Genomic DNA, 55,672 nt, shown 5'->3' on the forward strand with positions numbered 1-55,672 from the left:
AGCATTGCCTCGTTTGTGGCATCTGACGACTTGCCAGCAAAAGCAGCCCCCATCATTGCTTTGAGTCCACCTTCTCCACCAATAGAAAAATACATTAGAGCTTTTTGAAATTCCTCGTGGTTTGCCTCTGGCAAGCTTTCAACTATCTTTTTTGTTGATTCCTTGATTGAAGCTTCGCTAGAGGAATCAAACTTAGCTGGGCCAAAACAACCAGCAAGCACTAACACAAGGCAGGTTAAAATAATCTTTTTCAAATCAAAACTCCTTTTTCTGTTTTCTCTATTAATAAGTGACATCAGATTCTACGCTCCAAAAACATAACGCCAAGCTTAGCGGCGCCACGACAGTGGCGTCCGGTGGACGGCCCTCGGGCCGGGAACGTACTACAGCGACTGGTTATGCATTTACGATAGCTGCTTCCAGCTCACGTTCGTGCCAAAGGGTGGATAGATTGACATGGATACCGACACTTCATACTTGCCGACCACATTACCGTCAGCGTCTACCTCATCGTAGAAGTAATAATCTGTATCCCTTCCTTTGCGCTGCTCCCATTTGGTGTCTGTTTGGACAAGATCATGCCCGTCTTGAATACCTATTTTCTTTTTATGCTCTTCGCTCATGAGTACATCCTTTTACTTTTTGACGTCTTCAATTCGGCGGGTTGAGAACGTGGCGGAAGTCATTTCAGTTCTCACGGTGGTGCCACAATATGGGCAGATGACTGGCTCTCGCTCCTTGCCACCGGGAACACCGCCGCCAATGGTTGAGACATAGAAATCCTTCTTACAGCTTTCGCTGGTACACTTCTTTTCCTCCCCTGAGTGCATAACAGGTATTAGACGGAACGCTCAGATATTGAATAAACGCGCAGGCTCGTTCAACAATGTTATCCAGCGTGTCACGCTCCACCTAACTCATTGATATATAAAAGTATTAAGAAAAACTCGGCAGCCTAGGGCCTGTTGACGTTTCACATTGGTAGCCATAAAAAGCCGCATGCCAAGGCCACCATGCTTTCGTAATTTCGTTTGAGCTTATCGTAGCGCGTCGCAATGGCGCGATACGGGTTCAATCGAGCAAAGGCATTCTCAACCAGATGCCGGTAGCGATATAACCCTCTGTCCAGATTGGCATTTCCTTTTTTCGAGTTACGCCTGCGTGGAATGACGGCAGCCATTCCTTTGGCTTCGACCTGCTCACGGATACGTTCACTGTCATAGCCTTTGTCAGCCACCAGCGCGTCACCTGCCGGCAAACCGTCAATCAATGCCTGGGCTTCCGTGCTGTCGTGCACTTCACCCCCGGTTATTCTGAAGGCGATCGGCAACCCATACGCATCCACGGCCAAGTGGATCTTGCTGGTATTGCCTGCACGACTTTTGCCAATGGCTTCTGCATCTTCCGTGGCAGCCCCAGTGCTATCTTGGTGAGCCTTGACGTAGGAACCATCAATAAATAGCCACTCGACATCAGGATCTTCCACCAGAGAGATGAAAATCCTCATCAGCTTTCCACTCGCTGACCAGGCGTTGAAGCGCTTGTAGACCGTGTTCCAGGGGCCAAACGCCTCCGGTAGGTCCCGCCACGGGCAGCCGGTTCGCATCCGATAAAGGATGCCTTCCACCGTGGTACGCAGATCGGTCTTGTCATAAATACCTTGTTGAAGCAGGATAGATTTCAGCTTCGGCCAGTGTTCATCCGTGAGCATTTGTCGGGGCATGGCAGGCTTGCAGTTTGTTGGCTTAGGAACCTTTATTCTGTGAGCTTGCCCCTATCCTGCCAATACCCCTGCCATGAAACGTCAACAGACCCTAAGCAGGATTCGCACGCTTGCGCGTTTTGCCTGGACCAATAATACTGTATGCATAACCAGCTTACGAGGAGCACCACATGGATATGCACAGCAGGCCGCCGAAGCTGATGGACCGGGTGAAGGCCACCATGCGCGTAAAACGTTATAGCCCACGCACCGAGAAGACCTACTGTTACTGGATACGCTTCTTCATCCGGTTCCATGGTGTGCGGCATCCCGCCAGCATGGGAGCCCCCGAGGTCAAGGTTTTCCTGGAATATCTGGCAGTGGAACGCCATGTGGCGGCGGCTACACAAAACCAGGCGCTGAACGCCCTTGTCTTCCTTTATCGCCATATTCTTGAGCAGCCTTTGGGTGATATCGATGAATTTTCTCGCGCCAAACGCCCGCGCCGATTACCGGTGGTACTTTCCCATGAACAAGTGACACAGGTACTCAGCCATCTATCAGGCTCCATGCGCTTGATGGGCTCACTAATGTACGGCTCAGGGCTCCGCCTTCTCGAGACCTGCCGTCTACGTGTTCAGGATATCGACTTCGAACGACAGCTCGTGACGGTGAGGGCTGGCAAAGGCGATAAGGATCGCACCACCTTGCTCTCAGAAACTTGTATCCCCTACTTACAGCAGCAGATTGCCACTGCCCAACGCCAACTTGATTATCGGTTGGCTCAGGGCTGCGTGCCCGTGACACTACCCCATGCACTGAACCGCAAGTATCCGAATGCAGGGATCTCTTTAGCTTGGCAGTGGCTCTTTCCTGCTTCTCGTCCCTGCTTCGACGACACCGGCAAGGTCGTTCTTCATCATATCCACCCTTCGGCGGTGCAGAAAGCCGTAAAACACGCTATGCGAGCCACTGCGCTGCCACGCCCCGGTTCTTGTCATACCCTGCGGCACAGCTTTGCCACTCAACTGCTGAGCCAAGGTACGGATATCCGCACAGTGCAGGAATTACTCGGCCACAAGAGTCTGGAAACGACTCAAATCTATACCCATGTGTTGGGCAAGGACTTCGCTGGAGTCCGTAGTCCTCTCGGTTAAAAAGCGCTACATTTCATTAGCATTACCATAACCTCTCTTCCACATTCCTGCCACATTTCTCATACTTTTTTCGTAGCCGCACAAAAAAAGCGCCTCCGCAGAGGCGCTTTCCATCAGGGCGCACGCCCTATCAGGCGAACACTTCCGTCCACTCGTCGCGCTTGGCGAGGAGGTCCCGGGCGAGCTCGTGGGCGCCTTCCAGGCTGTGGCTTGCCGCCCAGCCGCACTGCATTTCGTTGCAGGCGGGTACTTCGTCGGCGTCGACCACGTCTTTCAGGGTGTTTTCGACGATGGTGAGCACGTCGTCGTAGTTGTCGTGGTTGATCATGGCGATGTAAAAGCCGGTCTGGCAGCCCATGGGGCTGATGTCCACGACCTTGTCGGAGTGGTTGCGCGAGTGCTCGGCCATCATGTGCTCGAGGGAGTGCAGCGCGGGCATTTCCATGTGGCCCTTGTTGGGCTGGCAGATGCGCAGGTCGTACTTGTAGATCTTGTCGCCGTGAGCGCCTTCCGTAATGTCCGCCAGGCGGACGTACGGCGCTTTTACCTTGGTGTGGTCCAGGTTAAAGCTTTCGACGTTCATCTTCTCTTCGGCCATGTTGCCTCCTGTGCAAAATCGGTTTGACGCCCGATGTCAGACATCGGGGGCATCGAAATTGTTCGGCTCGTCGGTGTAGACGCAGACGTTGGCGTCTTCGATGTCGCCGTCCGGGGATTCGAGGTTGTCGGCGAAGAACTGCTTGACTTCCTTGCGCTGGCAGTGCGCCTCGAACGCCGCGCGGTTGGCCCACACCTCGTGAAACACGATGGGGTAGCTATCGCCCTGGGCAAAGGGGTTGTCGATCTTGCGGGTAACGGTGTAGCGCAGGCAGGCGTCTTCCCGGTGGCCGTTGGGCTCGAGCTCCTGCAGCGCTCTGAACACGGCGTCTTCCTTGCCGGGTTTGGGCTTGAAGCTGGCAACGCAGTAAATCTTTTGTGACATGACCTCATCCTTTCCGAGATATCACGATGATTGTGCCGGCCATTATGCGATGCATGGCCGGAACTTACCAACCCGCAGATCAGCTGCCCGAGGCTGACTCCATGCCGCCCAGGCAGAAGAACTTGGTCTCCAGGTATTCCTCGATGCCCGTGGGGCCGCCTTCCCGGCCCAGGCCGGACTCCTTGACCCCGCCGAAGGGCACCGGCGCGCCGGTCATCTTCACCGAGTTGACGCTCACCAGGCCGAACTCCAGCCCGCGCATGATCTTCCAGATACGGCGCACGTCGTGGGTATAAAGGTAAGAGGCAAGGCCGTACTCGGTGTCGTTGGCAAGCTCGATGGCCTCTTCGTCGGTGGAATACGGCAGAATGCCGGCCACCGGGGAAAAGCTCTCTTCGTCCCAGACCTTCATTCCCCGGGTGATGCCCGTCAGCAGCACCGGCATGAAGAAGTTGTCGCCGGCCACCGGGGTCTGGGTGCTCTCGTGGAGCGTCGCGCCCTTGTCCACGGCGTCATCGACGATGCTCTGGGCCTTTTCCACGGCCTTGCCGTGAATCAGCGGGCCAAGGTCCACGCCGTCTTCCAGGCCGTTGCCTACCTTGAGCGCGGACATGCTCTCCTTGAACGCCTCGACAAAGGCCTCGTGGATCGATTCGTGAACCAGAATGCGGTTGGCCGCGAGGCAGTCCTGGCCCGAGGTCTGGAACTTGGCCGCCACTGCCGCCTCGGCGGCTTCCTTCGGGTCCATGTCCGGGCCGACGATAAAGGGCGCGTTGCCGCCAAGCTCCATGGAGAGCCGCTTGACCGTGCTTGCGCTCTGCTCCATCAGCAGCTCGCCCACGCGGGTGGAGCCGGTGAACGACAGCGCCCGAATGCGCGGCTCGGCGCACAGCACCTTGGAGACCGTCGACGGCTCGCCCAGCACCACGTTGAGCACGCCGGCGGGAATGCCCGCACGCTCGCCAAGCTCGGCAAGCGCGAGCGCCGTGAAGGGCGTCTCGTTGGACGGCTTGATGACCACCGGGCAGCCGGCGGCAAGCGCGGCGGCGGCCTTGCGGGTGATCATCGCCAGCGGGAAGTTCCACGGCGTGATCAGCGCAGCGATGCCCACCGGCTCCTTGAGCGAGCCCAAGGCCGCGTTGGGCATGTGGCTGGGGATGGTGTCGCCGTAGGTGCGTTTGCCCTCCTCGGCGAACCAGCGGATGAAGCTGGCGCCGTACTGCACCTCGCCCCGGGAGTCGCCGATGGCCTTGCCCTGCTCCAGGGTCATGATGGTGGCCAGGTCTTCGCTGTTCTCCTGAAGCAGCGCGTACCAGGCCTCGAGAATCTCGCTGCGCTCGTTGGCGCGCAGCGCTCGCCAGCCGGCAAAGGCCGCGTCGGCGGCGTCGACCGCCGCGGTGATCTGTGCCTCTTCCAGCACCGGGATGTGGCCCAGCACCTCGCCGGTAGCCGGATCGGTGACGGGCTCTTCGCGCCCACCTTCGCCGTGGGTCCATTTGCCGTTGAGGTAGGCGTACTGGCGAATCAGGCGCGGATCCTGCAGACGATCGGACAGTAGAGTGGACGGTGCGGTCATAAATTTCTCCTTATCGGGTACCGGCATCTTTCGCAGGCAGGGACCTGTCGATGCTTTAAGTAGTTGATACCACAAGGATAAGGGAATTAACGCGAGAAGTGCTTTTGAAAGCGCCGGCCAAAAATGCGCTTTTTTTGGCGCCGCCGCCGTAAAGTCACGGTTTTTTTTGGCGGCCGGGCTTCAGGCGCCTGTCAGGCGAGCTCGTCCTCGTCGATGGCCGGGGTGGCGCGCTTGACCGTCTTGGTGACGATATAGGTGAAGTAGCGCTCGATGCCGGCGTCGGAGAGCAGCCAGCGGTCCATGGCGCGCTGATAGCTGTCGATGCTTGCCACCTCGAACTTCACCAGGTAGTCCACCCCGCCGCCCACGGCCACGCACTCGGTGGCCTCGGGAGTGTCCATGACCAGCGCCTCGAAGCGCGAAAAGCTTTCCGCGTGGTGCTGCTTGAGCTCGATCTGCACCCACACCGAGTTGCCGGGCACGAGCACCCGGGTATTGATGCGGGCGCTGTAGCCTTCGATGATGCCGGCTTCTTCCAGCCGTCTGACACGTTCCCAGCAGGGGCTGACCGAAAGGTTGATGGACTCGGCCAGCTTCGACTTGGTGATGCGCCCGTCCCGGGAAAGGATCGCGAGGATTCTGACGTCGTAACGGTCGAGTTTACACATGGATTTGGGCATGGGCTCAGGCGTCAAGCGCCTCCACCACGTCGGCAATCACCGCCAGCGTGTCGCCGATATGGGCAAGGGCCGGGGCCCGGCGCGCCATCAGCACGCCGTCGCGCCCGGCGTGATAGTCAACCGGGGCGCTGCCGGTGCGGGTCACATCGTATATCCGCGCAATGGGCTGGCCCTTGCGTACCTCGTCGCCCAGGCTCACCAGCAGCTCCAGAAGCCCGGAATGCTCGCTTTGCACGTAGCAGCTGGCGTCGGGCATGTCGAGATACACCTGGGGGCTCTGCGGCGGTTCGACCTCGCCTTCGATCAGGCCGTGGTGGGTCAAAAAGTTGCGCACGCCGCGCTCGGCAATATCGACGGTATAGGGACTCGAGGTGCCGCCGCCGCCAAGCTCGGTGGTGACGAACACCTTGCCCTGATCCTCGCAGACGGTGTCGAACAGGTGGGTGGCATCCAGCTCGAACATGATCATGGCGTAGGGCGCGCCGAAGGCCTTGGCGCTGGCCAGCGCTGCCGCCTGCTGCTCCTTGTTGTCGAGCACGTGGGAGGCGGCGTAGGGCAGAATGTCCAGGGTGCGCCCGCCGGAGTGAAGATCGAGCACCACGTCGGCCATGGGCACCATTTCCCGGGTGAAGTAGTCGGCAATCTGCTCGGTGGCGCTGCCGTCCGGGTCGCCGGGGAAGCAGCGGTTGAGGTTGCCGCCGTCGAGCCCCGAGGTGCGCTTGCCCGCAGTCACCGCCGGGGTGTTGAAACAGGGCACGATGATCACCCGCCCCGTCACGTCCTCGGCCTGGAGCGTCGCGGCCAGCTTCAAAAGCGCGGTGATGCCTTCGTATTCGTCGCCGTGGTTGCCCGCGGTCAGAAGCGCCGTGGGCCCCTCGCCGTTCTTGACCACGGTGACCGGCACCATCACCGCGCCCCAGGCGGAGTCGTCCACCGAAATCGGCAGGTTGAGAAAGCCGTGCTGCACGCCCTCGGCGTTGAAGTCCACCGTGGGCGTAATCGGGCTTTGACGCTTGCTCGTGGCGTTACTCTTGGCCTTGCTCATAACAACAGCGCTCCTCGAAGATTGGCAGGCGCCGCGCGGGCTTGCCGACGCCTAGTGAACGAACAGTTGACGGGGGAAGTTGGCGAGTGTCTCGCAGCCGTTTTCGGTGATCAGGATGCTCTCGGTGATCTCGAGCCCCCAGCCGTCTTCCCACAGGCCGGGCATGAAGTGGAAGGTCATCCCCGGTTCCAGCACGGACTCGTCCGACGGGCGCAGGCTCATGGTGCGCTCGCCCCAGTCCGGCGGGTAGGACAGGCCGATGGGGTAGCCGCAGCGCGCCCCGCCGCGGTCAAAGCCGTACTTGTCCATCGCCGATCCCAGGGCCTTGGCGATATCCGCGGTGCGGTTGCCGGGTTTGGCCACTTCCAGGCCCTGTTCGATGCCTTCCAGCAGCGCCGACTCGGCGCGCAGGAATTCGCGGGTCGGCCGGCCCAGAAACACCGTGCGCGAGGTGGGCGCGTGGTAGCGCTTGTAGACCCCGGCAATCTCGAAAAAGGTGCCCTCGCCTTCGCGAAACGGCGTGTCGTCCCAGGTCAGGTGCGGCGCGGCGGCGTCCTGGCCCGTGGGCAGCAGCGGCACGATGGCCGGATAGTCGCCGCCGTGGACCTTGCCGCTGTCGTCGGTAAAGCCTTCGATGGCCACCCGATAGATCTCGGACACCAGCTTGCTCTTGGCCAGGCCCGGCTCGATCACTTCCAGAATCCGGGTGTGCATGCCTTCGACGATCTTGCCGGCGATGCGCATGTAGGCGATTTCCTGGGGCGACTTGATCGCCCGGCACCAGTTGACCAGGCCGTTGGCGTCGGCAAAGCGGGCGTGGGGCAGCTCCCGGCGCAGGCACAGGTAGGCCTGGGCGGAAAAGTAGTAGTTGTCCATTTCCATGCCCACCACGCCGCGGTCCCAGCCGCGCTGGGGCAGAATCGACTGCGCCAGGTAGTCCATGGGGTGCATGTCCGGATTCTGGACGTAGTAGTCCGGATAGTAGGTAATGTTGTCCGGATCGATCCAGCAGGTCAAAAGCGCGCCGTTGGCGTCCATGCGCCGGCCGTACCACAGCGGCTCACCCTCCAGGCCCACCACCACGCACTGGTGCACGTAAAACGACCAGCCGTCGTAGCCGGTCAGCCACGCCATGTTGGAAGGATCGCTGACAATCAGCACATCAATGCCCCGGCTGGCCATTTCGGCGCGTACTTTCCACAGCCGGTGGGCGTACTCCTCACGCGTAAAGGGCAGGGATACCTGAGACATTGCGCAACTCGCCTTAACGTTCACCAAAAACCGGACGTCAATAAAGCGTTTCCCGGGCCACGTGAGCGACCTGGCCCGCCGCACAAGGCCTGCCATCGTCGTCTCAGCGATACTAGCACCCCCGCGCCGCTCGGGGTCAAAACCTTTATTACAACAATCTCAACCAGCCGTGATAGCGTTACCCCCGACGCCCGAACAACGGCGACACAAGCCAGCTGAAGGAGACAGCATGAAAATCGTCGTACACAACGACAGCGCCCGCCGCTGGTGCGCGGCGCTTGAAGACGCCTTCCCCCACGCCGCCGTCGTCACCTCCGACGCCCCCGCCGAGGCGCGGCAAAACGCCGACTACCTCGCCGTGTGGAAGCCGCCCGAATGGCTGCTTGCGGAACAGACCCGGCTCAAGGGCATCGTTAACCTGGGCGCCGGCGTCGATGCCCTGCTGGCCACCCCCGGGCTTCCCGACAACGTGCCGGTGGTCAAGCTGCGCGACGCGGGCATGGCGTCTCCCATGGCCGACTACGTGCTCTACGGCGTGCTGCACTTCTACCGCAGCTTCGACGCCTATGTTCGGCTGCAGAGCGACGCCCGCTGGGCGCCCCGGCCCGTTCCCGACAAGGCCGACTGGCCGGTGGGCGTGCTTGGCCTTGGCGCCATCGGTGCCCACGTCGCCCAAACGCTCTCCGGGGCAGGGTTCCCCGTCATGGGCTGGAGCCGCACGGCCAAGGACATCGACGGCGTAGACTGCCACCACGGCGACGCCGGCCTGGACGCCGTGCTCGGCCGCGCCCGGACCCTGGTCACGCTGCTCCCGGACACCGACGACACGCGCGGGCTGATGGATGCCGGGCGCCTGGCGCAGCTGCCCGAAGGCGCGACCCTGATCAACCCCGGGCGCGGCGCGCTGATCGACGAGGCGGCCCTGCTCGAGGCGCTGGGCGACGACGCCACGCCCGGGCACCTGCGCGGCGCGCTGCTCGACGTCTTCGCCACCGAGCCGCTGCCGGCGGACAACCCGCTGTGGCAACACCCCAGGGTGACGGTGACCCCGCACACCTCGGCGCCCACGCCGCTCGGCGGCGCCATTGACCAGGTCATTGACTATCTGCGCGCCTTCGAGGCCGGCGAGCCGGTAAGCACCGTCAACCCCGCTGCCGGCTACTGACGCCGAGCAAGCCGGGCGCTATACTCTTTGCCCTTGTCGCCGTCTGTCGCCCGCCGGCAAGGGGCCGATACTGTTACAGGAACTGTTTACAGGAGAGGCTTGATGCCGATTATATCACGCGCCCTGCCCGCCGCTGCCCTGGCGCTCGGGATCGTCGCCGGCCTTATCGGGCCGGCGTTTGCCGAGTCGCCGGCGCTGCGCCCGGTCGAGGCCTTCGAGGCCCAGTACAGGCTGAAGGTCGACGGCTGGCCCGGCGCCACCCTGAGCCACGTCATGAGCCAGGAGGGCCGCCACTGGAAGAGCGCCATGCGCTTTTCCATCGCCGTGGCCAGCGGCCGGGAGCGCAGCCGCTTCATCGCCGACGATGAGGGGACCCATTCGCTGCACTACTACAGCGGCTACTCGCTGTTCGGCGTGGGCGACAGCTACGAGCTTGCCGATGCCGATATCGACACCCTGGACCGCCAGACCGCGCTGGTGGACCTGGCCCGCCGCGCCGGGCGCGAAACCTGTAGCCAGGCCTCCCCCTGCGACGTGCATTTTGTCGACCACCGCGGCCGCGACGAAGACTTCCAGTACTATGCTGACGGTACGCGCACGATCAAAGTGCCCGCCGGGCGCTTCGACGCCCAGTCAGTGGTGCTGCTGGACGCAGACAAGCCCGACCGCGAGATCCGCATCAACTACCACCCCGACTACCCCGGCCTGATCGTCGACGCCAGCTACTGGAAAGACGGCGAGCGCGAAACGCATATCGCCCTGACGCGGCTAAAGCGCCCGTGATCCCGACCGCCCAGGCCACTCCCTGAACCCAGTCATCCCAACGAAGGCCGCACTCCCTTATGTTTTCCGGATTGCTCATCGTGCTGCTGCCGCTGGTGGCAGGATACCTTGTCCGGGTGCGCTCATCGCATCTGCAGGGCTTGATCAACCACGCGGTCAACGGCTCCATCTACGTGATTCTGCTGCTGATGGGCGCAAGCCTTGCGGGGCTCGACAACCTTTCGAGCCAGCTTTCCCGGCTGGGGGGCAGCGCGCTTTTGCTGTTCGCGCTGACCAGCGCCTGCAATTTTGTGGCGCTCGGCTGGCTCTCCCGCCGGCTGGCGATGCGCGCGGGGGCGACGCCGGGGGTCAAGAATGCGCCGGTGAGCAAGTTTGCTGCCATGAAAGGCTCGCTTTCGCTGCTGGGCATCGTGGCCCTTGGCGTCATCCTTGGGCTGCTGCTGGGCCCGATCGTGGGGCAGGTTTTGTTCCACGGCGCCGAAGTGCTCGCCGAAGGAGTGCTTTACGTGCTGCTGGCGCTGATCGGCTGCCAGCTGCGCAATTCCGGCATGCCGCTCAAACAGATTCTGCTCAACCGCAGCGGGCTGGCCATCGCCCTGACGCTTGCCGCCAGCTCGCTGGTGGCGGGGCTTGCGGCCGCCCCGCTGCTGTCGCTTAGCTGGAACGAGGGGCTGGCCATGGCCTCGGGCTTTGGCTGGTACTCGCTCTCGGCGATTTTGATCGGCGACCAGCTCGGCCCGCTCATGGGCGGCGTGGCGTTCTTCAACGATCTCGCCCGGGAGCTTTTGACCTTTGTGCTGGTGCCGCTGGTGATCCACCGCCACGCGGCGCTGGCCATCGGCTACGGCGGCGCCACCTCCATGGATTTTGCCCTGCCGGTAATCCAGCAGCACGGCGGCGTGGCTTTCGTGCCGGTGGCGGTGGTCAGCGGCTTTCTGCTGTCGCTACTGTCCCCGCCGCTGATACTTTTCTGGCTTTCGCTATAATCGCAGCGACGACTGGCTATCGCTATAACCGACACCACGAAAGGGGGCGCAATGGGGCTGCACGAAATCACCCTGGGCGGGCTCTTGCTGCCGCCGATGCTGCTATACGTGGCGCTGGGGCTGGCGGCCACGCTACTGCTGCGCGCCCTGCTTTACCGCCTGCAAAAAGGCCGGCGGCCATGGTACGAGGCGTGGTTTGACACCGCGCTGTTCGTGCTCTGCACGGCGGCCGCCGCCTACGTATTCTCCGCGTCTTTCCCCGCTACCGGAGCCTTTTGAGATGTCCACCCTGCTGCGCACCCTGGTCACGCTGGTCATCGTAAGCCTTGCCGCGGCTGCCGGCTGGTGGCTATGGCAGTATTACCTCTACACCCCCTGGACCCGTGACGGCCGCGTGCGCGCCGACGTCATCACCGTGGCGCCGGACGTCTCCGGGCGGGTCACCTCCCTCAAGGTGGCCGACAGCCAGCGCGTGGCCAAGGGCGACGTCCTGTTCAGCATCGACGCCGAGCGCTACCAGGCAAGCGCAGACAAGGCCCAGGCGGTGATGGAGCAGCGCCAGGCCGAGCTGGAGCTTGCCCGCCACGAGGCCTCCCGGCGCAGCCGGCTGGGGCGCGCGGCGATCAGCGAAGAAGACAAGGAGACCGCGCGCATCCACAGCCGCGTGGCGGCGGCTACGCTTGCCCAGGCGCAGAGCGCGCTTGCCAGCGCCAGGCTGGACCTTGCGCGCACTACCATCACCGCGCCGGCCGCCGGGCACGTGCTCAACCTGCAGCTCAACGAAGGCAACTACGCCAGCGCTGGCCAGCCGGTGCTGGCACTGATCAAGGAAGACTCCTACTACGTCACCGGCTATTTCGAAGAAACCAAGATGCCCCGGGTGCACGTCGGCGACGCCGCGCGCATCAAGCTGATGGGCGCCGAGCACGAGCTTTCCGGCCGCGTTGCCGGCATCGGGCGCGCCATTGCCGACCCCAACGCCGCTCCCAACGAGCAGCTGCTGCCCAAGGTTCAGCCCACCTTCAGTTGGGTGCGCCTGGCCCAGCGCATCCCCGTGCGCATCGCCCTGGATGACATCCCCGACGGCGTGACGCTAAGCGCAGGGATGACCGCCTCGGTGCACATCGAGCCGGAGCCCTGAGCATGGCGCTGACCGCTTCGCCCTGGTATCAAACCTACCTCACGCCGAACGCGCATGCGCTCAAGTTTGCCCTCAAGGCTACCTTCGCCATGCTGCTGGCGCTATATCTGGCGCTGTGGCTGAACCTGGAGCGCCCCTACTGGGCGCTGATCTCGGCGGCGTTTCTGCAGATCCGGCCGATGAGCGGCATGGTGCTGGAAAAAGGCCTGAGCCAGGTGAGCGGCACCCTGGTTGGCGCCGTGGCCGGCATCACCTTGATGGCGCTCTTTGCCCAAGCGCCGGTGCCGGCGCTCGTGGCGCTGACGCTGTGGATCATGCTGTGCACCTACGGCAGCGCGCTGCTGCGCAACAACGCCGCCTACGGCTGCATCATGGGGGCGGTCACCGCGATGCTGATCGTGGTCATCGGCGCCGGCGCCCCGGAGCGCATCTTCTCCATCGCCGTAGCGAGGATTTCCGAGCTGGCGCTGGGTGCGACCTGCGCGACCCTGGTCAGCGCGCTGCTGTGGCCCTCCCGGGTCAGCGCGCACCTGGGCCGCCAGGCCGATACGGTGGTCAACCAGGCGTTCACCCACGCCGCCTCTCGCCTTCGCGACAGCGACGACCACGCCGAGCTTGAGGCCAGCCTGACCGGCACGCTGTCGCCGCTGACCGCGCTCGAAGGCGACAGCCAGGCCGCCCGCTACGAAGGCCCCGAAGGCGCCGGGCGCATCCGCGCAAGCCACGTTCTGACCCGCCACACCCTGCGCCTGCTGGCTACCCTCCACGCCCTCCAACAGCTGCTTCACGCGGGCAGCGACCGCCACGGCGGCGAGAGCATGAAAAGCGACATCCGCCAGCTCGCCGAGCAGCTGGCCAACGGCTTTACCAGCGCCGCCGGCTCCAGCGGCACCGCTGACGCCCGCAAGCGTCTGCACGCCCTGCGCCGGCGGACGCTGCTGTTTCCCGAAGGGTCGCTAACGCCGCTGGAGCAGCGCTGCCTGCTGGGCCTGCGCGAAGCCCTGGGCCACGCCCTGGTCATGCTCGATGCCCGGGACGCCATCACCCAGCCATCGCGCAAATTTCTGCGCGGCGTGGCGCTGGCCTGGCACCGCGACCATCTGGTCGCCGGCGTCAACGCCCTGCGCGCCGGGGCGATCTTTGCCGCCCTGGCCACCTTCTGGCTGGCCACCGGTTGGGGCAACGGCCGGGTCGCCATGCTGCTGGGTACGCTGTTCTCGGCGTTTTTTGCCAGCCGCGACAATCCGGTGGCGGCGTGCATGACGTTTGCCAAGGGCATGCTGGCAGCGATCCCCAGCGCCTTTGTCTTCGGCCACGTGCTGCTGGCCCAGGCGAGCGGTTTCCCCATGCTGGCGATGATTTTTCTCACGCCGCTGTTTCTGGGGCTGCTGGGTGCGTCCAACCCCAAACTGATGGGCTACTGCCTGGCGTTTACCATCGGCAATATCCTGCTCACCATGCCCGGCAACGGCATGGACTTTTCCTTTGACAGCTTCATCAACCGCGCGCTGGCGGTGCTGGTGGGGCTGGGGACGGTGGTGACCGCGTTTCGCCTGCTGCCGGGCCCCGGCGCCACGCTCAGGCGCAAGCGGCTGGTGTGGGCCATTGCCCGGGATTTACGCGGGTTAGCAAGCGCGCCGGTCGAAGACGCGGAAACGCAGTTTATCGGGCGCATGGCCGACCGCCTGCTGCGCCTTTCCCGGCACGATGACACCCTGCCCGACGACCAGCGCCATCTCTTTACCCTGGGGCTCACCGGCCTGGACGTCGGCTACGCCTGCCTGCAGCTGCGCCGCCGCCTCGACGGGCTGGATAACGCCGACCTGCAGCGCGCAAGCGGCGCCTTTATTACCGCACTGGCCGAGGGCTACGCCGCCAGCGCCAAGGGCGAGACGCCCCGGCAGATACGCCCGGCGGGCAACGCCCTGATCGACGCCGCCCGCCGCGAGTGCTCGCTGGACGCCCGCCGCCAGGCGCTGCTGGCCGGGCTGGTCGAGCGCCTGGCGCTCTCGCTTGAACGCCAGGCCACCCGGACCCGGCAGGTGCGCGGTCAGTCGCCGGAGGCGCCACCCGCGCCGCCGACCATGCCTTGACGCAACGCGCTCGTCGCCCTGGCGGCGTCTTCCGGCGTGCCGGCCATTTCCCGGAACATGCCCATGGAGCCCAAAAGCGCCGAGGATTCGTAGGGCACGAACACCCGCTCGCCGTTTTTGGCCATGTCCGGCAGGCCCTTGATGTAGCTCTGCCCCAGCAGGTAGCCCACCACGGTGCGCTTGTGCTCGTCGTCGTCGCCCAGCGCGCTCAGCACCAGGCTGATGGATTCGTTTTCGCCCTGGGCGCGCAGAATCGCCGACTCCTTGTCGCCCTCGGCGTTGAGAATGGCGGATTCGCGCTGGCCCTGGGCCTTGGCAATGGCGGCGGACTTCTCGCCTTCGGCTTCGGTCACCGTGGCCCGGCGCTTGCGCTCGGCGGCCATCTGCAGCCGCATGGCGGACTCCACCTCTTCGGGCATTTCAATATCCTGAACCTCGACCCGGGTGATCTTGATGCCCCACTTGGAAGCCGGCTCTTCCATGGCCGCCTGGATCTGGTTGTTGACCTCGGCCCGGGACTCGAACAGCCGGTCCAGCTCCATCTTGCCCACCACCGAGCGCAGCGTGGTCTTGGCCAGCACCTCCACCGCCTGGCTCATGTTTTCCACCTCGTACACCGCGCGCTCGGGCACCACGATGGTGTAGTAAAGCGCGCCGTTGATGCGCACGGTGACGTTGTCCGTGGTGACCACCGGCTGGCCGGGAAAGTCCATGACCGTTTCCCGCCGGTCGATGCGCGTTTCTTCGCTGGTAATCGCGGCGTAGGCGTCGCCGCGCTTCTCGTAGCGGATCATGGTGATCGAGCGGGGCTTTTCGATGAACGGGATGATGATGTTGATCCCGCTTTCCAGCACCCGGTTGAACGACCCCAGCCGCTCCACCACCACCGCTTCCGACTGACGCACGATCATCAGCCCCTTCACCACGATCATCACGCCGATGGCGACGATAATCAGGCTGACCAATAGCCCTATACTGATGGAATCGCTCACTGTCCTGCTCCTGTTGATGGCTTCGCCGACGGCGAAGGTTGGGACGACGGCGCGCCGGGTCTCACCCGCGCCAGCGTCCCCTCAAAGTGATCCAGCACCACCTCGGCCCCCTCGGCGGGCCATTCGTCGGGGGCTGCATCCACGTAGCGGGCGCGAAAGAAATCGCCCTTGATCTTGATGCCGCTGGCGCCGTCGTAGTCCCGACGCACGATATGAAACCGCTCGCCGTGCTGGGCGCCGGTGCCGGCGACGCCGTAGTTAACCCCGGCCGGGGAAAACCACGGCCGAATCACCCAGACCGCAAGCGGCACGCACACCGCGCTTGCCAGGCCCAGCGCCACCAGCTGCCACAAAAGCGGCGCTTCCAGCGCGGCCACGGCGGCGCTCACCAGCGCCGCGGCGGCAAGCGCCAGCAGCACCAGGCTGCCGGTCAAAAGCTCGGCAAGCGCCAGCAGCAGCGCAACCGTCAGCCAGAGAGAACCCGCACTGATCATATCCACGGTCTTGATACCCGCCTGTTATCCGTCTGATTCATTGGCCATAAGGCCGCTAGGGCGTGTTGACGTTTCACATGGGCAGCCATAAAAAGCCGCAGGCCAAGGCCACCATGCTTTCGTAGTTTCGCTTGAGCTTGTCGTAACGCGTTGCGATGGCGCGATACGGCTTCAATCGAGCAAAGGCATTCTCAACCAGATGCCGATAGCGATATAAGCCTCTGTCCAGATTGGCATTTCCTTTCTTTGAGTTGCGTTTGCGTGGAATGACGGCAGCCATGCCCTTGGCTTCGATCTGTTCACGGATACGCTCGCTGTCATAGCCCTTGTCAGCCACCAATGCATCACCCGCTGGCAAATCGTCAATCAATGCCCGGGCTTCCGTGCTGTCGTGCACCTCACCCCCGGTTATTCTGAAGGTTATCGGTAGCCCATAGGCATCTACGGTCAAGTGGATCTTGCTGGTATTGCCTGCACGACTTTTGCCAATGGCTTCTGCGTCTTCCGTGGCAGCTCCGGTGCTGTCCTGGTGGGCCTTGACGTAGGAGCCATCAATGAACAGCCACTCAACATCAGGCTCCTCCACCAGAGAGCTGAAAAGCCTCATCAGCTTTCCACTCGCTGACCAGGCGTTAAAACGCTTGTAGACCGTGTTCCAGGGGCCAAACGTCTCCGGTAGGTCCCGCCACGGGCAGCCGGTGCGCATCCGATAAAGGATGCCTTCTATCGTGGTACGCAAGTCGGCCTTGTCATAAATACCTTGTTGAAGCAGGATTGGTTTCAGCTTCGACCAGTGTTCATCCGTGAGCATTTGTCGGGGCATGGCAGGCTTGCAGTTTGTTGGTGTGGGAACCTTTATTCTGCGAGCTTGCCCCTATCCTGCAATACCCCTGCCATGAAACGTCAACAGGCCCTAGCCCGCCAGCATGCTGCCGGAAAGCCCCAGAAGAAAGCCGGCGACCGCCCCCAGGGCGGGCATCCAGGTGTTTTTCAGCTTGGCCTGGGGGGCAATGTCGTCAAACACCAGGTACAAAATGCCGCCGCTGGCAAACAGCAGCAGCGTGCCCATCACCAGCGGATACTGCCCCAGCCAGTAATAGCCGGCCAGGGCCGAGGCCGGGCCCAGCAGCGCCATGGCGAAAAACGCGGTCAGAATAGTGCTCTGTGAAAGCCGGCCCGAGCGCGCCAGCTCTTCAAAGGCGTTAAAGCCTTCGGGCAGGTTCTGCAGCGCGATCAAAAACGCCAGCAGCAGCCCGGTGTTTTCCCCGGCGGCGAACGCCGCGCCCAGCGCAATGGCCTCGGGGATAAAGTCCGAGAGCATCGCTACCAGCTGGCCGGCGGCGCTCTGCAACCGGTTGAGCAGGATATCCAGCAAAAAGAACGTCACGCCGCCGGCGGCAAAGCTTAGCCCCGCCGCCAGCGGGGGCAGCTTGGCCACGCCGTCGGGCACCAGCACCAGGGCGATGGCCGAGATCAGCGCGCCGCCGCCAAAGGCGACGATAAAATGCCGCCACTCGCTGCCAAGCCAGGCCGGGTGCAGCCGGTCAAACCGGGCAAACACCGCGCCGGCGGGCATCGCCACCCCGGCGCCCAGGGCAAGAAGCAGCACCAGCAAAGTCTCGGGCATGACTAAGGTCCTTCGTCGTTATCGCGCTGTTCGCGGCGCCGGTAAGGATCGCGCTAGCGTGACAGCACCTGCTCCAGCGGCTCGTCGTTATAAAGCGCCCGGCCGTCTTCCCAGGCAAAGACGTGGGGCGCGTCGTGGTTGATCATCAGCGCCTGCAGCGCCGTCGGAAGCTCTATCACGATGGCGTCGGGCAGGGCGTCGACGGCAAGCCTGGCGCTCAGCCGCGACGCCAGCTCGGCCCGAGTCTGCTGCGCGCTCATGGCCGGCTGGCTGGGGGCATCGCTTGCGGATTCATAGGCCTCGGCGCTGATGCCGGCCAGCAGGGCGCGCGCGGCCTCCGGGGACAGGCTGTCGCCGTCAAACGCCACCCGGCCGGAAAGCTTTGCCTCGGCGCGGCCGAGCATGGGCAGCGCGGCGTCCAGCGTCAGCGTCTCGAGCTCGAGCGCCGGAGAGCGCGACAGCAGCGCGTGGGCCTGCTCCCTCAGCGTGGCCCGAAGCTCCCGGGTCAGGGCCTGCTGCTTGGCGATCGATAGATCCTCCCCGGCATCGGCACCTTTCAAGTGGCGCTCGAGCACCTCGGCCAGGGCGGCGAAAGCGGCGTAGTCCAGCCCTTTCGCGGTCAGGTCAAGCTCGGCCCGACCCGGCTCGCTGTCCATGAAAACGGCATCGTTTGCCGCAAGATAGAGCCGTGAAGAATAGGTGTCGCCGTCGAGCATGGCGGTATTGCGGATTTCGGCGTCGCCGAGGCTTGCAACCTCCGCGGGCGTGTCGCGGTTATCCACCACAAGGCGGGCGTCGTCCACCGCAAGGCGCCCGTGGGAGCGTCCGCTGCCGGCGTCGGCATCGACGCTGTACTCAAGCTCGGTATCCAGGCCGTTGACCTCAAGGTGATCGGCGGGGCTTTGCAGGCGAAGCTGGCGGGTGCGCATCGTCAGGGCAAAGTGCTCGCGCTCGGTATCCACGTAGCCGTCGCCTGCGGTCTGCTCGAGCGTCACAGCACCGCTGTCGGCGGTCAGCTCGTCGGCGTCAAAGCGATAGTCGCGCTTGCCGCTGCCAAGCCCGGTGGTGAAATCGACCTCGCCGCTGAGCGCCTCGCCGTCAAACGTCATGGTACCCTCGGCGGTGCGCGACAGGTAGCCGACCTCCATGGCAAGCTCGCCGCTAAGGCCCGGGGCGTCAACCGCGTCCAGACGTGCGGTAAGCGACGTCTTGCCAAGCCCCTTGTGCGTTTCTACCTGGCTCACGTTAATGGCCTGTTCGGCCTCAAGCGCGGCAAGGCTCTCGCGGATCTGCTTTTCTGCGGCGTTGCCCGCTATGGCGTGGGCAATGAAGCCGCCCGCTACGATAGCGACGCCGGCCGCCACGATGATTTTTTTATCCACAATCAACGTCCCTATTTTTGCTAAGCTCTGGTGCGGTTGTGCTGCCCGGAAATCGGCCGACACAGTGTCACACGGCACTTAATGCGCCGCCGCGCCATGCTAGCACGCCAAGCGGCGCCGCATTGATTGGCAAGCTAACCGTTCCGCGTTCTTCGCTACGTTTCTAAGCATGTTCCCAAGCACATTCTTCAACACGCGCTTCAGCACGTTATTCAAAACGCGTTCTTCAACACACTGTTCTTCAAAACATTAATTGGGGCCACCGTTGGGAAACACCTTTTGCCACGCTCGCTATCGCCGCCTGTCGCGGCTGGGCATCAAGCTCTTTGCGATTATCCTGAGCATCAACGTGGTGATTGCCGGCGCGGTCTTCCTCGCCGTCTCCTACAGCATCGACCGCGGCTTTCTGGACTACCTCAACCAGGCCCAGGAGCGCCGCGCCATGCGCCTGGCGGAAGGCCTGGTCGAGCGCTGGCAGGAGCACCAGAGCTGGGAGTGGCTGGCAAGCGACCCGCTGCGCTGGCCCACCATCGTTTACCATGAGCTTGGCCGCGGCAACGCCGAGCGCCCCTCGCCGCTGGGCGAAGCCCAGGATTTCGCCCTGCGCGCGCCGGACGGCCGCTTTATCGTGGCCCCTCGGCACGCCGAAGACGAGCCTGCCAGCTGGCACTGGATGTCGCTTGACGCCGACGACCGCCCCATCGGCTCGCTGGGCTTTCGCCCGCCCCAGCAAATTCTCAAGCGCATGGAGAACCGCTTTCTCGACCGCCAGCGCAACAACCTCTCGCTGATCGTCATTTCGCTGGGCGTTGCGTCGCTGCTGCTCGCCGGGTGCCTGTCGTGGTGGCTTGGCCGGCGCGCCCACACCCTGGCGACCGGCGCCATGCGTCTGACCCGGGGGGACTACCATATCCGCCTGCCCGTCCGCGGCCGCGACGAGCTCTCAAGGCTCGCCCGGGACTTCAACGTGCTGGCTTCCACCCTGGAAGCCAACCGCAATGCCCGCGCTCGCTGGGTCTCGGACACCGCGCACGAGCTGCGCACGCCGCTTGCGGTGCTGCGCGGCGAGATCGAGGCCATGCAGGACGGCATCCGCCCGCTCGACACCGACAGTCTCGGCTCGCTGGGCCAGGAGGTCGAGCAGCTCGAGTGCCTGGTGGCCGACCTGCGCTTGCTGTCCCAGAGCGACGCCGGCGCGCTGGCCATTCAGCTGGCGCCGCTGGACCTGAGCGATCACCTCCAGTGCCACCTGAACGACGCCCGGCGCTGGCTCGAGGACACCGAGTTCCGACTGACCGACGACCTGGCGCCGTCGCTTCATATATACGGCGATGCCCAACGGCTGCGCCAGCTGTGGCACAATCTGCTCGACAACAGCCGCGCCTATACCCGGGAGCCGGGCACGCTCAGCGTGACGCTCACTCGCGAGCACAACGAAGCGGCGCTGATATGGGAAGACAGCGCGCCCGGCGTGCCCCAGCACGAGCTGGCCCGGCTCACCGAACGGCTGTACCGCGTGGAAGGCTCCCGCAGCCGCTCGAGCGGCGGCAGCGGCCTGGGGCTTTCCATTGTCAGCGCCCTGGTGCACGCTCACGATGGCCGCCTGGATGCTTCGGCCTCGCCGCTTGGTGGGCTGCGCTGGACGCTGCGCTTTCCGCTGATATCGTCAACCTGAAGTTGCCGCCACCCCGTTTTCCGTGAGTGACCCATGACCGCTGATGCCTCTTTACTGATCGTTGAAGACGAACCCAAGATTGCCCGTCTGATGGCCGACTACCTGCAGACCCACGGCTTCGGGACCACCACGCTTGACGACGGCAACGCGGTCATGCCCTGGCTCGAAGAGCAGCAGCCGGCGCTGATCCTTCTGGACCTGATGCTGCCGGGGCAGGACGGCCTCAGCCTTTGCCGCAGCATTCGCCAGCGCTATCCGCAGACGGCCATCATCATGGTGACCGCCAAGGTCGAAGAAGTAGACCGCCTGCTGGGGCTGGAGCTCGGCGCCGATGACTACATCTGCAAGCCCTTCAGCCCGCGCGAAGTGGTCGCCCGGGTCAAGGCCGTGCTGCGCCGCAGCCAGGCCGCTCAGAGCGCCACGCTCGCCGTCGATGACCCCAACGCGCCGGTGCAGCTGAACGAAGACGGCTGGCAGGCCATCGCGGGCGGCCAGGATCTGGGGCTCACCGCGGTGGAGTTCCAGCTGCTGCGGGTGATGATGCGGGCGCCGGGGCGAATCTTCAGCCGCGAGCAGCTGATGGATCACATGTATCGCGACAACCGCATTGTCTCCGAGCGCACCGTGGACAGCCACGTCAAGAAGCTGCGCAAGAAAATCAGCGAAGTGCTCCCCGAGCGCGACATCATTCGCTCGGTGTACGGCGTGGGCTACAAGTATCAGCCCGACGAATAAGGCCGGGATCACGTTATTTACACACTGGCTGCAAGGGGTTTGCACCGGCATGCGAGAGGCTCGGAACAACTCGTCAACATCATTGCTATTCAAGGAGCTGTCATGACATCGCCGCTGACGCTACGCCAACGCCTTGCCCCCGCCCTGCTGGCGGCCGTCCTGCTGCCGCTGGCGTTTAGCGCCCAGGCTGCCCCCGGCCAGGGCGCCCAGGCCGGCGACATGCCCGATGCGCTCAAGGAGCGCATGGAAGAGCGCCGCCAGGCCGTGTATGACAAGGCCGGCATCGATCAGGCTACCCGCGAGGAGCTCAACACCGCCCAGAAAGAGCACTACCAGGCCATGCAGGAGCTGCGCCAGGACTATCGCCAGCGCATGCAGGAGATCCTCACCGAAGAGCAGCAGCAGTCGCTCAACGAGGCCATGCGCGAGGTTCAGCGCGAGCAGATGCAGCAGCGCGGCCAGGGTCAGGGCGAGCCCATGCCGCAGCAGTAACGAGCGAACCTTTCCGGAACACGGCAGCAGCTGGTCTGGTATAGTGGCGTGCGGCGCGATGCTGCGCGCCTTTTTGTATTCGCCCGTTTCAGCCCGGAGTCTTCATGTCGCGCCTGTGGTCTGCCCTGTCCCGTTTTCCCCTTCCCGGCCAAGCGCTGGCCCACGCCTGGCAGGCAGGCTTTAGCCCGGGGCGGCTGAAAAACGACGTGCTCGCAGGCCTGACCATCGGCGTCGTCGCCGTGCCGCTGTCCATGGCGCTGGCCATTGCCACCGGGGTAGCGCCCCAGCACGGGCTCTACACGGCGATCGTTGCCGGCGCGCTGATCGCCCTTACCGGCGGCTCAAGATTCAACATTTCCGGTCCCACGGCGGCGTTCGTGGTGATCCTCTTTCCCATCGTGTCCAGCTACGGCCTGGGCGGGCTGCTGATTGCTACCCTGATGGCGGGCATTATCCTGTTGACGCTGGGCCTTGCCCGGCTGGGCAGCCTGATTCAGTACGTGCCCTACCCCGTGATACTCGGCTTTACCGCCGGTATCGGCACTGTCATTGCCCTGCTGCAGCTGCCCGACTTCTTCGGCCTTTCAGACCTCGAGCTTGGCGACAACACCCTGGCCAACGGCTGGCTGATCGCCCGATCGCTCCCCGGACTCGTGCCGGCGGAGCTGGGGGTCGGCGTCATCACGCTCGCCACCCTGCTTGTCTGGCCGCGCCTGAAAACCCCGGTACCCGCCCCCCTGGCCGGGCTTGCCGTGGGCACGCTTGTGGCCCTGCTGCTCGCCGCGCTGGGGGTCGAGGTCGACACCATCGCCTCGCGCTTTGATTGGACGATCGACGGCCAGAGCGGCAGCGGCATTCCCCCGCTGGCGCCGAGCTTTGACCTGCCGTGGCATTTTCCCGGCGCCGACGGCGAGCCCTTGACGCTGGACTTTGCCCTGATCCAGGCGCTGCTGGGGCCGGCGCTGGCCATTGCCCTGCTGGCGGCCATCGAATCGCTGCTCTGCGCCGTGGTCGCCGACGGCCTCACCCGCACCCGTCACGACCCCAACGCCGAGCTCGTCGGCCAGGGCATCGGCAACATCGTGGTGCCGTTTTTCGGCGGCATCACCGCCACCGCCGCCCTGGCGCGCACCGCCACCAACATCAAGAGCGGCGCGTTTTCCCCCCTGTCGGCGGTGGTGCACTCGCTGGTGGTCCTGCTGGCGGTGGTGGTGCTCGCCGGCGTGCTGGGCCGCGTTCCCATGTCTGCGCTGGCCGCCCTGCTTTTGATCATTGCCTGGAACATGAGCGAAGCCAAAAACTTCGTGCACACGCTGAGAACCGCGCCGGCAAGCGACGTCGGGGTGCTGGTGATCTGCTTCGGGCTGACCGTGGCCTTCGACATGGTGGTGGCCGTCGCCGTGGGCATCAGCCTCGCCGCGGCGCTGTTCATCCGCCGCATGGCCCAGCTGACCGGCGCCGAGCGCCTGCCCGAGCGCCCGGCGGGCAGCCCCGAGCTCCCCGCGGGTACCGCGCTTTACCGCATCAGCGGACCGATGTTCTTCGGCGCGGCGGAAAAGGCCATTGCCACCCTGCGCACCGTGGATCAGGACGTGCATACGGTGCTGCTCGACATGCGCACCGTCCCCAGCATCGACGCCACGGCCATGGTGGCCCTTGACGGGCTGCGTCGGGAGCTTGCCGAACAGCATATCGGGCTGGTGTTCATCGGCCTGCCGGCGCGCATGCAGCTCAAGCTCAAGCGCGCCGGCATCGGCCGCCGGGCGGGCCAACTTGCCATGGCCGAGAGTGTCGAGCGCGCCGCGCAGCTCGCGCGGCGCTGGCAGGCAGCGGGCTAGAAAAAGCCCACGGGATTGACGTCGTAGCTTACCAGCAGGTTCTTGGTCTGCTGGTAGTGCTCAAGGGCCATCTTGTGGGTTTCGCGCCCCACGCCGGATTTCTTGTAGCCGCCGAACGCCGCGTGGGCCGGGTACTGGTGATAGCAGTTGGTCCAGACGCGTCCGGCCTGGATGCCGCGCCCCATGCGGAAGGCCACGTTGATGTCGCGGCTCCATACCCCGGCACCAAGGCCAAACTCGGTGTCGTTGGCAATGGCCAGCGCCTCGGCCTCGTCCTTGAAGGTGGTGACGGCCACCACCGGGCCGAAGATTTCCTCCTGAAAGACCCGCATTTTGTTGCGGCCCTCGAGCAGCGTCGGCTGGACGTAATAGCCCTGGTCAAGACCGCCCTCCATGGCCTCGCGGTCGCCGCCGGTGAGAAACTCGGCGCCCTCTTCTCTGGCCACTTCCATATACGACATGATCTTGTCGAACTGCTCCCGGGACGCCTGGGCGCCCACCTGCACCTCGGTGTCCAGGGGATTGCCGCGCCTGATGGCCAGCGTACGCTCGATCACCCGGGCCATGAAGTCGTCGTACATGCTCTCCTGCACCAGCGCCCGGGACGGGCAGGTGCAGACCTCGCCCTGGTTCAGAAACGCCATCACCAGGCCTTCCACGGCCTTGTCGATGAACGCCGGCTCGGCGTTCATGATGTCGGCAAAGTAGACGTTGGGCGACTTGCCGCCGAGCTCCACGGTCGAGGGGATGATGTTCTCCGCCGCGCAGCCGAGAATATGGGCGCCTACCGGCGTCGAGCCGGTAAAGGCAATCTTGGCAATGCGCGGGCTCGACGCCAGCGCTTGGCCGGCCTCTTCGCCCAGGCCGTTGACGATGTTGACCACCCCGGGCGGCAGCAAGTCGCCGATCAGCTTCATCAGCTCGAGGATCGAGGCCGGCGTCTGCTCGGCGGGCTTGAGCACCACGCAGTTGCCGGCGGCAAGCGCGGGTGCCAGCTTCCAGGTGGCCATCAGCAGCGGGAAGTTCCAGGGGATGATCTGGCCGACCACTCCCAGCGGCTCGTGAAAATGGTAGGCCACGGTGTTGCCGTCAATGTCCGCCGTCGCGCCTTCCTGGGCGCGAATGCAGCCGGCAAAGTAGCGGAAATGATCCACTGCCAGGGGCAGGTCGGCGTTGAGGCATTCGCGAATGGCCTTGCCGTTGTCCCAGGTTTCCGCCACGGCAAGCTTTTCCAGGTGCTGCTCGATGCGGTCGGCAATGCGCAGCAGCACGTTGCCGCGCGCCGCCGGCGCCGTGCTGCCCCACTCCGGGGCCGCGGCGTGGGCGGCGTCCAGCGCCTTGTCGACGTCCTCGCCGGACGAGCGGGGGATCTCGCAGAAAACGTCGCCGTTGACCGGGCTGACGTTGTCGAAGTATTCCCCGTTGACCGGCGGCACAAACTCGCCGCCGATATAGTTGCCGTAGCGCTGTTCGAAGGTGATCAGAGCATCGGTGTCGCCAGGGTTGGCATAGATCATGGCATGGCTCCTGCAAGACTGAGGATGAATGCTGCCCCTCGATCAGTGTTGGCCAGCCAGGACGTTTAGCAAATCATCCGAACGTCGTAGGCCGGCCTGCCCCCGGCAAGCGCCGCCACGCTAGCGCACGATCATCACCGAGGCGCTGGCATGGTGCACCACGTGCTCCGAATTGGGCCCGAGCACGTAGTCCACAAAGCGGCGCTTGTTGTGCGACGCCATGACAATCAGGTCCACCTCCAGCTGGTCGGCGACCTTGATGATGCTTTCCCAGGGCGAGCCGTCGACGACCACGCTCTGGGTCTGGACGTCGGCGGGTATCTGGTCGTCGATAAAGGCGCGCTGGGCCTCGATGACGGCGGCCCTGGCATCCCGGGCGAAGTTTTTGGGGAAATAGGCGCCTACCATGGGCATTTTGACGTCCGGGCGCACCGTGAGCACGTGCAGCGATGCCCCGAACGTCCGGCACAGCGTAATCGCCGTCGGCAACGCCTTTTGCCACGACGCCTCTTCGTTGATATCCACCGGCAGTAGAATCTTGCGGTACATAGTGCCCTCCTTTATGCCGCTGCGTCGGGCGTTTTTTCGCGGCGACGGCGGCGGCGCTGCAGCGCCACCACCAGGCCAAAGACGCCCAGCGCCGGCAGCCACATCCACTCTTTGGTCCAGCGATCCACCGGCGCCTGCACCTGGATGATTTCCTGATCGAAGTCAAAGCCCATCTCGGCCGCCTGGCTGCCGTAGGTCACCATGTCCACCACGGCCTTGCCGTCTTCGGTGAGAAGCTCGAGACCGAGGTTTTCCAGCCGCTCCTGGCCGGTGTCGCCCTCCGGCACGGGCAGCGTCATATAGGTGGTCATCGGCTCGCCGTAGTCGTCAAGCCCGCTGATCTGCAGGCGCAGCGTGGCGTTGGCACCCGCCTCACCCAGCGCTTCGACAAACTGCGCCGGCGGAATGTCGCGGTACGGGTCGTGCAGCTGATCCATCCAGAAGCCCGGGCGGAACAGGGTAAAGGCGACCAGCAGCAGCAGCGCGGACTCGTACCAGCGGCTGCGGGTGATCATGTAGCCCTGGGTGGCGGCGGCAAAGATCAGCATGGCGCCGGTCGCCACCACGAAGATCAGCAGGCCCTGCAGGGGACTGACGCCGATCAGCAGAAGGTCGGTGTTGAAGATGAACAGAAACGGCAGCGCCGCGGTGCGCAGGCTGTAGTAGAACGCCTGGAAGCCCGTGCGTATGGGGTCGCCGCCGGACACCGCCGCCGCGGCAAAGGACGCCAGCCCCACCGGGGGCGTGACGTCCGCCATGATGCCGAAGTAGAACACGAACAGATGCACCGCGATCAGCGGCACCAGCAGGCCGTTTTGCTGGCCCAGATGGATGATCACCGGCGCCAGCAGCGCCGAGACCACGATGTAGTTGGCGGTGGTGGGCAGGCCCATGCCGAGAATCAGGCTGAGCACGGCGGTAAAGAAGAGAATGAGCAGCAGATTGCCCATGGCGATGGTTTCCACCACGTCGGCCAGCACCAGGCCCACGCCTGTCTGCGACACGGCGCCGACGATGATGCCGGCGGTGGCGGTGGCAATGCCGATGCCGATCATGTTGCGCGCGCCGGTCACCAGCCCGTTCCACAGGTCAAGCGCTCCCTCCTTGAGGTCCTCGCCCAGATTGCCCCGGCCGCGCAGGGCCGCGGTGATCGGCCGCTGGGTGAGCATGATGAAGATCATGAAGACCGTGGCCCAGAAGGCCGACAGCCCCGGCGACAGCCGCTCGACCATCAAGCACCAGATCAGCACCACCACCGGCAGGATATACTGCAGCCCGACCATCACCGTGGGCCGAGTCTGCGGCAGCTCGTAGATGGGCCTGCTCGGATCGTCCAGCTCAAGCTCGGGGTAGCCCGACGCCAGCTTCAGCAGCCCCAGATAGACCACCACCAGCCCGGCCGAAATCACCCAGGGCGCCGCCGCGCCCAGCACCGGCTTGAGCCAGCCAAGGCCATAGTAGACCCCCAGACCGACGCCCATCATCAGCAACAGGCCGGCGAGAAATCCGCTGACCTTGCGCACCAGCGGTTTGGGTGGGTTGGTACTTTGCAGCCCCTCCATGTTGGCCTTGAGCGCTTCCAGGTGGACGATGTAAATCAGCGCGATATAGGAGATCAGCGCCGGCAAAAAGGCGTGCTTGATTACCTCGACGTAGGAAATGCCGACGTATTCCACCATCAAAAAAGCGGCCGCGCCCATGACCGGCGGCATGATCTGGCCGTTGACCGAAGAGGCCACCTCGACGGCGCCGGCCTTCTCCGACGGAAAGCCCACCCGCTTCATCATGGGAATGGTGAACGTCCCGGTGGTCACGGTGTTGGCAATGGAGGAGCCGGAAATCAGCCCGGTCATGCCCGAGGCCACGACCGCCGCCTTGGCCGGACCGCCCTTGAAATGGCCCAGCATGGAAAAGGCCACCTTGATGAAATAGTTGCCGGCGCCGGCCTTGTCCAGCAGCGCGCCGAACAGGACGAACAGAAACACGAAGCTGGTCGACACCCCCAGCGCAATGCCGAATACCCCCTGGGTTGTCAGCCACTGGTGGTTGATCAGCCCGTAAAGGCTCACGCCCTTGTGCGCCAGCATGCCCGGCATCCAGGGACCGGCCAGGGAATAGGTCAGAAACACCAGCGCGACAATGGTCAGCGGCGGGCCCAGGGCGCGCCGCGTGGCCTCTAGCAGCAGTACAATGCCCGTGACCCCGACCACCACGTCCTGGATCAGCGGCGCGCTGGGGCGCTGGGCGAGCGACTCGTAGAACAAAAACATGTAGGCGCCGCAGAACGCCGCCAGCCCGGCCAGTAGCCAGTCCTGCAGGGGAACACGATCCCGCGGCGAGCGCTTGAGCGCGGGGTAGGCCATATAGGCCAGAAACAGGGCGAACGCCAGGTGGACCGAGCGCGACTCGGTGGCGTTGAACACCCCGACGCCGAAGACGAACGGCAGGGGCGAGGCGATCCACAGCTGGAACAGCGACCAGGCCGCGGCAATGCCCACCAGCAGTTTGCCGGGGGCGCCGGCGGGCTTGCGCGCCCCGGAATCGGTCGAGGCGACCATATCGTCAAGATCCACCTGGGGTTCCAGCGTGGTATCGGCGCGACTAGCCGACGGCGGCATTTTTTTGCTGTGCTGTGTCATAAGCAAGCCCTGCTTAAGTAGAAAGAACGAAGCGCAGTATCAGCAGCAGAGCCGCTGTCCGCCTGCGCGCGGAAGCGCGATTTTCGTCGTCTCGGCCCGCCGGTGCAATCATTGTTTTAGCCTTTCGGCGAGCGACCCGCCGGCAGGCACGGCCGACGACCATGGCGGAAACGCAGCGCGCGGCTCCACCGGGAGCCGCGCGCATGATCAGACAGGCATGGTTGGGCGCTTCGCCGACTTATTCGTCGTCGTCGATCCAGCCCTGCTCGCGGTAGTAGCGCGCGGCTCCTTCGTGCAGCGGCGCGGATAGGCCGGTAGTGACCATTTCTTCGGGATCGAGATTTTCAAACGCCGGGTGCAGCCGCTTGAAGCGATCGAAGTTGTCGAACACGGCCTTGACGGTCTGGTAGACCACTTCGTCGTCGGTGTCTGCCGTGGTCACGAAGGTGGCCGCTACGCCGAAGGTTTCGACGTCGTCGGGGTTGTTCTTGTAAAGCCCGCCGGGAATGGTCGACATGGAGTAGTAGGGATACTCGTCGACGATGCCCTGGATGTCCTCATCGTTGAGCGGGATCAGGCGAGAATCCACGGTGGTCGTGGCTTCCTGGATCGCGCCGTTGGGGTGGCCCACTACGTAGGTCATGGCGTCGATGTTGTTGTCGGCCAGTGCCGAGGCCATTTCCGCCGCGTCCAGCTGGGAGGCAAGGGCAAAGGTCTCCTTGTCCCAACCCTTGGCGTCCATCACCACTTCCATGGTGTTGCGCTGGCCGGAGCCGGGGTTGCCGATGTTGACCCGCTTGTCGACCAGGTCGTCCAGGGTTTCGATGCCGGAGTCGGCCCGGGCCAGAAGCGTCAGCGGCTCGCCGTGGATGCGGAATACCGCCCGCAGGTCCTCGAAGGCGTCGTCTTCGAAATTGCCCTTGCCTTCATAGGCCTGGTACTGCACGTCGGACTGCAGCACGCCCATGTCCAGCTCGCCGGACTTCATGCCGTTGGCGTTGGCCACCGAGCCGCCGGTGGACGGCGCGTTACAACGGATGTTGTGTTCTTCGGTGTTCTTGTTGACCAGGCGGCAGACGGACTGCCCGACCACGTAGTACACGCCGGTCTGGCCGCCGGTGCCGATGGTCACGTAGCTTTCTTCTTCCTCGGCCACGGCCGGCGCGGCAAAGCTTGCCGCGGCCAGCAGCGCGCCGGAAAGCGCAGCGGTCGAAAAGGCATGACGTTTCATGGACATTCCCCTTGATGATGGTGTTATCGGTTATTGTCGTGCTGGTATGGCGGCCAGCACGCATCGGCTAACGCTGACAATAGATCAGGCGCCGTCAAACTGCAAAATAGGGCGACGGGCGCCTGATGACAAGCGTTAATGTGACGCACCGTCAACGCTGGCGCTATTCCGTTGGGCCCTATTCCCTCGGGCACTGCCCGGCAAGCGCCGCCGCCGAAACGCAGTCGCCTTCGCTGATCCCTTGGCTGGCAAAGTAGCCGGCGTTGACCTCCAGCGCCGCATGGTAGGCGCTGCCGGGGGTATATACCGGGCATTCTGCCGCCTTTGCCGACTCGCAGGGCGGCATGGTCTGCAGGCTGACGATGCGCCCGTCGCCGTCGATAAAGGCGATATCCAGCGGAATCCGGGTGCGATACATCCAGAAGCCGCGGCGCCCCGGCTGGGCCTGCCCGTATACAAACAGCATGCCGTGGCCCTCGCCCAGCGACCGACGGCCCATCAGCCCCTGCTCGCGCCGGGCCGGCGTGTCGGCGATCTCGACCTCAAGCCGCTGCGGCCCGCTGGCCGTGTGAATCACCGCCGTGCGACGCTCGGCTGCCGGCTCCCCGGCCCGCACCCAGGACGTCGGCAGGCAGGCGACGGCGGGCAGCGTCAGCGCTGCGGTCAGCACCCGGCGGCGTGTCAGCGTCATGGCGTGTCCCCCGGGATCATTCGTCGTCTTTCAGCGTAATGCGCAGCTTTAACGGGTATTCATCGCAGTTGTCGCCGTCGCCGCCGCGGTCGACGACCAGAAACTCGCCCTCGCGCTCCAGCACCGACTGAATGGCGTGCCAGACGCCGGCGCGATAGTTCACGCCCTGGCGGCCGTCGGTGACAAAGGCGCGCACGTCGCCCGGGTCGATGGTGTCGCCGGCCGGGGCCACCACCACGAGAAAGCGCTCTTCGTGCAGCGGCATGAAGGCCTGGCTGCCCTGGGGGTGGCGCTCGAGAAACGGCAGCTCCAGGGGCGTAGTGATCGGCTGGCTGACAAAGATGCTGACCACGGTGTGGGCGTTTTCCCCCAGCGTCTCGACCTTCGCCAGGTCGTGGTGACGCTGAGTGAGCCCCGAGTTGATCGGGAACGAATCCGAAGTGCGCGCGTCGATCACGTCGCCAAAGGGGGCAAAGGCTTCCGCCGTCAGCGGCTCTGCAACAAGTTCCAGCATGGTCTCTCCTCGACGTTACGCCTTACAGGGCGTTGATCTTGAGCTTGGGATGACGGTTGACGTCCTTGTACAGCAGATAGCGGAACGGGCCGGAACCGCCGGCGTAGCAGGCCTGGGGGCAGAAGGCGCGCAGCCACATGAAATCACCGGCCTCCACTTCCACCCAGTCCTGGTTGAGATGGTAGACCGCCTTGCCTTCAAGCACGTACAGGCCGTGCTCCATGATGTGGGTTTCGTCGAACGGAATCACCCCGCCCGGCTGGAAGGTCACGATGGTCACGTGCATGTCGTGGCGCACGTCTTCCGGGTCGACAAAGCGCGTGGTCGCCCAGCGGCCGTCGGTGTCCGGCATCGGCGTCGGCTCGATATCGTTTTCGTTGACCACGAAGGCCTCGGGGACGTCGATACCGTCGACAAACTCGTAGGCCTTGCGGATCCAGTGGAAGCGCACCGGCTCGCCGGCCTCGTTGCGCAGCTGCCAGTCGGTACCCGGCGGAATGAAAGCGTAGCCGCCCGGCGTCATGGTGTGCTTCTCGCCGGCAAGCGTCAGGCTCATTTCGCCTTCCACCACGAACAGCACGGCTTCGGCCTGGGGGTCGGGCTCGGGCTTGTCGCTGCCGCCGCCGGGCTGCACTTCCATGATGTACTGGGAGAACGTTTCGGCAAAGCCGGTCAGCGGGCGCGCCAGCACCCACAGGCGGGTGTCATCCCAAAACGGCAACTGGCTGGTGACGATATCCTGCATCACGCCCTTGGGAATCACCGCGTACGCCTCGGTGAACACGGCGCGGTCCGCGGTCATCTGTGACTGGGGCGGATGGCCGCCGCGAGGGGCGTAATAAGTGTGGCTCATGTCAACTCCTGGTTGGTGGCGATGAAAGGTGGCGTTCAGCGAGTCGGGGCAGGATGCTCCCTGGCCCAGTGGCGCGCGATGTCGATACGCCGCGCGACCCAGACCCGATCATGGGACTCGATGTAGTCCAGAAAGCGCTGCAGCGCGCGGAAACGGCCGGGGCGGCCAAGCATACGGCAGTGCATTCCTACCGAGAGCATCTTCGGCGCGTCTTCGCCTTCGGCGTAGAGCACGTCAAAGGCATCGCGCAGGTAGGTGAAGAAATGGTCCGCGGTGTTGAAGCCCTGGGGCGCGGCAAAGCGCATGTCGTTGGTATCCAGGGTGTAGGGCACGACGAGATGGTCATGCTCCTTGCCCTGGCTATCGGCTTGGCGGGTCCAGAACGGCAGGTCGTCGCCGTAGTAGTCGCTGTCGTACACAAAGCTGCCTTCATCCAGCACCAGGCGGCGGGTGTTGGGGCTATCGCGGCCGGTGTACCAGCCTTCGGGCTTGTCGCCGTACAGCCGCTGGAAAATTTCCATGGCTTTCTTCATGTGCTCGCGCTCGACGTCTTCGGGCACTTCCTGATAGTGAATCCAGCGATAGCCGTGGCACGCCACCTCATGGCCCAGCTCCTTGAACGCCCGGGCCACTTCGGGGTGGCGCTCAAGCGCCATGGCCACCCCGAATACGGTCAGCGGCAGGTCGCGCTTCTTGAATTCGTTGAGAATGCGCCAGACGCCGACCCGCGAACCGTATTCGTAGATGGACTCCATGCTCAGGTGGCGGTCGGGGAAAGACGGCGCGCCGATCATTTCGGAGATGAACTGCTCCGAGCCCTCGTCGCCGTGGAGCACGTTGTTTTCCGCGCCCTCCTCATAGTTGAGGACGAACTGCACGGCGATCCTGGCGTTGCCCGGCCAGTTGGCATGGGGCGGGGTGTTACCATAGCCGATCAGGTCACGTGGATAGTCACGTTGGGACATAGCTCACACTCGTTTTCAGGTAGGACATGAAGCGCGCGGCCGAACGGCCGCGCGCCAGGGGAGTGGCAAAACCACCGGGGTGACGCGCCGGTTATTCTTCCCAGGCTGCGATCACGTTGCGCTCTTCGTCAGTCATGCCGGTGGTGTTACCCAAGGGCATGTAGCCACTGCCCACCACCTGCTGGATGGTGTCCTTGTGGCTGAGCACGTTTTCCCATTCGTCGAAGGCATAGCCGGCCGGCGGCGCCGAGAACCCCGGATGCGTCGGCTCCTGAGCATGGCACTGGATGCAGTGGGTTTCCACCAGCGGCATTATCTCGTCTTTGCCCGTGGCGTCCATGCTGGCCACCGCTTCGCTTTCCTCCTCGGGCTCGGCGCTCGGGGCACCCACCCAGATCGTCGCCAGGATGAGCACGGCGCCGGCTACCAGATAGCCCGGCTGCTTGCTGCCCGCGTGCATCAGCACAAAGTACTGGCGAATCACGGCGCCGGCAAAGATGAGCAGCACCATCATCAGCCAGGCCAGCTCCTGGGAGTAGATGAAGGAATAGTGGTTGCTCACCATCAGCAGCACAACCGGCAGCGTGAAATAGGTGTTGTGCACCGAACGCTGCTTGCCGCGCTTGCCGTCGATGGGGTTGGGCTCGTCCCCCGCCTTCATCGCCTTGACCATGCGGCGCTGGCCGGGAATGATCCAGAAGAAGACGTTGGCCGACATGGCAGTCGCCATGACCGCGCCGGTAAGCAAAAACGCCGCCCGTCCGGAAAAGATGTGCGTGCTCAGGTACGACACCACGACCATCATGACCGCCACGGCAACGCTCAGGATGCCGTCGCGCGTCATGTTGGGGCTGATGCGCTTGCAAAGCTCGTTGTACACGACCCAGCCGCCCAGCAGGAACAGCAGCGCTACCACGTTGGCCTGCCAGCCGCTCATGTTGGCCGCCCAGGCCCAGTCACTCTGGGGGTTGACCAGATAGAAGCTGGGATTGGACATGTACAGCAGCACGAACAGGCCAAAACCGGTCAGCCAGGTGGTATAGGCCTTCCAGAATGACCAGTGCAGGTCTTCCGGCAGCTTTTCCGGCGCCGTGGCGTATTTCTGGTTGTGGTAAAAGCCGCCGCCGTGCACGGCCCACATTTCGCCAAAGACGCCTTTTTCACGGTCTTCCGCCGCCTTGGGCTTGCGCAGACCGTTGTCCAGCATCACAAAGTAGATGGATTCACCGATCCAGGCGACGGCGGCAATGACGTGCAGCCAGCGCAGCAGCAGATTGGCAAAGTCGAGAAAGTAGGCATGCATGGTGATTCCTCCGCATTAGCTACCGCGATACGTGGAGTAGCTGTAGGGGGAAACCAACAGCGGTACGTGATAGTGCTCGCTGGCGTTTGATACGCTAAAGCGCAGCGGAATCACGTCCAAAAAGCGCGGCTCGTCGGCCTTGAAGCCCTGCCCGCGCAGGTAGTCGCCGGCATGGAATACCAGCTCGTATTCGCCGACGGTGAACTCGTCGCCTTCGAGAATGGGCGAGTCGCAGCGGCCGTCATCGTTGGTGGTCACGGTCTTGAGCGCCTCGCGCTCGCTGCCTTTGATACGAAACACTTCGATCTTGATACCCTGTCCGGGCATGCCTTGTGCCGTATCGAGCACGTGGGTCGTTAAGTATCCCATGGTGGCTCCTCATTTCATTGGCGGATTGTTGTTAGACAGAACGCAGCACGCGAATGCCGCATGGGCACTTCTAGAGTACCGTTAGCCATCTTTATTGTATACAGTATTATCGTTAACACACGACAATAATGGAGCCATCATGATGTCCGATGCAAGCACCCTGACCCTAACACCGCGCCCCAGCACCCTCTCCCGGGAGGCGTTTGTTGCTCGGTACGGCGACGTCTACGAGCATTCCCCCTGGGTGGCGGAAGAAGCTTTCGATGCCGGTATTACCGCACAGCACGACGCCCCCGAAGCGCTGGCCGACCTCATGGGCCAGATGCTGCAACAGGCATCCAGCGAGCAGCAGCTTGAAGTCATCCGCGCCCACCCGGACCTGGCCGGCAAGGCCGCCAAGTCCGGCAGCTTGACCGACGACTCCACCCGGGAGCAGGCCGGCGCAGGGCTCGATCAGTGCAGCCCCGAGGAGTTCGAGCGCTTTGAGCGCCTGAACAACGCCTATCAGGAAAAGTTCGGCATGCCGTTCGTCATCGCCGTCAAGGGGCTTGACCGGCACGCCATCCTCGCCGCGTTCGAGACTCGTCTGGAAAACGATCAGGCCGAGGAGCGCCGCACGGCCATCAAGCAAATCATCAATATTGCCCGCTTCCGCCTGCGCACCCGCGCCGAAGAAGCGGCCTGACGCCCGGCAATCTTGTATACAAAAAGCACATAACCTGGCGACAGGGTCTCTCAGCGGCCCTGCCGGCTTCAAGGCTGCACGCCCGCGTGCAGCCTTTTATATTTTGAGCGCCGATGCCCGCGCCGGCCGCCTGCCTGCCGGCTTCACCGCAGTACTGCGCTTTCCCACACGCTACTCGGACTTGCCCACCAGCAGGTCGGTATCGATGTGGCTAACCGAATGTGCTCCCGTCAGCACCATGGCCACCCGCATTTCCTGCTCGATGAGATCAAGCAGGTTGTACACGCCGGCCTCACCGCCGGACGCCAGCGCGTAGATATAAGAGCGCCCCAGCATGACGCAGTCGGCGCCAAGCGCCAGCAGGCGCACCACGTCAAGACCGGAGCGTACGCCGGAATCGGCCATCACTTTCATTTGCCCCTGCACCGCCTCTGCGATCGCCGGCAGGGCGCGCGCGGTAGAAGGCGTGCCGTCAAGCTGACGTCCGCCATGGTTGGAAACCACAATGCCGTCGGCGCCGAAGGCGATGGCATCCCTGGCATCGGCAGGATCCAGAATGCCCTTGATCACCATGGGGCCGTCCCAGAACTCGCGAATCCACTCAAGGTCTTTCCAGGAAATCGACGGGTCGAAGTTTTTTCCCAGCCAGCCAATATAGTCCTCAAGTCCCGTCGGGTGGCCTCGATAGGTCGATATGTTCCCCAGATCATGTGGCCTACCCTTTACCCCCACCTCCCAGGCCCAGCGGGGATGCGTCACGGCCTGGAACATCCGCCGCGCGGCCGCATTGGGGCCGCTCATTCCCGAATGGGCATCACGGTAGCGGGCCCCCGGCACCGGCATGTCTACCGTAAATACCAGCGTCGTCACCCCCGCCGCCCTGGCTCGCTCAAGCGCATCGCGCATGAAACCGCGATCCTTGAGCACGTAGAGCTGAAACCACATGGGCCGCTCGATTGCCGGCGCCACCTCCTCGATCGGGCAAACGGATACGGTGGACAAGGTAAACGGAACGCCCTTCTGCGCGGCCGCTCGGGCAGCCTGCACCTCCCCGCGCCGGGCATACATGCCGGCAAGCCCTACCGGCGACAGCGCGACCGGCATCGAGAGGGTCTCGTCGAAAAGCGACGTCTCCAGGCTTAACTGAGACATGTCGTTCAGCACTCGCTGACGCAAGGCCACTTCGGCGATATCCTCCACGTTGCGCCTGAGCGTATGCTCCGAATAAGCGCCGCCGTCAAGATAGTGAAAAAGAAAGGGTGGCAAACGGCGCCTGGCCGCCGTGCGATAGTCATGGGAAGAAGAAATAATCATCAAAAAGTCCCTTCGGCCTCGGTGTTAATACCGCTTTCAACATCAGCTCGTCTGTCAGTCTACGCGCTTTCCTGCTGCTGGGAGGTAGCGTGAGCCATTGTTATAAAGTCGTCCTGCTTGTCCAACATGGCTGACTATCCAATAGTCTAAGACACCGCCGCGCCTCAATGAGCCAGGTGACAGCCAAAATCTCTTTAAAATCAAACCGAATCCCCCATTAATCCAGAGTTAATCTCGCGGGCTGCCGACATGCCCCTTGCTGGTCGTTAACGAGGCAACGCTGGCCATTCTCTCTTTCTTTTCATACCTTTCTGAACAGGGTGCGCAACAGGCATCTGCCCCATAGCAGAACAAAATCACAACAACGGGACATTCCTGACATGACTGATACCACTCTTGCGCTTCTGGCATTTGTGCCGCTGGCGCTTGCCGGAATACTTCTGATTGGCTTTCGTCTGGCAGCCAAAGTGGCCATGCCTATAGTGTTCGTGGTGACCGCTTTGATCGGCTGGCTGGCATGGGACATGACGCTTAGCCACATAGCTGCCTCAACACTGCAGGGACTGATACTCACGGTTTCCATTCTATGGATCATTTTTGGCGCCATCTTGCTGCTTAATACGCTCAAGCATTCGGGCGGTATCTCCGCTATCCGCAAGGGATTTTCCGGCATCAGCCCGGACCGCCGCGTTCAGGCCATTATCGTTGCCTGGCTATTCGGCTGCTTTATAGAAGGCGCTTCTGGCTTTGGCACTCCCGCCGCCGTTGCGGCGCCGCTGCTTGTCGCCCTGGGCTTTCCCGCGCTTTCCGCCGTTGTGGTCGGGATGATGATCCAGTCCACCCCGGTTTCATTCGGTGCCGTGGGCACGCCTATCGTGGTAGGCGTGACGGGTGGCCTGGACCGTTCGGGCATTACCCAGCAGCTTCAGGCCGGTGACGCCACCTGGATGGAATACTTTCGTCTGATCAGCAGCGAAGTCGCCATCATCCACGGCATCGTCGGTATATTAATGCCGCTTATCATGGTGGTGCTCATGGTGCGCTTTTTCGGCGCCAACCGCTCCTGGAAAGAAGGGCTCACCATTACGCCTTTCGCCCTCTTTGCCGGCGTGGCCTTTGTCGTGCCTTATATGATTGCCGGCGTGGTGCTGGGACCGGAATTTCCCTCGATGATCGGCGCTCTGGTTGGCCTGGCCATTGTGGTCCCCGCCGCGCGGCGTGGCTTCTTGCTGCCCCAGGACACCTGGGATTTCCCGCCGTCGGATAGCTGGCCGGACAGTTGGATCGGCAAGCTGGAGCTCAAAATGGACGACGTTGCCGGGAAAGCGACGCTGTCAACGTGGATGGGCTGGGTACCCTATATACTGCTGGCCGTATTTCTCGTGGCATCGCGCACTATTGAGCCACTGAAAAACGCGCTGACAGCGTTTGCCTTTGGCTGGAACGATATCCTCGGCGAAGGCATTGGCGGCAGCATTGAGCCGCTCTACCTCCCCGGCGGTATCCTGCTTTTGGTGGTGCTGGTCACCGCACTGCTGCACCGCATGAAAGCCGGCGAGCTCAAGGCCGCATTCGGCGATTCATCGCGCACGATTCTGGGAGCCGGCTTCGTGCTGATCTTTACCATCCCCATGGTGCGCATCCTGATCAATTCCGGCGTCAACGGCGCCGATCTGGTGTCAATGCCGGTGGCCATGGCCCAATTCGTAGCGGCAAGCGTGGGCGACATCTATCCCTTCTTTGCCCCTGCCGTCGGGGCGCTGGGCGCCTTTATTGCCGGCTCCAACACCGTGTCCAACCTGATGCTGTCGGACTTCCAGTTCAACGTGGCAAGCCAGCTTGGCGTCTCTACCGCCTTTATGGTCGCGCTGCAGGCCGTTGGCGCGGCGGCAGGTAACATGATTGCCATTCACAACGTCGTGGCGGCATCAGCCACCGTAGGGTTATTAGGTCGCGAAGGAACAACGATCCGCAAGACCCTGCTACCCACGCTTTACTACATTATTGCCGCCGGCATACTGGGCATGCTCGGGCTTTACGCCCTGGATCTGGCCGATCCGCTCAGCACAGCCCTGGCCGGCTAGTGCCTACGCCTATTGGCAGGAGGTGCCATGAGTATTCTGTATGACGAGGCCATCGACGGCCCCCTGGCAACGTTTGCCAAAACCGATGTGCTGGACGACCTGCAGCAGCATATTCCCACGCTTACGCTTTTGCATCGCGAAGAGGATTTGCGGCCGTTCGAGTGCGATGGCCTGGCGGCCTACCGCGTGCTGCCCATGCTGGTGGCGATACCCGCCACCCAGGATGAGGTCCAGGCCCTGCTCAAGCGCTGCCACGCGCTTGGCGTGCCGGTGGTCACGCGCGGTGCCGGCACCGGGCTTTCCGGCGGCGCCCTGCCCCTCGAGCGCGGCGTGCTGCTGGTGATGTCGCGTTTTCAGCACATCATCAACATTGATCCCGACGCGCGCACGGCTCGGCTTCAGCCGGGCGTCCGCAACCTGGCCATCTCCGAGGCGGCAGCGCCCTACGGGCTTTACTACGCGCCGGACCCGTCGTCCCAGATCGCCTGCTCCATCGGCGGTAACGTCGCCGAAAACGCCGGCGGCGTCCACTGTCTCAAGTACGGCCTGACGGTCCACAACGTCATGCGCGTCGATATCCTGACCGTTGAGGGGGAACCCATGACGCTGGGCGCAGAGGCGCTGGACGCGCCGGGTTTTGACCTGCTGGCGCTGCTCAACGGCTCGGAAGGCATGCTCGGCGTGATTACCGAAATCACCGTCAAGCTCCTGCCCCGGCCGGAAGTGGCCAAGGTGCTGATGGCAAGCTTTGACGACGTCGAAAAAGCCGGCCAGGCGGTCGGCAGCATCATCGCCGCCGGCATTATCCCCGGCGGACTCGAAATGATGGACAGGCTTGCCATTCAGGCGGCCGAGGAGTTCGTGCAGGCCGGCTATCCCCTGGAGGCCGAGGCGATACTGCTGTGCGAGCTGGACGGCGTGCTGGCCGACGTGGATGACGACTGCGATACCGTCCGCGAGGTGCTGGAGAAAGCCGGCGCCACGGAGATTCGCCAGGCCCGCGACGACGCCGAACGCGCCGTTTTCTGGTCCGGACGCAAAAACGCCTTTCCCGCCGTTGGCAGGCTGTCGCCTGACTATTACTGCATGGACGGCACCATTCCCCGCCGGGAGCTACCGCGCGTGCTCAACGACATCGCTGCGCTTTCCCGGGAAAGCGGCCTGCGCATCGCCAACGTTTTCCATGCCGGAGACGGCAACATGCACCCGCTGATCCTCTTTGACGCCAATCGCGAGGGCGAACTGGCGCTGGCTGAAGAGGTCGGCGGCAAGATTCTTGAGCTGTGCGTGGCAGCCGGCGGTTCCATCACCGGCGAGCACGGCGTCGGACGCGAGAAAATCAACCAGATGTGCAGCCAGTTCAACGGCGATGAAATTACGCTGTTTCACGCCGTCAAGGCAGCGTTTGACCCCCAGGGGCTGCTCAATCCGGGCAAGAACATTCCCACTCTTGCCCGCTGCGCCGAGTTTGGCGCCATGCACGTCCACAACAACGAACTTGCCCACCCGGACCTCCCCCGCTTCTGAGCGCAGCAGGACAGACAATGACAGAAAGTGAGATCACACCCTCCGATCACGACATCGCCGCTCGGCTTTGCGAGCAGGTCCAGGAGGCCTACCAGCAGCACGCTCCGCTGCGTATCGTCGGCGGCGATACCCGGGCCTTCTACGGCCGCCCCGTCAACGCGACGCCGCTGAACCTGAGCGAGCACCGCGGCATCGTGCACTACGACCCGGTCGAGCTTGTGGTCACGGCGCGTGCCGGCACGCCGCTCGATGAGCTGGAAGCCGCACTCGCTGACAGCGGGCAGATGCTCGGCTTCGAGCCCCCTCGCTTCGGCCCCCAAAGCACCCTCGGCGGCGCCGTGGCGACCGGCATGGCAGGGCCACGGCGCCCCTGGGCCGGCGCCACCCGCGACTTTGTTCTGGGCACGCGCGTGATTACCCAACGCGGCGACCTGCTGCGCTTTGGCGGTGAAGTGATGAAAAACGTCGCCGGCTACGACATGTCGCGACTGATGACCGGCGCCCAGGGCACTCTCGGCGTCCTCGCCGACGTATCGCTCAAGGTGCTGCCACAACCCCCGGCACGCAAAAGCCTGCGCCTGTCGCTACCGCTCGATGAGGCGCTGGCACGCCTGGCTGAGCTGGGGCGACGACCGCTGCCCCTGACCGCCGCGGTCTGGCACGACGGCGCGCTCTATCTGCGCCTGGAGGGCGGACACAGCTCGGTAGAGGCTACTTGCCGGGAACTGGGCGGAGAGCCGCTGGAGACCGGTTTCTGGGAAGCGCTGCGCGACCTTGAACACCGCTTCTTCCGCCTGTCGTCGGGCGAGGCCCTTTGGCGGCTTTCGCTCCCTCCCAACACGCCGCCGCTAACCCCGGGCGGCAGTGAGGAGCCGACGCTCTATGACTGGGCCGGCTGCCAGCGCTTCATCAAGACGGCGCTCGACGGCGACACGCTGCGGCGCGCCTGCCAGGCCGTCGGCGGCCACGCCACCTGCTATACCCCTGCCGCGGCGGGCGGCAACCCGGAGCCGTTTACCCCCTTGAATCCGGTCGTGGAAAAGTATCACCGGCGGCTGAAAGAGCAGCTGGATACCCGCGGCATTTTCAATCCCGGCCGCCTTTATGCCGCTTTTTAACCCGGAGGGCCGCTATGCAAACGCACTTTAGCGACGCCGATCGCCAAAAGCCCCATATCCAGGAAGCCGACCAAGTGCTGCGCGCCTGTGTGCACTGCGGGTTCTGCAACGCCACCTGCCCCACCTACCTGCTGCTCGGCGACGAACGCGACGGGCCCCGTGGGCGCATCTACCTGATGAAAGAGTTGCTGGAAAGCGCCGATGATGACGTGGAAACGGCGGCAAAGGCACAGACCCATCTTGATCGCTGCCTGACCTGCCTCAACTGCGAGACGACGTGCCCGTCCGGAGTCGAATACGGCAAGCTGCTCAACATTGGCCGCGCGGAAGCCGAGCGCCGCGCGCCGCGCTCGATGGGCGAACGCCTTGGCTATTACGGCCTGCGCAAGATGCTGGTCAGCCCGGCACGATTCCAGGCGCTCTTGCGTCTTGGGCAGACGTTTACCCCGCTGGTCCCCGGAAAGCTGCGCAGCAAAATGCCTGCCGCCCCGGTGGAGCCGGGCCCACGGCCGGCAGAGGAGCGCCACTCGCGGCGCGTGCTGATGCTGGAAGGCTGCGTGCAGCCAGGCCTTTCCCCCAACACCAATGCCGCCACGGCAAGAGTGCTCGACCGGCTGGGCATCAGCGTCACGCCGGTAGCCGAAGCCGGCTGCTGCGGCGCCATCGACTTCCACCTCAACGCTCAGCAGCAGGCTCGGGAACGCATGCGCGCCAACATCGACGCCTGGTGGCCCTACGTTGAGCAAGGCGCCGAAGCCATAGTCCAAACCGCCAGCGGCTGCGGCGCCTTCGTCAAGGAGTACGGCGAGATGCTCAAGGATGACCCGGCCTACGCCAGCCGGGCACAGACCATCAGCGACATGGCGCGGGACATTGTGGAGGTGCTGGGCGAGGCCCCGCTGGAAAAGCTGGAGGTCCAGGCGAACCAGCGCCTGGCCTTTCAGTGCCCCTGTACCCTTCAGCACGCCCAGCAGCTCGGCGGCGCCGTGGAGGGCGTCCTCAAGACGCTGGGCTTCGACCTTACCCCGGTGCAGAATGGCCATCTGTGCTGCGGCTCGGCGGGCACCTACTCCATCACCCAGCCAGAGCTTGCCACCCAGCTGCGCGATAACAAGCTCGATGCGCTGGAAGCCGGCCACCCCGACGTCATCGTGACCGCCAATATCGGCTGCCAGACCCATCTGGCCGGCGCCAACCGCACGCCGGTGCGTCACTGGATTGAAGTCGTGGATGAGACCTTGGTATAAAGGCCGATCCATTATCGGGTTCAAGGCTGCACGCCCTCCGTGCAGCCTTGCTGTGTTTTTGGGGCGCCATTAGGCGCAACGCCCGCCCGTGCATTTTTACAACGTCCAACAAGACATGCACTGCCCATAAAAAAAGGATCCAACCATGCTAACAAAAGCCATCCTCTCCCAGACCGACGCCATCCGCGTGCTGGACGCCGCCCAGCAGGAAGCCGACCGGCAGGGCTGGAACGTAACCGTGGCGATCACCGATGACGGCGGCCACCTGCTGGCCCTTCGCCGGCTCGACGGCACCGCGCCATTCACCGCCGAAGCGGCTACCCACAAGGCGCGCACTGCCGCCGTCGGCCGCCGTGAAACCGAGTTTTTTGAAGACATGATCAATCACGGCCGAACGGCCTTTGTTACCGTGCCGCTCAAGGGACTGCTGTCCGGCGGCGTCCCCATCGTGGTGGAAGGTGACGTGGTTGGCGCCGTCGGGGTGTCCGGCGTCAAGCCCGACCAGGATGCCCTGATTGCCAAGGCAGCTATTCGCGCCCTGGAAAGCTAATTCCGGGAAGCCAGCCTGGGAGTAGCAGACACAAAAAAGCCCCGGGTATCGACCCGGGGCTTTGGAATTCGTGTGGCGGACCGGACGAGACTCGAACTCGCGACCTCCGGCGTGACAGGCCGGCATTCTAACCAACTGAACTACCGGTCCGCTATAAAGCCGTCATGGAACACTCAGGCGCTACGCAGAAAATGGCCGCTGCGCCTTGCGGGCAGGGTCTGATAATCCGTCGCCGATATGCTGCATTTTTGGCGTGGTGGGTGGTACTGGGTTCGAACCAGTGACCCCCAGCTTGTAAGGCTGGTGCTCTCCCAACTGAGCTAACCACCCACGTTCGGGATTCCCTTATCGTGGCGGACCGGACGAGACTCGAACTCGCGACCTCCGGCGTGACAGGCCGGCATTCTAACCAACTGAACTACCGGTCCACTCGATACGGGGTGAAAAAAGCCTGCCTCTGCTGCGCTGGCGGACCGGACGAGACTCGAACTCGCGACCTCCGGCGTGACAGGCCGGCATTCTAACCAACTGAACTACCGGTCCACACAAGTCACCGCAGTGCTTTGACTTCTTTCGGGCAGCGAAACGAATTTCGCTGATACGTGTCGGGCCATCTACGCGACGATTGTCGCCTGAATGGTGGGTGGTACTGGGTTCGAACCAGTGACCCCCAGCTTGTAAGGCTGGTGCTCTCCCAACTGAGCTAACCACCCGTCGATCACGTGGCGCTGCATTCTACAGCTTGCCGGCAGCTTGTCAACACTTGTCGTTCATCGACGACGCCTGCTGCCGCTTACCGAAGCCTGCCTCTTCAGCGCGGACGAAGCATGCCGCACGATGCGCCCCCTCGTCAATCAAATTCTGCTGGCTGAGTCCCGATGCCCGGCGCGGGACGAAATCGTGGTCGCCGTCGGCGAGCCAGGCAAGCGTGACGTTAGGCGGCAGCGTATAGCCTTCCACCTCTTCGCGCTTGCCGAAGGGGTCGCGCTCGCCCTGCAGGATCAGCGAAGGGCAGCAGACATCAGGCCAGTGCGACAGACGCCGCTTTTCCGGGGCGCGCGGCGGATGAAACGGATAGCCGGCAATCACCAGGCCGTCCACCGCCCGGCGGGCAGCCAGCATGCTGGCCACGCGCCCGCCCATGGACTTGCCGCCCACCCAGAGCGAGCCATCCACGCTGCGCGCAACAAGGTCATGCCAGCGGCCATATTCCTCTACCAGCGTCGCTACCGGAGGCGGCGGGCGCCGCCTGCCGGTTTCCCGCATGCGCTGCATGTAGGAAAACTCGAACGCCAGCACCTGCAGGCCCTCGCCTGCCAGCGAAGCGACAAATTGCCGCATGAAAGGCGAATTCACCCCGGCGCCGGCGCCGTGGGCAAACAGCAGGCGCTCTCCGCCCGGCTCGCCGCAGACGCGCAGAAGCCCGTGATTTGCCACTATAAACGCCGCCTCAGAGGCCTGAGACAGCGCCGCCGGCAGCCGGGTTTCCGTTAGCCTTGAAAATATTGGCCGCGTATGGTGAGACATTCCGTTATTCCTTGCATATGACTTACCTGGAGGCCTGACATGTTCAGCTTCTGAGTCAGCTGCGCTAGAATCTTCGGCGAATACTGACCTGCATCATCAAAGCGGGTGGCCGCGCTCGTGCATAATATACTCTGTACGAGGTACCCCCTAACCGCGTTCGATGGGAACACAAAATGAACACAACACTTGAACACCCGACCTACAACTACAAGGTAGTTCGGCAGTTCGCGATCATGACCGTTGTGTGGGGCATTATCGGCATGGCGCTTGGCGTCATCATTGCCTCCCAGCTGGTCTGGCCGCAGCTGAACCTTGGCCTGCCCTGGACAAGCTTCGGACGCCTGCGTCCGCTGCACACCAACGCCGTGATCTTCGCCTTCGGCGGCTCGGCGCTGATCGGGACGTCCTACTACGTCGTCCAGCGCACCTGTCAGGCGCGACTGTTCTCCGACAGGCTCGCCGCCTTTACCTTCTGGGGCTGGCAAGCGGTTATCGTTGCCGCGATCGTGTCGCTACCCATGGGCTACACCACTACCAAGGAATACGCCGAGCTCGAATGGCCGATCAACATTCTGATCGCCGTGGTGTGGATTTCCTATGCTGCCGTCTTTGTGATGACCATCAAGCGGCGCACTACCTCGCATATCTATGTGGCCAACTGGTTCTACGCCGCGTTCATTCTGACCATTGCCGTGCTGCACATCGTCAACAACGCCGCGCTGCCGGTAACGGCGATGTACTCCATCTCTCTCTATCCCGGCGCCCTCGACGCCATGGTGCAGTGGTGGTACGGCCATAACGCCGTCGGCTTCTTCCTGACCGCCGGCTTTCTCGGCATGATGTACTACTTCGTGCCCAAGCAGGCCGAGCGCCCGGTCTACTCCTATCGCCTGTCCATCGTCCACTTCTGGGCGCTGATCATGGTGTACATGTGGGCCGGCCCGCACCACCTGCACTACACCGCGCTGCCCAACTGGACACAGTCGCTGGGCATGGTGCTCTCCATCATCCTGCTGGCGCCTTCCTGGGGCGGCATGATCAACGGCATGATGACGCTGTCCGGCGCCTGGCATAAGCTGCGCACCGACCCGACCCTGCGCTTTCTGGTGGTGGCGCTGTCGTTCTACGGCATGTCCACCTTTGAAGGCCCGATGATGGCGGTGAAGACCGTCAACGCCCTGTCGCACTACACCGACTGGACCATCGGTCACGTCCACGCCGGCGCCCTTGGCTGGGTGGCGATGATCACCATTGGCTCCATGTACCACCTGATCCCGCGCCTGTTTGGTCGCGTGCAGATGCACTCGGTCAACCTGATCGCCGTGCACTTCTGGCTGGCCACCATCGGCACCGTGCTCTACATCGCCTCCATGTGGGTCAACGGCATCATGCAGGGCCTGATGTGGCGCGCGATCAACCCCGACGGCACGCTGATGTATACCTTTGTTGAAGCCGTGGAAGCCAGCGCACCGGGCTACTTTGTACGCCTCGTCGGCGGCCTGTTCTGGGTCACCGGCATGCTGATCATGGCCTTCAACGTCTACATGACGGTCAAGCGCCGCGACGCCATCGGCGAGCAGCCGGCACCGCAAGCCGCCTAAACCGGGGAAGTTAAGACCGATGAAACACGAGATTATTGAGAAAAACGTTGGCCTGCTTGTCGTCTTGATCCTGGTTGTGATCAGCTTCGGCGGCCTGGCCGAGGTAGTGCCGCTCTTCTTCCAGAAGCAGGTCAACGAGCCGGTGGAGGGGCTTGAGCCCCTCTCCGCCCTGGAGCTGGAAGGCCGCGACATCTACCGCCGCGAAGGCTGCGTCGGCTGCCACTCGCAGATGATTCGCCCGTTCCGCGCCGAAACCGAACGCTACGGCCACTACAGCGTGGCCGGCGAAGGCGTCTACGAGTACAACTTTCTGTGGGGCTCCAAGCGCACCGGCCCGGACCTGGCGCGCGTCGGCGGCCGCTACAGCGACGACTGGCACCGCGCCCACCTGTACAACCCGCGCGACGTAGTGCCGGAATCCATCATGCCGGCCTACCCCTGGCTGTTCGAGAACACCCTGGACGGTGACGATATCGCCGCCAAGATGCGCACGATGAAAACCCTCGGGGTGCCGTACAGCGACGAGCAGATCGCAGGCGCCAAGGAAAAAGTCAGCGGTACGCAGGAGATCACCGCGCTGATCGCCTACCTCCAGCAACTGGGAACCGTGCTTGAGGGCACTCGATAAGTTATGGATTCGGGAGACTTTCAGGGTATCGTCACGCTCATCCTGCTGATCGCTTTTGTAGGCATCATCTGGTGGGCCTACTCCAAGCGTCGCAAGCCGGATTTCGATGAAGCCGCCAATCTGCCCTTCGCCGACGAAGAAGAAGACGAACAACCCAACCGTGACCAGCCTGCCGCGTCAAGGGACACGGCAGAATCCCGCCAAGACAAGGGAGACAAGAACACATGAGCTATCTATGGGGTGACTCCCTCTCCGGCTTCTGGAGCGCCTGGGTCATTATCATTTCGCTGGGCACCATCGGACTCAGCGCCTGGTTTCTGCTGTCCAACCGGCGCACCGACAAGCAGCCCGACGCCGAAGGCAACGTGGAAACCACCGGGCACGCCGCCGACGGCATCGAAGAGTACGACAACCCGCTGCCCAAATGGTGGTTCCAACTGTTTGTCGGCACCGTGGTTTTTGCCGTGGGCTACCTGGTGCTCTATCCGGGCCTTGGCAACTTCCAGGGACTGCTGGGCTGGTCCCAGGAAAGCCAGTGGGAACAGGAAGTGGAGCAGGCGGAGGAGCGCTTCGCGCCGATTTTCGAGCAGTATCAGGAAGTCGCGATCCCTGAGCTGGCCAAGGATGGCGAGGCCATGCAGGTAGCCGAGCGTATCTTCCTCAACAACTGTGCGGTCTGCCACGGCTCCAACGCCCGGGGCGGCTACGGCTTTCCCAACCTGACCAACGACGACTGGCTGTACGGAGGCGAGCCGGAAAACATCGTGGCCACGATTACCAACGGCCGTAACGGCCTGATGCCGTCCTGGCAGCAGCTGGGCGAGGACAACATCGAGAACCTGACCCAATTCGTGCTCTCGCTTTCCGGCGAAGACCACGACGCGGATCGGGCCGAGAAGGGCCAAAGCACCTTCATCTCGGTCTGTGCCGCCTGCCACACGCCGGACGGCACCGGCAACCAGGCGCTGGGCGCACCCGACCTGACCGACGAGGTCTGGCTGTACCAAAAGCCCGGCCAGTCGGTTGCCGACTCCGTTCGCCAGACCCTGCGCAACGGCCGTAACGGCCACATGCCGGCCCAGGCGGCCTACATCGGCGAAGACAAGGTGCACCTCGTTGCCGCTTACGTTTACAGCCTGCGCTACGACGATTAAGGCATCTGCTGCGGACAACATCGTCCGGGGCAAGAAAGGGTGCGGCCGGGAGCCGCACCCTTTTTTTATGCAACATCCGGTATACTAAGGCAAGACCCTGTTGCAGCGGCACTCCGCGTGCCCTCCTTATTCTGCCCTTTCTGAGCCGCTATACCGCCATGGAAAAGATTCCCAGCAAAGACGTCACGCCGGATCCGGTAGGACATCATGCACCCTCTGATCACTCCGTCACCCAGGAAATGTACGCCCGGCGGCGGCATATCTACGTGCGCGAAATCAAGGGACTTTTTCAGAAGATCAGGCGCAGTGCCAACTGGGCGCTGATGCTCACCTTTTTCCTGCTGCCGTGGTTCTATATTGGCGGCCGCCCGGCGGTCTGGTTCGACCTGCCCCACCGCGAATTCCATATTTTTACCGCGACGTTTTATCCCCAGGAATTCGTGCTGCTGTCGTGGCTGTTGATCATCTGCGCTTTCGGGCTGTTTTTCATTACCGTGTTCGCCGGCCGGGTCTGGTGCGGCTACACCTGCCCGCAAAGCGTATGGACCTTTCTGTTTATCTGGATCGAGCACCGCATCGAAGGGCAGCGCAACCGCCGCATGAAGCTCGACAAACAGTCCATGAACGCCAACAAGTTCAAGCGCAAGGTGGCCAAGCACGCCATCTGGCTAGCGGTAGCGCTGGCCACGGGCATGACCTTCGTGGGCTATTTCACCCCCATTCGCCAGCTGGTGCCGGATCTCTTCACGCTGTCCGCCAACGGCTGGTCGTTCTTCTGGGTCGGCTTCTTTCTGGTCTTCACTTATCTGAACGCCGGCTGGCTGCGCGAGCAGGTGTGCATCTACATGTGCCCCTACGCCCGCTTTCAGGGGGTCATGTTCGACCGCGACACGCTGATCGTGTCCTACGACGCCGCCCGGGGTGAGCCCCGGGGCAAGCGCAAGAGAAGCCTCTCCCACGAGGAGGTCAAGGAAGCCGGCTACGGCGACTGTATCGACTGCGATCTTTGCGTGCAGGTCTGCCCCACCGGCATCGACATTCGCGACGGGCTGCAGTACGAGTGCATTACCTGCGCGGCCTGTATCGACGCCTGCGACAGCGTCATGGACAAGATGGGGTATCCCCGCGGGCTGATTCGCTACACCACGGAAAGCTCTCTGGAAGGGGAAAAGACCCGTATCCTGCGCCCCCGGCTGGTCGGCTACTTCATTGCCCTGGCGGTGATGATCGGCGCCTTTGCCTGGGCGGTCAGCGACCGCACCCCGCTGGACTTCGACGCCGAACGCGACCGTACCCAGCTCTACCAGATGACCGGTGAAGGCAATATCAGCAACGTCTACAGCCTGACGGTGCGCAACCTGGACAGCCGCGATCACACCTACCGGCTGAGCGTTTCGGGGCTTCCCGACCTGTCGCTGGATCGGCAGAATATCAGCGTCGCCGCCGGCGAGTCGCGCAAGGCCGTGGTCACCATCCAGGCCGACCCCGACGTCATCGAAAAGCCGAGCCACTCCATCGTGCTCACCCTTGAGGCCGAGGACGACGGCAGCATTCAACTCGAGCGCGATGCGCGCTTTATCGGTAACCTGAGGTAATCGCAATGGCCGCGTCTCACGACCCTAACGCGATGGATATCAAGCCCTGGTACAAGCAGTTCTGGCCGTGGTTTCTGATCAGTATCCTGCTGTCGTCGGTGGCGTTTGGCACCCTGTACGCGATCTTTTCGATCAAGTACTACGACGGCGTCATCGAGCAGGACTACTACGAGCACGGCAAGGAAATCAACATGGTGCTGGCCAAGCAGACACGCGCCCGGGAGCTGGGCCTGGCCGGCGATCTGCGCGTGGACCCGCTGACCAGCGATATCGTTGTCGACCTGGAGGGCGAGCGCCGACCCGACGTGCTCGATCTCAAGCTGATCTTCCCCACGGAGAACGATCACGACCAGACCTTTACGCTGGAGCACGTGCGCGAAGGCCGCTATATCGCCCAGGGACCCGACAACCTGCAGTACCGCTGGTATCTGCAGCTTCAGCCCGTGGCCGACGACCCTGAATGGCGCCTGGTTGGCGAAGCCCGCTTCCCCACCGAAGACAGCATCGAGCTGCACCCGGGAGGTCGCGCGGAGAAGCCCGCAGAGCGCCCGGAGAGCTAATGCCCACCACCGCACCCACTGCGTGCTATCACTGCGGCAACCCGGTGCCCGACAGGGCACCCTGGTATATCGAGCTTGACGACGAGAAACACCCGCTGTGCTGTCCCGGCTGCGAAGCCGTGGCCCACGCCATCGTCGAAGGGGGGCTGGAAAGCTACTACCGCTTTCGCACCGAGCTTCCCGAGCGCCCCGACGAGCAGAAAACGGCCAAAGCCGAGACCTGGGCGGTATTCGACGATCCCGAGCTGCAGGCGGGCTTCGTCCACCCCGAAGACGACGGCCGCGTCCACGCCACTCTGGCCGTGGACGGCATTACCTGCGCGGCCTGCGCCTGGCTGATCGAACACCGGCTCAACGCGCTGGAGGGCGTGACGTCGAGCGCGGTCAATCTGACCCACCACCGCCTGCGCGTGGCCTGGGACACCCAGCGCGTCAAGCTCTCCCGGCTGCTGGCGGAAATGGCCGCCATCGGCTATACCGCCCAGCCCTACAAGCCGGACCAGGCGCAAAAGCGCCTGCAGCACGAAGAGCGCATGACCATTCGCCGGCTGATCGTCGCCGCCGTGGGCATGATGCAGGTGATGATGTTTTCCATCCCCATTTACATAGCCGGAGAAGAGGGCATCTCCGCCGACTTCTACGCGCTGTTTCACTGGCTGTCGTTTGCCCTTGCCACTCCGGTGGTGCTGTTTTCCGCCCAGCCGTTTTTCAAGAACGCCTGGCGCGACCTCAGTACCCGAGTGCTGGGCATGGACGTGCCGGTATCCATCGCCATCGGCGGCGCCTACCTGGCGAGCGCCTGGGCGGTGCTCACCGGCGAAGGCGAGCTGTATTTCGACTCGGTGGCGATGTTCGCCTTTTTCCTGCTGTTCAGCCGCTATATCGAAGCCCGGGCCCGGCGCCGCAACGGCCAGAGCGGCAACGCCCTGAGCGGCGTGCTACCCACCTCGGCCACCCGGCTCGAGGACGACGACAGCGAGCGCATCGTGCCCGCCAACCGCCTGGCCGAAGGCGACCGGGTGCTGATCAAGCCCGGCCACGATGTCCCCGCCGACGGCGTCATCGAACAGGGGGAGTCAAGCCTTGACGAGTCCATGCTCACCGGCGAGTACCTGCCGGTTACCCGCCGCGTCGGCCAGACCGTCGTCGGCGGCAGCCAGAACACGGAAAACCCGCTGGTGATCCGGGTTACCCGTGCCGGCGCCAACGCCCGGGTCGCGGGCATACTCGACCTCACCGACCGCGCCTTTGCCAGCCGCCCGAGGCTTGCGCAAATGGCCGCGCGCATGGCGCACGTGTTCGTTCTGCGCCTGCTGATGATCGCCGCGGCGGTCGCCGCGGTCTGGTGGTTTATCGACCCCTCGCGGGTGCTCTGGGTGATGCTTTCCGTACTGGTGGTCACCTGCCCCTGCGCCCTGGCGCTGGCCACCCCCACCGCGCTTACCGCCGGTCACGGCCAGCTGCGCCGGCGCGGCGTGCTGGTCACCCGGGCCGACGCGCTGGAAACCCTTTCCGCGGCGCACCGGGTCATTTTCGACAAGACCGGCACCCTCACCCGGGGCGAAATGCAGCTTATGGATACCCAGGTGCTCGCCGAGGGCCTCTCCGCCGAGCGCGCCCGGGCGCTCGGCGCCGCGCTCGAGGCCCGATCGGAGCACCCCATCGCCCGGGCGTTTGCGCCTTTCCGCGACGCCACGCTCAGCGCGCACGAGATCAAAAGCGTCACCGGCCAGGGGCTCGAAGGCTGGCTCGACGGGCAGCGCTGGCGGCTGGGTAAACCCGGCTTTGCTGCCGGCGAGCGGGCCCCCGCCGCGCCGGACAACGGCCAGTGGCTGCTGCTTGCCGAAGACGGCGCCCCCCGGGCCTGGTTCCGGCTTCACGACGCCGTGCGGGAAGACGCCGCCGATACCGTGGCCGCGCTGAAAGCCCGCGGGCTCGAGGTCGAGCTGCTCTCCGGCGATACTGCGGCGGCGGTAAGCGAGCTTGCCGCCGCGCTTGGCATCGCCACCTGGCACGCCGGGCAAAGCCCGGAAGACAAGCTCGAGCGCATTCAGGCGCTGCAGGCCGAGGGCGAAACCGTGGCCATGGTGGGCGACGGCATCAACGACGTGCCGGTGCTGGCCGGCGCCGACGTCGCCATTGCCATGAACGGCGCCACCGACCTTGCCCGCACCCGGGCCGATGCCGTACTGCTCAGCCCCCGGCTTTTACGCATTGCCGAGGCGGTTGAAGTCTCCCGGGCGACAAGGCGTATCATGCGCCAGAACATGGTCTGGTCGGTATGCTACAACGCCGCAGCGCTGCCCCTGGCCGCCATTGGCGTGGTGCCCCCCTGGCTTGCCGCCATCGGCATGTCGGCAAGTTCGCTGGTGGTGGTGGGCAATGCCCTGCGCCTGACACGCTGGAAAACCCGGCCGGCGCCCCAAGCCCCTTCTCCGTCACCGGTGGCCGCATGACAATTCTCTATCTGCTGATTCCCCTCTCGCTGCTGTTTGTAAGCATTGCCGTCTGGGCGTTTTTCTGGGCGGTGAAAAACAACCAGTTCGACGACCTGGAAGGCCCGGCGTATCGCATCCTCTTTGACGAGGACGAAAACGACCTGACGCCGGAAGAGCGCGAGCGCCGCCGGCAAAACGCCGAGGCCGCCCGCGAGCGGCGCCAGCAGCGCCAGGAGGACGAGCCGGAATGAACCCCACGGGCCTTGACCTGCCGCCGGTGCTGGCGGCCTTCGTCTTCGGTTTGATGGGCGGGGCTCACTGCATCGGCATGTGCGGCGGCATCATGAGCGCGCTGACCTTTGCCGTCCCGCCCAGCATGCGCCACCCGGCCAGGCTTTCCGGGCTGCTGCTGAGCTACAACCTGGGGCGGATCTCCAGCTACATGATCGCCGGCGCGCTGGTGGCCACCCTGGGCACGGTGCTCTCAATTGCCCCGGCGGCGCGTCTGGCGCTGCAGGTATTCGCCGCAGTGATGCTGATCCTGATGGCGCTTTACATCGCCAACTGGTGGAAGGGGCTTTTAAAGGTCGAGGCCGTGGGCCGACGCTTCTGGCGCTACATCGAACCTTTTGGCCGGCGGCTGATGCCGGTGGTCAAGCTGCCCCAGGCGTTTGCCCTGGGCGCGGTCTGGGGCTGGCTGCCCTGCGGGCTGGTCTACTCCATGCTCGCCTGGAGCCTGGCCATGGCCGACCCGGGCCGCGGGGCGCTGCTCATGGGGGCTTTCGGCCTGGGCACGCTGCCCGCCCTTCTGGCCACCGGCTTTGCCGCCCGCCAGCTAAGCGCCTTGATTCGCCACCCGGCGACCCGCACCGTCGCCGCCCTGCTGATTATCGGCTTTGCCCTGTGGCAGCTGTGGTCGACGTACCAGATGGCCACGATGGCGGAAATGTCCAGCGCTTAATTGATACAGCTCAACTCCTGCCCTCCGGCCCGGCGCTAGGATAGCAGCATCATTCTTGCGTTTTCCCCACCGGAGTTGTCTGCCATGGCCAGCGCTGCCCCCTTGCCTTTCGATGCCGCAGCGCTGTCTGCTGCCCGCCGGGACGCCCTTCGCTACCACCACGGCGCCGGCGGCCCGAGCTACCACCTCTACCCCGAGGTCGAAGCGTTTCACGACGCCTTCGGCGGCGACGATCTCTGCCAGGCGCTCGAGCGCAGCAATGCCGGCGGCCGCGGGCTTTCACTATACGTGCACGTGCCTTTCTGCCGCCAGAGCTGCGGCTACCGCCCCTGCCCGCACATCATCACCCGCGACACCTCCCGGGCCGAACCCTACCTGTCGCGGCTGGATCGGGAAATGGTGCTCACTGCCCGCCATCTGGATCGCACGCGCCCGGTAGAGCAGCTTTACTGGGGCGGTGGCACGCCGACGTTTCTGACCCTTGGCCAGATGAGCGATCTGTTTGACCGCCTGGACGCCCGCTTTGGGCTGTCGTCATCCCCCGCGCGCGACTACGCCATCGACATCGATCCCCGAGAGGCGGACGTCTTCACTCTGCGCCACCTGCAGGTGCTGGGCTTCAACCGGCTGATCCTGGAAGTACTCGACTTCAACCCCGAGGTGCAGCAGGCCCTTGGCCGCGAGCAGCCGCGGATCATGACCGAAACCCTGATGGAAGAAGCCCACCGACTGGGCTTTCGCTCGCTGACTCTGGCCATCGGCTACGGCCTGCCCCGCCAGACGCCCGAAAGCTTCGCCGACACCCTGGCCGACGTCATCGAGCTGAACCCGGCGCGTATCAGCCTGCAGGACCATGCCCAAAACCATGCCCAGAACCCTGCCCAGGACCATGCCCAGAGCTATGGCTACCGCCTCCGGCGAGGGCCGCTCCAGCAGCGCCGTGAAAACGACCGGCTGCCCGCCGCGGCCGATCGTCTGGCCATGCTGCAGCTGGCCGCCGACCGGCTTTGCCAGGCAGGCTATGTGCATATCGGCATGGACCACTTTGCCCGACCGGACGATAGCCTGGCCGTAGCCGCCCGGCAGGAAAGGCTGGGGCGCGGCCTCCAGGGCTATACCACCCACGGGCACTGCGATCTGCTGGGCCTTGGGGTGTCGGCGGTGTCGCGCATCGATGACGTCTACGCGCAGAACGCCGCCCGGCTGAGCGACTACGCCGACGCCCTGGATAGCGGCCGCCTGGCCACCGCGCGCGGCCTGCATCTTGGCCGCGATGCGCGCATTCGCCGCGCCGCCATCGAACGGCTGATGTGCGACGCCCGGCTGGATCTTGCTGCCCTGGGCCGGCATTTCAACATTGACGCGCCGCGCTATTTTGCCGCGGCGCTCGCCAGGCTGGGCGACGGCCGGCACGCAGGGCTGATCGAGCGGCGCGGCGATATGCTCAGCGCCACGGCCGACGGCCGGCTGGTGCTCCACCGGCTGGCCCGAGCGTTCGACGCGCCGCGCTAGCGGCAAAGCGTCACTGGCGGCTTGTGGGCCACCCGCGCTTGCTTCCATAATAGCGCCGTGACCTACTTCACGGAGGACTGCATGCCGGAACCACTCAGCCGTCGGCGCCCCCTGCTCCACGAAACCCGCTGCCAAACCTGCAGCCTGAGCTCGCTGTGCCTGCCGCTTGCCCTCGAGCTTGACGACATGGACCAGTTCGACGCCATCATTCGGCGGCGCGCGCCGCTGAAAAAAGGCGAGCCGCTGTTTCGCCAGGGCGATACGTTTACCAGCGTCTTTGCCGTACGGTCGGGCAGCCTCAAACAGGTCGCCATCGAAGGCGGCGGCAACGACCAGCTCACCAACTTCTACCTGCCAAGCGAACTGGTCGGGCTCGACGGCATCGACGAAACGAGCTACCCGGGTAGCGCCATCGCTCTGGAGACCACCACCGTCTGCGAGATCCCCTTCGACCGCCTCGACCTGCTTTCAGAAGAGCTTCCGGAGCTTCGTTTGCAGCTGTATCGCAGCATGAGCAAGGAGTTGCGCGACGACCGCCGCATGATGCGCCTTTTATCGCGCAAGACCGCCGACCAGCGCATGGCCAGCTTTCTGATCACGCTGTCCGATCGTTTTCGCCGCCGGGGCTACTCGCCCTACAGCTTCCGGCTCTCCATGTCCCGGGCCGATATCGGCAACTACCTGGGCCTGGCGGTGGAAACCGTCAGCCGCATCCTGAGTCGCTTCCAGACCCAGGAGCTGGTG

General features: G+C 64.0%; 54 protein-coding genes and 5 tRNA genes (2 of these 59 running past the window's edge). 28 read left to right on the forward strand and 31 right to left on the reverse strand.

Going from position 1 to position 55,672, the window contains the following annotated elements; genetic code table 11:
* The 3 genes from P1P91_RS12235 to P1P91_RS12245 form a co-directional block, all read right to left on the reverse strand.
* Positions 1–254, reverse strand: the 5' portion of a protein-coding gene (locus tag P1P91_RS12235; protein ID WP_311882950.1) for a DUF6694 family lipoprotein. Its footprint begins 637 nt before the window's first position; the window shows 254 of its 891 coding nt (coding positions 1–254); it begins with the start codon at positions 252–254; its stop codon lies off the left edge, out of view.
* A 150-nt stretch (positions 255–404) separates the two neighbouring features.
* Positions 405–623, reverse strand: a complete 219-nt coding sequence (locus P1P91_RS12240) for a hypothetical protein (protein WP_311882951.1) — start codon at positions 621–623, stop codon at positions 405–407.
* A 350-nt stretch (positions 624–973) separates the two neighbouring features.
* On the reverse strand, positions 974–1,723 hold the full coding sequence (locus P1P91_RS12245; RefSeq protein ID WP_311882952.1) for an IS5 family transposase: 750 nt from the start codon (positions 1,721–1,723) through the stop codon (positions 974–976).
* 170 nt (positions 1,724–1,893) lie between these two features.
* On the opposite strand from P1P91_RS12245, the gene P1P91_RS12250 reads away from it, so the two are divergent.
* Entirely contained in the window at positions 1,894–2,859 is a 966-nt protein-coding gene (locus P1P91_RS12250) for an integron integrase (protein ID WP_311882953.1), read from the forward strand.
* A 130-nt stretch (positions 2,860–2,989) separates the two neighbouring features.
* Here the strand turns inward: P1P91_RS12250 and P1P91_RS12255 are convergent, their stop codons facing one another.
* From P1P91_RS12255 to doeA, 6 genes are all read right to left on the reverse strand, one after another.
* Positions 2,990–3,457, reverse strand: coding sequence for an S-ribosylhomocysteine lyase (locus tag P1P91_RS12255; RefSeq protein ID WP_311882955.1), 468 nt, complete (start codon positions 3,455–3,457; stop codon positions 2,990–2,992).
* 36 nt (positions 3,458–3,493) lie between these two features.
* On the reverse strand, positions 3,494–3,841 hold the full coding sequence (locus P1P91_RS12260; protein WP_311882956.1) for a putative quinol monooxygenase: 348 nt from the start codon (positions 3,839–3,841) through the stop codon (positions 3,494–3,496).
* A 79-nt stretch (positions 3,842–3,920) separates the two neighbouring features.
* The gene (locus P1P91_RS12265) at positions 3,921–5,417 is read right to left on the reverse strand and encodes an NAD-dependent succinate-semialdehyde dehydrogenase (RefSeq protein WP_311882958.1); all 1,497 of its coding nucleotides are present in this window, start codon (positions 5,415–5,417) and stop codon (positions 3,921–3,923) included.
* 191 nt (positions 5,418–5,608) lie between these two features.
* Positions 5,609–6,085 carry an Lrp/AsnC family transcriptional regulator gene (locus tag P1P91_RS12270; protein WP_311882960.1) on the reverse strand — a complete coding sequence of 159 codons (477 nt, stop codon included), beginning with the start codon at positions 6,083–6,085 and terminating at the stop codon, positions 5,609–5,611.
* A 16-nt stretch (positions 6,086–6,101) separates the two neighbouring features.
* The gene (gene doeB, locus P1P91_RS12275) at positions 6,102–7,142 is read right to left on the reverse strand and encodes a N(2)-acetyl-L-2,4-diaminobutanoate deacetylase DoeB (RefSeq protein WP_311882962.1); all 1,041 of its coding nucleotides are present in this window, start codon (positions 7,140–7,142) and stop codon (positions 6,102–6,104) included.
* A 51-nt stretch (positions 7,143–7,193) separates the two neighbouring features.
* A complete protein-coding gene (gene doeA / locus P1P91_RS12280) occupies positions 7,194–8,393 on the reverse strand; it encodes an ectoine hydrolase DoeA (protein ID WP_311882964.1) in 1,200 nt (399 codons plus the stop codon).
* 229 nt (positions 8,394–8,622) lie between these two features.
* On the opposite strand from doeA, the gene P1P91_RS12285 reads away from it, so the two are divergent.
* From P1P91_RS12285 to P1P91_RS12310, 6 genes are all read left to right on the forward strand, one after another.
* Complete coding sequence (locus P1P91_RS12285; RefSeq protein WP_311882965.1) at positions 8,623–9,558, forward strand: 2-hydroxyacid dehydrogenase; 936 nt, start codon at positions 8,623–8,625, stop codon at positions 9,556–9,558.
* A 102-nt stretch (positions 9,559–9,660) separates the two neighbouring features.
* Entirely contained in the window at positions 9,661–10,341 is a 681-nt protein-coding gene (locus P1P91_RS12290; protein WP_311882967.1) for a hypothetical protein, read from the forward strand.
* 59 nt (positions 10,342–10,400) lie between these two features.
* On the forward strand, positions 10,401–11,327 hold the full coding sequence (locus P1P91_RS12295; protein ID WP_311882969.1) for a lysine exporter LysO family protein: 927 nt from the start codon (positions 10,401–10,403) through the stop codon (positions 11,325–11,327).
* Positions 11,328–11,378: 51 nt separating this feature from the next.
* Entirely contained in the window at positions 11,379–11,606 is a 228-nt protein-coding gene (locus P1P91_RS12300; protein WP_311882970.1) for a DUF1656 domain-containing protein, read from the forward strand.
* A gap of 1 nt (position 11,607) precedes the next feature.
* Positions 11,608–12,468, forward strand: a complete 861-nt coding sequence (locus P1P91_RS12305) for an HlyD family secretion protein (protein WP_311882972.1) — start codon at positions 11,608–11,610, stop codon at positions 12,466–12,468.
* Between the two features lie 2 nt (positions 12,469–12,470).
* On the forward strand, positions 12,471–14,561 hold the full coding sequence (locus tag P1P91_RS12310) for an FUSC family protein (protein ID WP_311882974.1): 2,091 nt from the start codon (positions 12,471–12,473) through the stop codon (positions 14,559–14,561).
* Here P1P91_RS12310 and P1P91_RS12315 read toward each other — a convergent pair.
* The 5 genes from P1P91_RS12315 to P1P91_RS12335 form a co-directional block, all read right to left on the reverse strand.
* Positions 14,519–15,493 carry an SPFH domain-containing protein gene (locus P1P91_RS12315; RefSeq protein ID WP_376717157.1) on the reverse strand — a complete coding sequence of 325 codons (975 nt, stop codon included), beginning with the start codon at positions 15,491–15,493 and terminating at the stop codon, positions 14,519–14,521. The two genes, P1P91_RS12310 and P1P91_RS12315, sit on opposite strands and share 43 nt — an antisense overlap.
* A gap of 56 nt (positions 15,494–15,549) precedes the next feature.
* The gene (locus P1P91_RS12320) at positions 15,550–16,047 is read right to left on the reverse strand and encodes a nodulation efficiency, NfeD-like protein (protein WP_311885799.1); all 498 of its coding nucleotides are present in this window, start codon (positions 16,045–16,047) and stop codon (positions 15,550–15,552) included.
* A gap of 73 nt (positions 16,048–16,120) precedes the next feature.
* Positions 16,121–16,870 (reverse strand): IS5 family transposase, encoded by a 750-nt coding sequence (locus P1P91_RS12325; protein WP_311881892.1) that lies wholly within the window; start codon positions 16,868–16,870, stop codon positions 16,121–16,123.
* A gap of 90 nt (positions 16,871–16,960) precedes the next feature.
* Positions 16,961–17,674 carry a ZIP family metal transporter gene (locus P1P91_RS12330; RefSeq protein ID WP_311882978.1) on the reverse strand — a complete coding sequence of 238 codons (714 nt, stop codon included), beginning with the start codon at positions 17,672–17,674 and terminating at the stop codon, positions 16,961–16,963.
* A gap of 53 nt (positions 17,675–17,727) precedes the next feature.
* Positions 17,728–19,056 carry a DUF945 family protein gene (locus P1P91_RS12335; RefSeq protein WP_311882979.1) on the reverse strand — a complete coding sequence of 443 codons (1,329 nt, stop codon included), beginning with the start codon at positions 19,054–19,056 and terminating at the stop codon, positions 17,728–17,730.
* Between the two features lie 265 nt (positions 19,057–19,321).
* Here P1P91_RS12335 and P1P91_RS12340 point away from each other — a divergent pair, with 265 nt between their 5' ends.
* The 4 genes from P1P91_RS12340 to dauA all read left to right on the forward strand — a co-directional run bounded on the left by P1P91_RS12340 (position 19,322) and on the right by dauA (position 23,796).
* The gene (locus tag P1P91_RS12340; protein ID WP_311882981.1) at positions 19,322–20,731 is read left to right on the forward strand and encodes an ATP-binding protein; all 1,410 of its coding nucleotides are present in this window, start codon (positions 19,322–19,324) and stop codon (positions 20,729–20,731) included.
* Positions 20,732–20,764: 33 nt separating this feature from the next.
* On the forward strand, positions 20,765–21,466 hold the full coding sequence (locus P1P91_RS12345; RefSeq protein ID WP_311882983.1) for a response regulator: 702 nt from the start codon (positions 20,765–20,767) through the stop codon (positions 21,464–21,466).
* 102 nt (positions 21,467–21,568) lie between these two features.
* Positions 21,569–21,958, forward strand: a complete 390-nt coding sequence (locus P1P91_RS12350) for a hypothetical protein (RefSeq protein WP_311882985.1) — start codon at positions 21,569–21,571, stop codon at positions 21,956–21,958.
* A 104-nt stretch (positions 21,959–22,062) separates the two neighbouring features.
* Complete coding sequence (dauA, locus tag P1P91_RS12355; RefSeq protein WP_311882987.1) at positions 22,063–23,796, forward strand: C4-dicarboxylic acid transporter DauA; 1,734 nt, start codon at positions 22,063–22,065, stop codon at positions 23,794–23,796.
* Here dauA and exaC read toward each other — a convergent pair.
* From exaC to uraH, 10 genes are all read right to left on the reverse strand, one after another.
* Complete coding sequence (gene exaC / locus P1P91_RS12360; RefSeq protein ID WP_311882989.1) at positions 23,793–25,313, reverse strand: acetaldehyde dehydrogenase ExaC; 1,521 nt, start codon at positions 25,311–25,313, stop codon at positions 23,793–23,795. The two genes, dauA and exaC, sit on opposite strands and share 4 nt — an antisense overlap.
* A 120-nt stretch (positions 25,314–25,433) precedes the next feature.
* Complete coding sequence (locus P1P91_RS12365) at positions 25,434–25,862, reverse strand: universal stress protein (RefSeq protein WP_311882991.1); 429 nt, start codon at positions 25,860–25,862, stop codon at positions 25,434–25,436.
* A gap of 11 nt (positions 25,863–25,873) precedes the next feature.
* Positions 25,874–28,480: a TRAP transporter permease gene (locus P1P91_RS12370; protein ID WP_311885800.1), complete on the reverse strand. Its 2,607-nt coding sequence runs from the start codon at positions 28,478–28,480 to the stop codon at positions 25,874–25,876.
* Positions 28,481–28,739: 259 nt separating this feature from the next.
* Positions 28,740–29,732, reverse strand: coding sequence for a TAXI family TRAP transporter solute-binding subunit (locus tag P1P91_RS12375; RefSeq protein ID WP_311882993.1), 993 nt, complete (start codon positions 29,730–29,732; stop codon positions 28,740–28,742).
* A 178-nt stretch (positions 29,733–29,910) separates the two neighbouring features.
* Entirely contained in the window at positions 29,911–30,423 is a 513-nt protein-coding gene (locus P1P91_RS12380; protein WP_311882994.1) for a DUF192 domain-containing protein, read from the reverse strand.
* Positions 30,424–30,439: 16 nt separating this feature from the next.
* Positions 30,440–30,937 carry an ureidoglycolate lyase gene (locus tag P1P91_RS12385; protein ID WP_311882995.1) on the reverse strand — a complete coding sequence of 166 codons (498 nt, stop codon included), beginning with the start codon at positions 30,935–30,937 and terminating at the stop codon, positions 30,440–30,442.
* A gap of 22 nt (positions 30,938–30,959) precedes the next feature.
* Positions 30,960–31,790, reverse strand: a complete 831-nt coding sequence (locus P1P91_RS12390) for a bifunctional allantoicase/(S)-ureidoglycine aminohydrolase (protein ID WP_311882997.1) — start codon at positions 31,788–31,790, stop codon at positions 30,960–30,962.
* A 35-nt stretch (positions 31,791–31,825) separates the two neighbouring features.
* Positions 31,826–32,755 carry an allantoinase PuuE gene (gene puuE, locus P1P91_RS12395; RefSeq protein WP_311882999.1) on the reverse strand — a complete coding sequence of 310 codons (930 nt, stop codon included), beginning with the start codon at positions 32,753–32,755 and terminating at the stop codon, positions 31,826–31,828.
* A 91-nt stretch (positions 32,756–32,846) separates the two neighbouring features.
* Positions 32,847–34,058, reverse strand: coding sequence for a urate hydroxylase PuuD (locus P1P91_RS12400; RefSeq protein ID WP_311883001.1), 1,212 nt, complete (start codon positions 34,056–34,058; stop codon positions 32,847–32,849).
* Between the two features lie 15 nt (positions 34,059–34,073).
* Positions 34,074–34,427 (reverse strand): hydroxyisourate hydrolase, encoded by a 354-nt coding sequence (gene uraH, locus P1P91_RS12405; RefSeq protein WP_311883003.1) that lies wholly within the window; start codon positions 34,425–34,427, stop codon positions 34,074–34,076.
* A gap of 142 nt (positions 34,428–34,569) precedes the next feature.
* Here uraH and uraD point away from each other — a divergent pair, with 142 nt between their 5' ends.
* The gene (uraD, locus tag P1P91_RS12410) at positions 34,570–35,112 is read left to right on the forward strand and encodes a 2-oxo-4-hydroxy-4-carboxy-5-ureidoimidazoline decarboxylase (protein ID WP_311885801.1); all 543 of its coding nucleotides are present in this window, start codon (positions 34,570–34,572) and stop codon (positions 35,110–35,112) included.
* A 171-nt stretch (positions 35,113–35,283) separates the two neighbouring features.
* Here the strand turns inward: uraD and lldD are convergent, their stop codons facing one another.
* Positions 35,284–36,426, reverse strand: a complete 1,143-nt coding sequence (gene lldD / locus P1P91_RS12415; protein WP_311883005.1) for an FMN-dependent L-lactate dehydrogenase LldD — start codon at positions 36,424–36,426, stop codon at positions 35,284–35,286.
* Between the two features lie 380 nt (positions 36,427–36,806).
* Between lldD and P1P91_RS12420 the strand changes: the two genes are divergently transcribed.
* The 5 genes from P1P91_RS12420 (at position 36,807) to P1P91_RS12440 (ending at position 42,952) form a co-directional block, all read left to right on the forward strand.
* Positions 36,807–38,510 carry an L-lactate permease gene (locus tag P1P91_RS12420; protein WP_311883006.1) on the forward strand — a complete coding sequence of 568 codons (1,704 nt, stop codon included), beginning with the start codon at positions 36,807–36,809 and terminating at the stop codon, positions 38,508–38,510.
* Positions 38,511–38,537: 27 nt separating this feature from the next.
* Positions 38,538–40,037, forward strand: a complete 1,500-nt coding sequence (glcD, locus tag P1P91_RS12425) for a glycolate oxidase subunit GlcD (protein WP_311883007.1) — start codon at positions 38,538–38,540, stop codon at positions 40,035–40,037.
* A 17-nt stretch (positions 40,038–40,054) separates the two neighbouring features.
* Entirely contained in the window at positions 40,055–41,155 is a 1,101-nt protein-coding gene (gene glcE / locus P1P91_RS12430; protein ID WP_311883008.1) for a glycolate oxidase subunit GlcE, read from the forward strand.
* 14 nt (positions 41,156–41,169) lie between these two features.
* Complete coding sequence (gene glcF, locus P1P91_RS12435; RefSeq protein ID WP_311883009.1) at positions 41,170–42,402, forward strand: glycolate oxidase subunit GlcF; 1,233 nt, start codon at positions 41,170–41,172, stop codon at positions 42,400–42,402.
* 145 nt (positions 42,403–42,547) lie between these two features.
* Positions 42,548–42,952, forward strand: a complete 405-nt coding sequence (locus tag P1P91_RS12440) for a heme-binding protein (RefSeq protein WP_311883010.1) — start codon at positions 42,548–42,550, stop codon at positions 42,950–42,952.
* A gap of 73 nt (positions 42,953–43,025) precedes the next feature.
* Here the strand turns inward: P1P91_RS12440 and P1P91_RS12445 are convergent.
* The 6 genes from P1P91_RS12445 to P1P91_RS12470 form a co-directional block, all read right to left on the reverse strand.
* Positions 43,026–43,102, reverse strand: a tRNA-Asp gene (locus P1P91_RS12445).
* A gap of 104 nt (positions 43,103–43,206) precedes the next feature.
* Positions 43,207–43,282, reverse strand: a tRNA-Val gene (locus P1P91_RS12450).
* Positions 43,283–43,303: 21 nt separating this feature from the next.
* Positions 43,304–43,380: transfer RNA gene (locus P1P91_RS12455), tRNA-Asp, on the reverse strand.
* Positions 43,381–43,418: 38 nt separating this feature from the next.
* Positions 43,419–43,495, reverse strand: a tRNA-Asp gene (locus P1P91_RS12460).
* A 94-nt stretch (positions 43,496–43,589) separates the two neighbouring features.
* Positions 43,590–43,665: transfer RNA gene (locus tag P1P91_RS12465), tRNA-Val, on the reverse strand.
* 43 nt (positions 43,666–43,708) lie between these two features.
* A complete protein-coding gene (locus P1P91_RS12470; protein WP_311883012.1) occupies positions 43,709–44,479 on the reverse strand; it encodes an alpha/beta family hydrolase in 771 nt (256 codons plus the stop codon).
* Positions 44,480–44,652: 173 nt separating this feature from the next.
* On the opposite strand from P1P91_RS12470, the gene ccoN reads away from it, so the two are divergent.
* From ccoN to fnr, 11 genes are all read left to right on the forward strand, one after another.
* The gene (gene ccoN / locus P1P91_RS12475) at positions 44,653–46,080 is read left to right on the forward strand and encodes a cytochrome-c oxidase, cbb3-type subunit I (protein ID WP_311883014.1); all 1,428 of its coding nucleotides are present in this window, start codon (positions 44,653–44,655) and stop codon (positions 46,078–46,080) included.
* Between the two features lie 19 nt (positions 46,081–46,099).
* Positions 46,100–46,708, forward strand: coding sequence for a cytochrome-c oxidase, cbb3-type subunit II (gene ccoO, locus P1P91_RS12480; protein WP_311883016.1), 609 nt, complete (start codon positions 46,100–46,102; stop codon positions 46,706–46,708).
* Positions 46,709–46,711: 3 nt separating this feature from the next.
* The gene (locus P1P91_RS12485; protein WP_311883017.1) at positions 46,712–46,936 is read left to right on the forward strand and encodes a cbb3-type cytochrome oxidase subunit 3; all 225 of its coding nucleotides are present in this window, start codon (positions 46,712–46,714) and stop codon (positions 46,934–46,936) included.
* Entirely contained in the window at positions 46,933–47,862 is a 930-nt protein-coding gene (gene ccoP, locus P1P91_RS12490; RefSeq protein WP_311883019.1) for a cytochrome-c oxidase, cbb3-type subunit III, read from the forward strand. Before P1P91_RS12485 ends, ccoP begins: the two co-directional genes overlap by 4 nt.
* A 158-nt stretch (positions 47,863–48,020) precedes the next feature.
* On the forward strand, positions 48,021–49,457 hold the full coding sequence (gene ccoG, locus P1P91_RS12495; protein WP_311883021.1) for a cytochrome c oxidase accessory protein CcoG: 1,437 nt from the start codon (positions 48,021–48,023) through the stop codon (positions 49,455–49,457).
* A 5-nt stretch (positions 49,458–49,462) separates the two neighbouring features.
* On the forward strand, positions 49,463–50,017 hold the full coding sequence (locus P1P91_RS12500) for a FixH family protein (protein ID WP_311883023.1): 555 nt from the start codon (positions 49,463–49,465) through the stop codon (positions 50,015–50,017).
* Positions 50,017–52,473, forward strand: coding sequence for a heavy metal translocating P-type ATPase (locus P1P91_RS12505; protein ID WP_311883025.1), 2,457 nt, complete (start codon positions 50,017–50,019; stop codon positions 52,471–52,473). Before P1P91_RS12500 ends, P1P91_RS12505 begins: the two co-directional genes overlap by 1 nt.
* On the forward strand, positions 52,470–52,706 hold the full coding sequence (gene ccoS, locus P1P91_RS12510) for a cbb3-type cytochrome oxidase assembly protein CcoS (protein ID WP_311883026.1): 237 nt from the start codon (positions 52,470–52,472) through the stop codon (positions 52,704–52,706). Before P1P91_RS12505 ends, ccoS begins: the two co-directional genes overlap by 4 nt.
* Entirely contained in the window at positions 52,703–53,416 is a 714-nt protein-coding gene (locus P1P91_RS12515) for a sulfite exporter TauE/SafE family protein (protein ID WP_311883027.1), read from the forward strand. Before ccoS ends, P1P91_RS12515 begins: the two co-directional genes overlap by 4 nt.
* Before the next feature lie 84 nt (positions 53,417–53,500).
* Positions 53,501–54,928, forward strand: coding sequence for an oxygen-independent coproporphyrinogen III oxidase (hemN, locus tag P1P91_RS12520; protein ID WP_311883028.1), 1,428 nt, complete (start codon positions 53,501–53,503; stop codon positions 54,926–54,928).
* Between the two features lie 81 nt (positions 54,929–55,009).
* Positions 55,010–55,672 carry the 5' portion of a fumarate/nitrate reduction transcriptional regulator Fnr gene (gene fnr / locus P1P91_RS12525; RefSeq protein WP_311883030.1) on the forward strand. It continues 90 nt past the right edge of the window, so 663 of the gene's 753 nt are visible here — the first part of the coding sequence; its start codon is at positions 55,010–55,012; the stop codon falls past the right edge of the window.

Source organism: Halomonas piscis, from assembly GCF_031886125.1.
Taxonomy (GTDB): Bacteria; Pseudomonadota; Gammaproteobacteria; order Pseudomonadales; family Halomonadaceae; genus Vreelandella; species Vreelandella piscis.

Excerpts from the sequence above, each read along its gene's own strand:
- P1P91_RS12295 (WP_311882969.1), top strand. The coding sequence starts at position 10,401 with ATGTTTTCCGGATTGCTCATCGTGCTGCTGCCGCTGGTGGCAGGATAC.
- P1P91_RS12260 (WP_311882956.1), bottom strand. The coding sequence starts at position 3,841 with ATGTCACAAAAGATTTACTGCGTTGCCAGCTTCAAGCCCAAACCCGGC.
- P1P91_RS12420 (WP_311883006.1), top strand. The coding sequence starts at position 36,807 with ATGACTGATACCACTCTTGCGCTTCTGGCATTTGTGCCGCTGGCGCTT.
- puuE (WP_311882999.1), bottom strand. The coding sequence starts at position 32,755 with ATGTCCCAACGTGACTATCCACGTGACCTGATCGGCTATGGTAACACC.
- P1P91_RS12515 (WP_311883027.1), top strand. The coding sequence starts at position 52,703 with ATGAACCCCACGGGCCTTGACCTGCCGCCGGTGCTGGCGGCCTTCGTC.
- P1P91_RS12385 (WP_311882995.1), bottom strand. The coding sequence starts at position 30,937 with ATGCTGGAACTTGTTGCAGAGCCGCTGACGGCGGAAGCCTTTGCCCCC.
- P1P91_RS12270 (WP_311882960.1), bottom strand. The coding sequence starts at position 6,085 with ATGTGTAAACTCGACCGTTACGACGTCAGAATCCTCGCGATCCTTTCC.
- uraH (WP_311883003.1), bottom strand. The coding sequence starts at position 34,427 with ATGGGATACTTAACGACCCACGTGCTCGATACGGCACAAGGCATGCCC.
- ccoO (WP_311883016.1), top strand. The coding sequence starts at position 46,100 with ATGAAACACGAGATTATTGAGAAAAACGTTGGCCTGCTTGTCGTCTTG.
- P1P91_RS12310 (WP_311882974.1), top strand. The coding sequence starts at position 12,471 with ATGGCGCTGACCGCTTCGCCCTGGTATCAAACCTACCTCACGCCGAAC.
- P1P91_RS12365 (WP_311882991.1), bottom strand. The coding sequence starts at position 25,862 with ATGTACCGCAAGATTCTACTGCCGGTGGATATCAACGAAGAGGCGTCG.
- P1P91_RS12440 (WP_311883010.1), top strand. The coding sequence starts at position 42,548 with ATGCTAACAAAAGCCATCCTCTCCCAGACCGACGCCATCCGCGTGCTG.
- P1P91_RS12380 (WP_311882994.1), bottom strand. The coding sequence starts at position 30,423 with ATGACGCTGACACGCCGCCGGGTGCTGACCGCAGCGCTGACGCTGCCC.
- P1P91_RS12330 (WP_311882978.1), bottom strand. The coding sequence starts at position 17,674 with ATGCCCGAGACTTTGCTGGTGCTGCTTCTTGCCCTGGGCGCCGGGGTG.
- glcE (WP_311883008.1), top strand. The coding sequence starts at position 40,055 with ATGACAGAAAGTGAGATCACACCCTCCGATCACGACATCGCCGCTCGG.
- ccoN (WP_311883014.1), top strand. The coding sequence starts at position 44,653 with ATGAACACAACACTTGAACACCCGACCTACAACTACAAGGTAGTTCGG.
- P1P91_RS12245 (WP_311882952.1), bottom strand. The coding sequence starts at position 1,723 with ATGCCCCGACAAATGCTCACGGATGAACACTGGCCGAAGCTGAAATCT.
- ccoG (WP_311883021.1), top strand. The coding sequence starts at position 48,021 with ATGGAAAAGATTCCCAGCAAAGACGTCACGCCGGATCCGGTAGGACAT.
- P1P91_RS12285 (WP_311882965.1), top strand. The coding sequence starts at position 8,623 with ATGAAAATCGTCGTACACAACGACAGCGCCCGCCGCTGGTGCGCGGCG.
- P1P91_RS12470 (WP_311883012.1), bottom strand. The coding sequence starts at position 44,479 with ATGTCTCACCATACGCGGCCAATATTTTCAAGGCTAACGGAAACCCGG.
- dauA (WP_311882987.1), top strand. The coding sequence starts at position 22,063 with ATGTCGCGCCTGTGGTCTGCCCTGTCCCGTTTTCCCCTTCCCGGCCAA.
- P1P91_RS12325 (WP_311881892.1), bottom strand. The coding sequence starts at position 16,870 with ATGCCCCGACAAATGCTCACGGATGAACACTGGTCGAAGCTGAAACCA.
- P1P91_RS12350 (WP_311882985.1), top strand. The coding sequence starts at position 21,569 with ATGACATCGCCGCTGACGCTACGCCAACGCCTTGCCCCCGCCCTGCTG.
- hemN (WP_311883028.1), top strand. The coding sequence starts at position 53,501 with ATGGCCAGCGCTGCCCCCTTGCCTTTCGATGCCGCAGCGCTGTCTGCT.
- P1P91_RS12290 (WP_311882967.1), top strand. The coding sequence starts at position 9,661 with ATGCCGATTATATCACGCGCCCTGCCCGCCGCTGCCCTGGCGCTCGGG.
- P1P91_RS12240 (WP_311882951.1), bottom strand. The coding sequence starts at position 623 with ATGAGCGAAGAGCATAAAAAGAAAATAGGTATTCAAGACGGGCATGAT.
- glcF (WP_311883009.1), top strand. The coding sequence starts at position 41,170 with ATGCAAACGCACTTTAGCGACGCCGATCGCCAAAAGCCCCATATCCAG.
- uraD (WP_311885801.1), top strand. The coding sequence starts at position 34,570 with ATGTCCGATGCAAGCACCCTGACCCTAACACCGCGCCCCAGCACCCTC.
- P1P91_RS12305 (WP_311882972.1), top strand. The coding sequence starts at position 11,608 with ATGTCCACCCTGCTGCGCACCCTGGTCACGCTGGTCATCGTAAGCCTT.
- doeB (WP_311882962.1), bottom strand. The coding sequence starts at position 7,142 with ATGAGCAAGGCCAAGAGTAACGCCACGAGCAAGCGTCAAAGCCCGATT.
- ccoP (WP_311883019.1), top strand. The coding sequence starts at position 46,933 with ATGAGCTATCTATGGGGTGACTCCCTCTCCGGCTTCTGGAGCGCCTGG.
- P1P91_RS12400 (WP_311883001.1), bottom strand. The coding sequence starts at position 34,058 with ATGCATGCCTACTTTCTCGACTTTGCCAATCTGCTGCTGCGCTGGCTG.
- P1P91_RS12300 (WP_311882970.1), top strand. The coding sequence starts at position 11,379 with ATGGGGCTGCACGAAATCACCCTGGGCGGGCTCTTGCTGCCGCCGATG.
- lldD (WP_311883005.1), bottom strand. The coding sequence starts at position 36,426 with ATGATTATTTCTTCTTCCCATGACTATCGCACGGCGGCCAGGCGCCGT.
- P1P91_RS12390 (WP_311882997.1), bottom strand. The coding sequence starts at position 31,790 with ATGAGCCACACTTATTACGCCCCTCGCGGCGGCCATCCGCCCCAGTCA.
- P1P91_RS12345 (WP_311882983.1), top strand. The coding sequence starts at position 20,765 with ATGACCGCTGATGCCTCTTTACTGATCGTTGAAGACGAACCCAAGATT.
- P1P91_RS12320 (WP_311885799.1), bottom strand. The coding sequence starts at position 16,047 with ATGATCAGTGCGGGTTCTCTCTGGCTGACGGTTGCGCTGCTGCTGGCG.
- glcD (WP_311883007.1), top strand. The coding sequence starts at position 38,538 with ATGAGTATTCTGTATGACGAGGCCATCGACGGCCCCCTGGCAACGTTT.
- P1P91_RS12315 (WP_376717157.1), bottom strand. The coding sequence starts at position 15,493 with ATGATCGTGGTGAAGGGGCTGATGATCGTGCGTCAGTCGGAAGCGGTG.
- P1P91_RS12250 (WP_311882953.1), top strand. The coding sequence starts at position 1,894 with ATGGATATGCACAGCAGGCCGCCGAAGCTGATGGACCGGGTGAAGGCC.
- P1P91_RS12500 (WP_311883023.1), top strand. The coding sequence starts at position 49,463 with ATGGCCGCGTCTCACGACCCTAACGCGATGGATATCAAGCCCTGGTAC.
- exaC (WP_311882989.1), bottom strand. The coding sequence starts at position 25,313 with ATGATCTATGCCAACCCTGGCGACACCGATGCTCTGATCACCTTCGAA.
- P1P91_RS12505 (WP_311883025.1), top strand. The coding sequence starts at position 50,017 with ATGCCCACCACCGCACCCACTGCGTGCTATCACTGCGGCAACCCGGTG.
- P1P91_RS12485 (WP_311883017.1), top strand. The coding sequence starts at position 46,712 with ATGGATTCGGGAGACTTTCAGGGTATCGTCACGCTCATCCTGCTGATC.
- P1P91_RS12375 (WP_311882993.1), bottom strand. The coding sequence starts at position 29,732 with ATGAAACGTCATGCCTTTTCGACCGCTGCGCTTTCCGGCGCGCTGCTG.
- ccoS (WP_311883026.1), top strand. The coding sequence starts at position 52,470 with ATGACAATTCTCTATCTGCTGATTCCCCTCTCGCTGCTGTTTGTAAGC.
- P1P91_RS12255 (WP_311882955.1), bottom strand. The coding sequence starts at position 3,457 with ATGGCCGAAGAGAAGATGAACGTCGAAAGCTTTAACCTGGACCACACC.
- doeA (WP_311882964.1), bottom strand. The coding sequence starts at position 8,393 with ATGTCTCAGGTATCCCTGCCCTTTACGCGTGAGGAGTACGCCCACCGG.
- P1P91_RS12370 (WP_311885800.1), bottom strand. The coding sequence starts at position 28,480 with ATGCCGCCGTCGGCTAGTCGCGCCGATACCACGCTGGAACCCCAGGTG.
- P1P91_RS12265 (WP_311882958.1), bottom strand. The coding sequence starts at position 5,417 with ATGACCGCACCGTCCACTCTACTGTCCGATCGTCTGCAGGATCCGCGC.